The sequence below is a fragment of the Streptomyces griseorubiginosus genome, from assembly GCF_001514195.1.
GTDB lineage: Bacteria > Actinomycetota > Actinomycetes > Streptomycetales > Streptomycetaceae > Streptomyces > Streptomyces griseorubiginosus.
The window spans coordinates 789,093-845,999 of the sequence record NZ_KQ948736.1; the positions used below are offsets into that span (position 1 = coordinate 789,093).

Annotated in this window: 50 protein-coding genes and 1 pseudogene (2 of these 51 running past the window's edge); 27 read left to right on the forward strand and 24 right to left on the reverse strand. The window is 72.3% G+C overall.

The features are described from left to right. The 5 genes from pucL to AQJ54_RS16195 all read right to left on the reverse strand — a co-directional run. Window positions 1–289: the 5' portion of a factor-independent urate hydroxylase gene (gene pucL, locus AQJ54_RS16175; RefSeq protein ID WP_062021378.1), read on the reverse strand. The gene continues 632 nt to the left of window position 1, outside the view; the window shows 289 of its 921 coding nt (coding positions 1–289); it begins with the start codon at window positions 287–289; its stop codon lies off the left edge, out of view. A 4-nt stretch (window positions 290–293) separates the two neighbouring features. Next, window positions 294–689: a hydroxyisourate hydrolase gene (uraH, locus tag AQJ54_RS16180; protein WP_062021381.1), complete on the reverse strand. Its 396-nt coding sequence runs from the start codon at window positions 687–689 to the stop codon at window positions 294–296. A 15-nt stretch (window positions 690–704) separates the two neighbouring features. After that, the gene (uraD, locus tag AQJ54_RS16185) at window positions 705–1,214 is read right to left on the reverse strand and encodes a 2-oxo-4-hydroxy-4-carboxy-5-ureidoimidazoline decarboxylase (RefSeq protein ID WP_062238012.1); all 510 of its coding nucleotides are present in this window, start codon (window positions 1,212–1,214) and stop codon (window positions 705–707) included. An 84-nt stretch (window positions 1,215–1,298) separates the two neighbouring features. After that, window positions 1,299–1,607: a helix-turn-helix domain-containing protein gene (locus tag AQJ54_RS16190; protein WP_174857039.1), complete on the reverse strand. Its 309-nt coding sequence runs from the start codon at window positions 1,605–1,607 to the stop codon at window positions 1,299–1,301. Window positions 1,608–1,654: 47 nt separating this feature from the next. Continuing rightward, a complete protein-coding gene (locus AQJ54_RS16195) occupies window positions 1,655–1,906 on the reverse strand; it encodes a YkoF family thiamine-binding protein (protein WP_062238673.1) in 252 nt (83 codons plus the stop codon). Window positions 1,907–2,043: 137 nt separating this feature from the next. Between AQJ54_RS16195 and AQJ54_RS16200 the strand changes: the two genes are divergently transcribed. Next, window positions 2,044–2,865: a TIM barrel protein gene (locus AQJ54_RS16200; protein WP_062021398.1), complete on the forward strand. Its 822-nt coding sequence runs from the start codon at window positions 2,044–2,046 to the stop codon at window positions 2,863–2,865. A gap of 31 nt (window positions 2,866–2,896) precedes the next feature. Continuing rightward, window positions 2,897–3,787, forward strand: a complete 891-nt coding sequence (locus AQJ54_RS16205) for a 2-hydroxy-3-oxopropionate reductase (RefSeq protein ID WP_062021401.1) — start codon at window positions 2,897–2,899, stop codon at window positions 3,785–3,787. Between the two features lie 632 nt (window positions 3,788–4,419). Here AQJ54_RS16205 and gcl read toward each other — a convergent pair. Further along, window positions 4,420–6,204 carry a glyoxylate carboligase gene (gene gcl / locus AQJ54_RS16210; protein ID WP_062238014.1) on the reverse strand — a complete coding sequence of 595 codons (1,785 nt, stop codon included), beginning with the start codon at window positions 6,202–6,204 and terminating at the stop codon, window positions 4,420–4,422. A 194-nt stretch (window positions 6,205–6,398) separates the two neighbouring features. On the opposite strand from gcl, the gene AQJ54_RS16215 reads away from it, so the two are divergent. Then, a complete protein-coding gene (locus tag AQJ54_RS16215) occupies window positions 6,399–7,148 on the forward strand; it encodes a hypothetical protein (RefSeq protein WP_062238675.1) in 750 nt (249 codons plus the stop codon). A 10-nt stretch (window positions 7,149–7,158) separates the two neighbouring features. Here AQJ54_RS16215 and AQJ54_RS16220 read toward each other — a convergent pair whose 3' ends face one another. Together AQJ54_RS16220 and AQJ54_RS16225 are read right to left on the reverse strand one after the other, a co-directional pair. Then, window positions 7,159–8,745, reverse strand: coding sequence for an AMP-binding protein (locus AQJ54_RS16220; protein ID WP_062238016.1), 1,587 nt, complete (start codon window positions 8,743–8,745; stop codon window positions 7,159–7,161). 43 nt (window positions 8,746–8,788) lie between these two features. Then, window positions 8,789–10,456: an AMP-binding protein gene (locus tag AQJ54_RS16225; RefSeq protein WP_062021410.1), complete on the reverse strand. Its 1,668-nt coding sequence runs from the start codon at window positions 10,454–10,456 to the stop codon at window positions 8,789–8,791. A gap of 144 nt (window positions 10,457–10,600) precedes the next feature. On the opposite strand from AQJ54_RS16225, the gene AQJ54_RS16230 reads away from it, so the two are divergent. The 4 genes from AQJ54_RS16230 (at window position 10,601) to AQJ54_RS16245 (ending at window position 16,199) form a co-directional block, all read left to right on the forward strand. After that, the gene (locus tag AQJ54_RS16230) at window positions 10,601–11,431 is read left to right on the forward strand and encodes a helix-turn-helix transcriptional regulator (RefSeq protein ID WP_062238018.1); all 831 of its coding nucleotides are present in this window, start codon (window positions 10,601–10,603) and stop codon (window positions 11,429–11,431) included. A 143-nt stretch (window positions 11,432–11,574) separates the two neighbouring features. Next, a complete protein-coding gene (locus AQJ54_RS16235; RefSeq protein ID WP_062021416.1) occupies window positions 11,575–14,391 on the forward strand; it encodes a helix-turn-helix transcriptional regulator in 2,817 nt (938 codons plus the stop codon). Between the two features lie 214 nt (window positions 14,392–14,605). Continuing rightward, a complete protein-coding gene (locus AQJ54_RS16240; protein WP_030313416.1) occupies window positions 14,606–15,397 on the forward strand; it encodes a S1 family peptidase in 792 nt (263 codons plus the stop codon). A gap of 157 nt (window positions 15,398–15,554) precedes the next feature. Beyond that, window positions 15,555–16,199, forward strand: a complete 645-nt coding sequence (locus AQJ54_RS16245) for a LysE family translocator (protein WP_062238020.1) — start codon at window positions 15,555–15,557, stop codon at window positions 16,197–16,199. A 7-nt stretch (window positions 16,200–16,206) separates the two neighbouring features. On the opposite strand, the gene AQJ54_RS16250 is transcribed toward AQJ54_RS16245, so the two are convergent. Next, window positions 16,207–17,469, reverse strand: a complete 1,263-nt coding sequence (locus AQJ54_RS16250) for a winged helix DNA-binding domain-containing protein (RefSeq protein WP_062238676.1) — start codon at window positions 17,467–17,469, stop codon at window positions 16,207–16,209. Window positions 17,470–17,617: 148 nt separating this feature from the next. Between AQJ54_RS16250 and AQJ54_RS16255 the strand changes: the two genes are divergently transcribed. The 4 genes from AQJ54_RS16255 (at window position 17,618) to AQJ54_RS16270 (ending at window position 24,671) form a co-directional block, all read left to right on the forward strand. Further along, complete coding sequence (locus AQJ54_RS16255) at window positions 17,618–18,766, forward strand: magnesium and cobalt transport protein CorA (RefSeq protein ID WP_211278543.1); 1,149 nt, start codon at window positions 17,618–17,620, stop codon at window positions 18,764–18,766. 176 nt (window positions 18,767–18,942) lie between these two features. Continuing rightward, the gene (locus tag AQJ54_RS16260) at window positions 18,943–20,433 is read left to right on the forward strand and encodes a S8 family serine peptidase (RefSeq protein WP_062238022.1); all 1,491 of its coding nucleotides are present in this window, start codon (window positions 18,943–18,945) and stop codon (window positions 20,431–20,433) included. A gap of 425 nt (window positions 20,434–20,858) precedes the next feature. Then, window positions 20,859–21,740, forward strand: coding sequence for a carbon-nitrogen hydrolase family protein (locus AQJ54_RS16265; protein WP_248845361.1), 882 nt, complete (start codon window positions 20,859–20,861; stop codon window positions 21,738–21,740). Between the two features lie 282 nt (window positions 21,741–22,022). Further along, complete coding sequence (locus tag AQJ54_RS16270; RefSeq protein WP_062238026.1) at window positions 22,023–24,671, forward strand: beta propeller repeat protein; 2,649 nt, start codon at window positions 22,023–22,025, stop codon at window positions 24,669–24,671. A 44-nt stretch (window positions 24,672–24,715) separates the two neighbouring features. Here AQJ54_RS16270 and AQJ54_RS16275 read toward each other — a convergent pair whose 3' ends face one another. Then, on the reverse strand, window positions 24,716–25,114 hold the full coding sequence (locus AQJ54_RS16275; protein WP_248845362.1) for an acetyl-CoA synthetase: 399 nt from the start codon (window positions 25,112–25,114) through the stop codon (window positions 24,716–24,718). Window positions 25,115–25,400: 286 nt separating this feature from the next. Here AQJ54_RS16275 and AQJ54_RS16280 point away from each other — a divergent pair, with 286 nt between their 5' ends. Continuing rightward, complete coding sequence (locus AQJ54_RS16280; RefSeq protein ID WP_062238028.1) at window positions 25,401–26,411, forward strand: NAD-dependent epimerase/dehydratase family protein; 1,011 nt, start codon at window positions 25,401–25,403, stop codon at window positions 26,409–26,411. 33 nt (window positions 26,412–26,444) lie between these two features. Here the strand turns inward: AQJ54_RS16280 and AQJ54_RS16285 are convergent, their stop codons facing one another. Both AQJ54_RS16285 and AQJ54_RS16290 read right to left on the reverse strand, forming a co-directional pair. Further along, a complete protein-coding gene (locus AQJ54_RS16285; RefSeq protein ID WP_062238030.1) occupies window positions 26,445–27,557 on the reverse strand; it encodes a sensor histidine kinase in 1,113 nt (370 codons plus the stop codon). A gap of 2 nt (window positions 27,558–27,559) precedes the next feature. Beyond that, a complete protein-coding gene (locus AQJ54_RS16290; protein WP_248845363.1) occupies window positions 27,560–28,471 on the reverse strand; it encodes a response regulator transcription factor in 912 nt (303 codons plus the stop codon). A gap of 115 nt (window positions 28,472–28,586) precedes the next feature. Between AQJ54_RS16290 and AQJ54_RS16295 the strand changes: the two genes are divergently transcribed. The 3 genes and pseudogenes from AQJ54_RS16295 to AQJ54_RS47765 all read left to right on the forward strand — a co-directional run. Beyond that, window positions 28,587–29,300: a glycosyltransferase family 2 protein gene (locus AQJ54_RS16295; protein ID WP_062021437.1), complete on the forward strand. Its 714-nt coding sequence runs from the start codon at window positions 28,587–28,589 to the stop codon at window positions 29,298–29,300. Continuing rightward, the gene (locus AQJ54_RS16300) at window positions 29,297–30,001 is read left to right on the forward strand and encodes a TIGR04282 family arsenosugar biosynthesis glycosyltransferase (RefSeq protein WP_079069873.1); all 705 of its coding nucleotides are present in this window, start codon (window positions 29,297–29,299) and stop codon (window positions 29,999–30,001) included. Before AQJ54_RS16295 ends, AQJ54_RS16300 begins: the two co-directional genes overlap by 4 nt. Further along, a pseudogene (locus AQJ54_RS47765) lies at window positions 29,998–30,438 on the forward strand (class I SAM-dependent methyltransferase); the annotation flags it as partial. The gene AQJ54_RS16300 and the pseudogene AQJ54_RS47765, both read left to right, overlap by 4 nt. A 176-nt stretch (window positions 30,439–30,614) precedes the next feature. Here the strand turns inward: AQJ54_RS47765 and AQJ54_RS47770 are convergent. Continuing rightward, window positions 30,615–31,073: a hypothetical protein gene (locus AQJ54_RS47770; protein ID WP_388422489.1), complete on the reverse strand. Its 459-nt coding sequence runs from the start codon at window positions 31,071–31,073 to the stop codon at window positions 30,615–30,617. Further along, the gene (locus AQJ54_RS16310; protein WP_079069912.1) at window positions 31,073–32,458 is read right to left on the reverse strand and encodes a molybdopterin-dependent oxidoreductase; all 1,386 of its coding nucleotides are present in this window, start codon (window positions 32,456–32,458) and stop codon (window positions 31,073–31,075) included. Before AQJ54_RS16310 ends, AQJ54_RS47770 begins: the two co-directional genes overlap by 1 nt. A gap of 128 nt (window positions 32,459–32,586) precedes the next feature. Here AQJ54_RS16310 and AQJ54_RS16315 point away from each other — a divergent pair, with 128 nt between their 5' ends. Then, window positions 32,587–33,951, forward strand: a complete 1,365-nt coding sequence (locus tag AQJ54_RS16315; protein WP_062238681.1) for a hypothetical protein — start codon at window positions 32,587–32,589, stop codon at window positions 33,949–33,951. A gap of 472 nt (window positions 33,952–34,423) precedes the next feature. Here AQJ54_RS16315 and AQJ54_RS16320 read toward each other — a convergent pair whose 3' ends face one another. Continuing rightward, window positions 34,424–34,867, reverse strand: a complete 444-nt coding sequence (locus AQJ54_RS16320; RefSeq protein WP_062238034.1) for a hypothetical protein — start codon at window positions 34,865–34,867, stop codon at window positions 34,424–34,426. Between the two features lie 244 nt (window positions 34,868–35,111). Here AQJ54_RS16320 and gad point away from each other — a divergent pair, with 244 nt between their 5' ends. Then, on the forward strand, window positions 35,112–36,491 hold the full coding sequence (gene gad / locus AQJ54_RS16325) for a glutamate decarboxylase (RefSeq protein WP_062238035.1): 1,380 nt from the start codon (window positions 35,112–35,114) through the stop codon (window positions 36,489–36,491). Here gad and AQJ54_RS16330 read toward each other — a convergent pair. Next, window positions 36,484–36,840 carry a DUF1801 domain-containing protein gene (locus AQJ54_RS16330; RefSeq protein ID WP_062021454.1) on the reverse strand — a complete coding sequence of 119 codons (357 nt, stop codon included), beginning with the start codon at window positions 36,838–36,840 and terminating at the stop codon, window positions 36,484–36,486. The two genes, gad and AQJ54_RS16330, sit on opposite strands and share 8 nt — an antisense overlap. Before the next feature lie 104 nt (window positions 36,841–36,944). Between AQJ54_RS16330 and AQJ54_RS16335 the strand changes: the two genes are divergently transcribed. From AQJ54_RS16335 to meaB, 3 genes are read left to right on the forward strand one after another with little or no spacing between them, the layout of a single operon-like run. Then, a complete protein-coding gene (locus tag AQJ54_RS16335) occupies window positions 36,945–38,753 on the forward strand; it encodes a methylmalonyl-CoA mutase family protein (RefSeq protein WP_062238036.1) in 1,809 nt (602 codons plus the stop codon). Further along, window positions 38,753–40,930, forward strand: coding sequence for a methylmalonyl-CoA mutase (gene scpA, locus AQJ54_RS16340; protein ID WP_062021457.1), 2,178 nt, complete (start codon window positions 38,753–38,755; stop codon window positions 40,928–40,930). The genes AQJ54_RS16335 and scpA overlap by 1 nt, the downstream gene beginning before the upstream one ends. Further along, window positions 40,927–41,910 carry a methylmalonyl Co-A mutase-associated GTPase MeaB gene (meaB, locus tag AQJ54_RS16345; RefSeq protein ID WP_062238037.1) on the forward strand — a complete coding sequence of 328 codons (984 nt, stop codon included), beginning with the start codon at window positions 40,927–40,929 and terminating at the stop codon, window positions 41,908–41,910. The genes scpA and meaB overlap by 4 nt, the downstream gene beginning before the upstream one ends. A 464-nt stretch (window positions 41,911–42,374) precedes the next feature. On the opposite strand, the gene AQJ54_RS16350 is transcribed toward meaB, so the two are convergent. Further along, window positions 42,375–43,157, reverse strand: a complete 783-nt coding sequence (locus AQJ54_RS16350) for an ANTAR domain-containing protein (protein WP_248845365.1) — start codon at window positions 43,155–43,157, stop codon at window positions 42,375–42,377. Window positions 43,158–43,287: 130 nt separating this feature from the next. Between AQJ54_RS16350 and AQJ54_RS16355 the strand changes: the two genes are divergently transcribed. Both AQJ54_RS16355 and AQJ54_RS16360 read left to right on the forward strand, forming a co-directional pair. Next, the gene (locus AQJ54_RS16355) at window positions 43,288–43,644 is read left to right on the forward strand and encodes a helix-turn-helix transcriptional regulator (RefSeq protein WP_062021466.1); all 357 of its coding nucleotides are present in this window, start codon (window positions 43,288–43,290) and stop codon (window positions 43,642–43,644) included. 187 nt (window positions 43,645–43,831) lie between these two features. Then, entirely contained in the window at window positions 43,832–45,478 is a 1,647-nt protein-coding gene (locus AQJ54_RS16360) for a purine-cytosine permease family protein (protein ID WP_062238040.1), read from the forward strand. A 252-nt stretch (window positions 45,479–45,730) separates the two neighbouring features. Here the strand turns inward: AQJ54_RS16360 and rox are convergent, their stop codons facing one another. The 6 genes from rox to AQJ54_RS16390 form a co-directional block, all read right to left on the reverse strand. After that, the gene (rox, locus tag AQJ54_RS16365) at window positions 45,731–47,155 is read right to left on the reverse strand and encodes a rifampin monooxygenase (protein ID WP_062238042.1); all 1,425 of its coding nucleotides are present in this window, start codon (window positions 47,153–47,155) and stop codon (window positions 45,731–45,733) included. A 59-nt stretch (window positions 47,156–47,214) separates the two neighbouring features. Next, window positions 47,215–48,234 (reverse strand): hemolysin family protein, encoded by a 1,020-nt coding sequence (locus AQJ54_RS16370; RefSeq protein WP_062238044.1) that lies wholly within the window; start codon window positions 48,232–48,234, stop codon window positions 47,215–47,217. A gap of 37 nt (window positions 48,235–48,271) precedes the next feature. Then, the gene (locus tag AQJ54_RS16375; RefSeq protein WP_062238046.1) at window positions 48,272–49,594 is read right to left on the reverse strand and encodes a hemolysin family protein; all 1,323 of its coding nucleotides are present in this window, start codon (window positions 49,592–49,594) and stop codon (window positions 48,272–48,274) included. Window positions 49,595–49,753: 159 nt separating this feature from the next. Then, window positions 49,754–50,776: a hemolysin family protein gene (locus AQJ54_RS16380; protein ID WP_062238048.1), complete on the reverse strand. Its 1,023-nt coding sequence runs from the start codon at window positions 50,774–50,776 to the stop codon at window positions 49,754–49,756. After that, window positions 50,773–52,092 carry a hemolysin family protein gene (locus AQJ54_RS16385; protein WP_062238050.1) on the reverse strand — a complete coding sequence of 440 codons (1,320 nt, stop codon included), beginning with the start codon at window positions 52,090–52,092 and terminating at the stop codon, window positions 50,773–50,775. The genes AQJ54_RS16380 and AQJ54_RS16385 overlap by 4 nt, the downstream gene beginning before the upstream one ends. Window positions 52,093–52,272: 180 nt before the next feature. After that, window positions 52,273–52,683, reverse strand: coding sequence for a BlaI/MecI/CopY family transcriptional regulator (locus AQJ54_RS16390; RefSeq protein WP_062238052.1), 411 nt, complete (start codon window positions 52,681–52,683; stop codon window positions 52,273–52,275). Between the two features lie 140 nt (window positions 52,684–52,823). Here AQJ54_RS16390 and AQJ54_RS16395 point away from each other — a divergent pair, with 140 nt between their 5' ends. The 4 genes from AQJ54_RS16395 to AQJ54_RS16410 all read left to right on the forward strand — a co-directional run bounded on the left by AQJ54_RS16395 (window position 52,824) and on the right by AQJ54_RS16410 (window position 55,785). Next, window positions 52,824–53,051, forward strand: coding sequence for a twin-arginine translocase TatA/TatE family subunit (locus AQJ54_RS16395; protein WP_062238054.1), 228 nt, complete (start codon window positions 52,824–52,826; stop codon window positions 53,049–53,051). Between the two features lie 214 nt (window positions 53,052–53,265). Further along, a complete protein-coding gene (locus tag AQJ54_RS16400; protein WP_062238057.1) occupies window positions 53,266–53,892 on the forward strand; it encodes a hypothetical protein in 627 nt (208 codons plus the stop codon). A 69-nt stretch (window positions 53,893–53,961) separates the two neighbouring features. Further along, window positions 53,962–54,690 carry a DUF1775 domain-containing protein gene (locus AQJ54_RS16405; RefSeq protein ID WP_062238059.1) on the forward strand — a complete coding sequence of 243 codons (729 nt, stop codon included), beginning with the start codon at window positions 53,962–53,964 and terminating at the stop codon, window positions 54,688–54,690. A gap of 480 nt (window positions 54,691–55,170) precedes the next feature. Beyond that, entirely contained in the window at window positions 55,171–55,785 is a 615-nt protein-coding gene (locus tag AQJ54_RS16410) for an MTB12 C-terminal domain-containing protein (protein ID WP_062238061.1), read from the forward strand. Here AQJ54_RS16410 and AQJ54_RS16415 read toward each other — a convergent pair. Further along, window positions 55,760–56,611: an isocitrate lyase/PEP mutase family protein gene (locus tag AQJ54_RS16415; RefSeq protein ID WP_062238063.1), complete on the reverse strand. Its 852-nt coding sequence runs from the start codon at window positions 56,609–56,611 to the stop codon at window positions 55,760–55,762. The two genes, AQJ54_RS16410 and AQJ54_RS16415, sit on opposite strands and share 26 nt — an antisense overlap. A 202-nt stretch (window positions 56,612–56,813) precedes the next feature. On the opposite strand from AQJ54_RS16415, the gene AQJ54_RS16420 reads away from it, so the two are divergent. Next, window positions 56,814–56,907, forward strand: partial view of a DUF6153 family protein gene (locus tag AQJ54_RS16420; protein WP_062238065.1) — the beginning only. The gene runs 311 nt beyond the window's last position; the window shows 94 of its 405 coding nt (coding positions 1–94); its start codon is at window positions 56,814–56,816; the stop codon falls past the right edge of the window.

The following is a 56,907-nucleotide window of genomic DNA, read 5'->3' on the forward strand; positions in this document are numbered from 1 at the left end:
TGACGAAGTGCCGGGCGAGGTGGATGCCGAACTGCTCGGCGGACTCGATGCCGTGCTCCTTGGCGAACGCGTACACCGTGTTCTTGGTGGTGTCGGTCGGCAGGACACTGGCGTTGGAGCCGGAGTAGTGGACGTCGTCCATGGCGCCGCTCAGCGACACCGAGACGTTGAGGTCCTTGATGTGGTGGGTGGCGCCGTCCCGCGTGATCCTGACGACTCGGTTCTCGGCCTTGCCGTACTGGTTCTGTCCCAGGATGACAGGGCGGGCAGGGCGGGAAGTGTCGGTCATGTAGCTAGCTCCCTCGGTATACGGAGTAGCCGAACGGGTTGAGCAGCAGCGGTACGTGGTAGTGCTCGCCGGGCTGGACGGCGAACGTGATCGCCACCTCCGGGAAGAACACTCCGGCACCGCTGTCCCGATTCGCGGGGGCGTCCTGCTGCGCATCGGCTTGCTTCTTCAAGAAGTACGGTTCGACCTCGAAGTCGAGCCGTACGTGGCTGGTCCCCTCCGGCAGGGCCGGAAGATCCTTGCACCGGCCGTCCGCGTCGGTCGCGGAGCCGCCGAGCGCCTGCCATGCGGCGTCCCGGCCGCTGCGGGCCGCGAGCCGGACGGCGACTGCCTCGGCGGGGCGGCCGACGCTGGTGTCCAGGATGTGCGTGGACACGGAGGCGGTGGTGCTGGTGCTCATGGTCGGGCGTCCTCTTCAGTCTTCCGCGACGATGCGGGCGAGCCGGATACGGTTGATCTTGCCCAGCTCGGTGCGGACGATCTCGCGCTCCTGTTCCGGCGCGTTGCCGATCCGCTCCTTGACCGCGTCCCGCATCTCCTCGGCGCCGCGGCCGGTCGCGCAGATCAGGAAGACATGGCCGAACCGCTCCTGGTACGCCAGGTTGAGTTCGAGCATCTCGGTCTTGAGCGCGTCGCCGGCCGAGGCCATGCCGGACTGCTCCCGGGCGGAGGTCGGGTCGCCCGGTTTGGGGCGGCCGATCGGCGGGTGCCCGCCCATCGCCTCGCCGAGGTCGTCGGCGGTCAGCTCGGCCATGGCGGCGTCGCTGGTGGCGTAGAGGTCGTCCGCGGTCGCGTAGGGGCGGGCGGCGAGCAGACGCCGAGCCCACGCCGTGGAGGCGCACGCCTCGAGGAGGACGGCACGGGCCGCGGACTCCTCCAGGGCGTTGAACCGGGCCAGGCCGGGGGGCGTGGAAGTCGAAGTCACGACAGTCAGCTAACGCCCCGACGCGACATCACGTCAACACTTTGTTGAAAATTCGGGGTGACGAAACCCGCACGGCGGTGTTGCCTACGCTTTGTCCCGGTTCAGATAGTTGTAGACGGTGAAGCGGCTCACCCCGAGCGCGCTCGCCACGGTCTCCACGCCATGCCGCACCGAGAAGGCACCGCGCGCCTCCAGCACCCGTACGACCTCCTGCTTGGCCTTGCGGTCGAGGTCGGCGAGCGGCATCCCGCGCTTGCGCTCCATGGCGGCCAGGATGTGGTCGAGGGAGTCCGCGAGCTGGGGCAGCCGTACGGCGACGACGTCGGCGCCCTCCCAGGCGAGCACGACGTCGTCGGGGCCGGCCTCGTCCGGCGGGAGCAGCTCGCCGCCCATGGCGTCGACCAGCGGCTTGACCGCCGCGATGAACGGCTCGTCGGCGCTCACACGTCCCCTTCCGCGACCACGTTGACCTGGAGGGAGATCCGGGTGGCGCCCGCGGCGAGAGCCCTGTGCAACAGGGCGTCCACGGCACCGAGCACCTGGTCGGCGCCACCCTCGGCGGTGTTGCCGAACGGGCCGACGTCCACCGCGTCCAGTTCGGCCGCCTCGATGACCTCGCGGGCCACCAGGGCGTGCGCCGGGGCCTCGTCGAGGTCGAAGGGCTCGGTCGTGAACTCCACTCTCAATCGCACGCGCACAACCTAACCCGCGGTGCGGCTTTCCGCCGGGCCCTCTTGACAACGCCTCCGACCCGACGGCAATCTTCCAATAAGCAGAAACTAACTTCCGCATCACGGAAATACTCGACACGGAAGGGAGCGCCGGGTCCATGGGATTCGCAGAGCAGCGCTTCAACGTCAACCTGTCGATCCTCTTCACGGAACTCCCGCTCCTGGAGCGCCCCGCGGCAGCCGCCGCGGCCGGCTTCACCGCGGTCGAGCTGTGGTGGCCCTGGATCGACACCCCCACGCCCGAGCAGTCGGAGCTCGACGCCCTGAAGCGGGCCGTCGAGGACGCCGGCGTCCAGCTCACTGGCCTGAACTTCTACGCCGGCGAGCTCCCGGGACCCGACCGGGGCGCCCTGTCGATCCCGGGCGAGGAGTCGGAGCGGTTCCGCGCCAACATCGACGTGGCCGCCGACTTCGCCGGATCACTGGGCGCCACGGCGCTCAACGCGCTCTACGGCAACCGCGTCGACGGCGTGGACCCGGCCGAGCAGGACGCGCTGGCGCTGGAGAACCTGGTCCTGGCGGCCCGCGCGGCCGACCGGATCGGCGCGGTCCTCCTGATCGAGGCCCTCAACAGGCCCGAGTCGCCCCGGTACCCGCTGGTGAGCGCACCGGCCGCGGTGGGGATCGTCGACAAGGTCAACGCGGCGAGCGGCCTCGGCAACGCCCGCTTCCTCATGGACCTCTACCACCTGTCCATGAACGGCGAGGACCTCCCGGCGGTGATCGAGGAGTTCACCCCGAAGACCGGGCACGTCCAGATCGCCGACAACCCCGGACGCGGCGCCCCCGGCACCGGGACGCTGCCGCTGGAGGAGCTGCTGGGCCTGCTGACCAAGGCCGGATACGACGGCTGGGTCGGCCTGGAGTACAAGCCCGGCGACCGCCCGAGTTCCGAGGCCTTCGACTGGCTCGCCCGCTGACCCCCCTTACACACCGAGAGGCACCCCCGACATGAGCAGTCTCCCCAAGATCGCCTGGATAGGCCTCGGCATCATGGGCTCCCCCATGTCCGAGAACCTGGTCAAGGCGGGTTACGACGTCACGGGCTACACCCTGGAGCAGGACAAGCTGGACCGGCTGGCCGCCGCCGGTGGCACCGCGGCCGCCTCGATCGCCGAGGCCGTGCGCGACGCCGATGTCATCATCACGATGGTGCCCGCGTCCCCGCAGGTCGAGGCCATCGCCTACGGCCCGGACGGCATCCTCGCCCACGCCCGCCCCGGCGCCCTGCTGATCGACATGTCCTCGATCACCCCGCAGACCTCGGTGGACCTCGCGAAGGCCGCCGCCGAGAAGGGCGTCCGGGTCCTGGACGCGCCCGTCTCCGGCGGTGAGGCCGGAGCGATCGAGGCCGTGCTGTCCATCATGGTCGGCGGCGAGCAGGCCGACTTCGACGAGGCCGAGCCGGTCTTCGAGGCGCTGGGCAAGACCATCGTGCTGTGCGGTCCGCACGGCTCGGGGCAGACCGTGAAGGCCGCGAACCAGCTGATCGTCGCCGTGAACATCCAGGCGTGCGCCGAGGCCGTGGTCTTCCTGGAGAAGTCGGGCGTGAACCTGAAGGCCGCGCTGGACGTCCTGAACGGCGGTCTCGCCGGCTCGACCGTGCTGACCCGCAAGAAGGACAACTTCCTCCAGCGCGACTTCAAGCCGGGCTTCCGGATCGACCTGCACCACAAGGACATGGGCATCGTCACCGACGCCGCCCGCACCGTCGGCGCGGCCCTGCCGGTCGGCGCCGTGGTCGCCCAACTGGTCGCGAGCCTCAGGGCACAGGGCGACGGCGGCCTGGACCACTCGGCGCTGCTGCGGGCCGTGGAGCGCCTGTCCGGCGCCCAGGTCTGACACCCCCTTAGACCCCGGGCGGCGCCCTCGCCGACATCTGTCCTGTCGCGCCCAGGCGGTGGCGCCGCCCGGTACCAACCTCTTGTGAGACTCCCTGCCCTGACGCACCGGCGACCCGGATGAGGGGTGGTCGCCCGGTGACGGGCGGGGCAGGGAACGGACCGCGGCGGTGTGCGAGCCAGTGCGGTGGTGAAGGCGCCGGGATCTTCTTCTTCGACCTGAGGGAAGGGGGTCTGCCGGTTCCGTCGCTACCGCCGCGGTCCCTGCGCGAGACATGGCATGTGCCGTGTCCCGCGCGTTTGTGCGTTCAGGTGCGTCGTGGCTGGTCGCGCAGTTCCCCGCGCCCCTGGGTGGGTGCAGCTAGACATGCTTTGACTGAACCCACTCAGGGGCGCGGGGAACTGCGCCACAAGCCCCCACCGAGCCGCAGCCGAACTCAAACCTCAAATCAACCTCTGAACACAGCTCAGGGGGCTTCAACTCACCCCCGCCCCGGGCACATTCTCATCACGTGAGGTTCGCCGGCACGGGGGCGGCGAGCCACACGACGGGGGACGGCTTCGGGGGAGCCGGGCACGGGAAAGGGCGGTCCGACCATCACGGTGGGACCGCCCTTCAGCCGTGCGCGGCTGTCAGACCTTCAGCGTCCTGATCGACGTCGGCGCGTGCGCCGGCTCCGTCGCGAGCTCCTCGAACTCCACCACGTTTCCGATGTCGTTGGTGGTGGACATCGCGATGTTGGTGACCCGCTCCAGGATCGCCTCGACGACGACCGGGACCTGGAACTCCGCGGCGAGCTTCTTCGCCTGCTCCAGCGCGGCTCCCAACTCCGCCGGGTCCGTCACCCGGATCGCCTTGCAGCCGAGGCCCTCGGCGACCTTCACATGGTCGACGCCGTAGACGCCCAGCTCCGGGGAGTTGACGTTCTCGAACTCCAGGTTGACCTGGAAGTCGATGTCGAAGGCGCGCTGGGCCTGGCGGATCAGGCCCAGGTAGGAGTTGTTCACCAGGACGTGGATGTACGGGATCCGGTGCTGCGCCCCGACGGCCAGCTCCTCGATCATGAACTGGAAGTCGTAGTCCCCGGAGAGCGCCACGACCTGTGCCTCCGGGTCGGCCTTGGCGACGCCCAGCGCGGCCGGGATCGTCCAGCCGAGGGGGCCCGCCTGACCGCAGTTGATCCAGTGCCGCGGCCGGAAGACGTGCAGCATCTGGGCGCCGGCGATCTGGGAGAGGCCGATCGTGGAGACGTACCGGGTCTCCGGGCCGAAGGCCTTGTTCATCTCCTCGTAGACGCGCTGCGGCTTGATGGGGATGTCGTCGAAGTGCGTACGGCGCTGGAGGGTCGCCTTCTTCTCCTGCGCGGACGCCGCCCAGGCACCGCGGTCGGGCAGCCTGCCCGCCGCCTTCAACTCCCGTGCCACCTCGACGAAGAGCGTCAGCGCGGCCTTGGCGTCGGAGGCGATGCCGTAGTCCGGGGCGAAGATCCGGCCGATCTGGGTGGGCTCGACGTCGACGTGGACGAACGTCCGGCCCGCCGTGTAGACGTCCAGTCTGCCGGTGTGGCGGTTGGCCCAGCGGTTGCCGATGCCGAGGACGAAGTCGGACTCCAGGAAGGTGGCGTTGCCGTAGCGGTGCGAGGTCTGGAGGCCCACCATGCCGGCGTTGAGCTCGTGGTCGTCGGGCAGCACGCCCCAGCCCATCAGGGTCGGGACGACCGGGGTGCCGGTCAACTCGGCGAACTCGACGAGGAGTTCGGCCGCGTCGGCGTTGATGACACCGCCGCCGGCGACGATCAGCGGACGCTCGGAGGCGTTCAGCATCCCGATCGCCTTCTCGATCTGCGCGCGGCTCGCCGCCGGCTTGTAGACCGGGAGCGGCTCGTACGTCTCCGGGTCGAACTCGATCTCGGTCAGCTGGACGTCGATCGGCAGGTCGATCAGGACCGGCCCCGGGCGACCGGAGCGCATCAGGTGGAAGGCCTGCTGGAAGACGCCGGGGACCTGGGCGGCCTCCAGGACGGTGACGGCCATCTTGGTCACCGGGCCCGCGATGGACGCGATGTCGACGGCCTGGAAGTCCTCCTTGTGGATCACGGCGGTCGGGGCCTGGCCCGTGATGCACAGGATCGGGATGGAGTCGCCGGTGGCGGAGTACAGCCCGGTGATCATGTCGGTGCCGGCGGGGCCCGAAGTGCCGATACAGACACCGATGTTGCCGGGGTGGGTCCTCGTGTACCCCTCGGCCATGTGCGAGGCGCCCTCGACATGGCGGGCGAGGGTGTGGTGGATGCCCCCGGACGCCTTGAGCGCGGCGTAGAAGGGGTTGATCGCCGCGCCGGGCACGCCGAACGCGTCCGTGACGCCTTCGCGTTTGAGGATCTCAACTGCCGCGCGGGCAGCGGTCATTCGAGCCATCGAGTACTCCTGCTTCGACTGCTTCAACTGTGTCGGCTGTCGGATGCGTACTCCCGTCGCGCCCCGCGGTGAGCACTTCCGCAGTACTTCCACAATGCGGAATCTATTTTCTACTATCTGGAAGCAATGTAGGTCGGTGGGTGAAGACCGTCAAGAGGCGGACAACGGGCCGGGTCCTGGAGGACGATGTGGCCATGTCCGAGAGCGTGCCGGTGCGCTGTCCGGCCTGTCGCCGGGAGCACCTCTACGCGGCGCCGACGTACCCGTGCGTGTGCGGCGCCCCGATCTCGCCACCGCTGGAGCCGGGGGCGCGTGCGGTGACGCATCAGGTGTGGGAAGAGGCCTGGGTCACCGTGGAGTGCGCGCTGTGCGGCCGCCGGTCGGAGTGGCCGCACCCGGAACTGGGGTGCGCGTGCGGGACGGTGCTGCGGATCGCGGTGACGGCGGACGTACCCGCTGCCGCGGAGAGTCCCGTCTCCGCGGGGAGTCCCGCACCCGCCGAGACCCCCACGGACAGGTCTCTCTCCGCAGGGAGGCCCACACCCTCCGAGATCCCCGCTGCTCCCCCGCGCCGCGCCTTCCAGCCCATCACGATCCGCACGGCGCGCGACGCGGTGACCGTGGCCGCGCTGTACCTGCGCTGGCTCGGCTACCAGGACATCCGGCGGGCGGACCAGCGCCCGCCGTCCGGCATCGGTCTCGCCGCGCGCGGCCTGCTCGCCCAGGTGGACCCGACGGTACGGCCCGCCTCACCGCGGGACGTGGAGTGCCTGTGGCTGACGGCCATGACGGAGTCCGCGCACTGCGTCTACTTCTCCCTGGCCGGCTACACCACGGAGGCCCGCGCCCGCGCGGACACCCTGGGAGTCCCCCTGTTCGTCCTGGACCTGACGGGCACCCCGCAGCCGGTGAACGCCCTGGCCGACGAGTTGGGCACCACCTGACCGGCCCGCCCTACCCCTCCCCGTACGCCTCCCGCAGCTCCACCTTCCGCACCTTGCCCGACACCGTCATCGGGAAGGCCTCCAGGATCCGCAGCCGGCTCGGGATCTTGTAGTGGGCCAGGCGGCCCTCGCAGAAGGCGCGCAGTTCCTCGAGGCTCGGCGGGGTCGCCGGGTCGCGGGGGATCACGCAGGCCAGCACCTCCTCGCCGTAGCGCTCGTGAGGGACGCCGACGACCTGGACGTCCGCGATCTTCGGGTGGCCGTAGAGGAACTCCTCGATCTCGCGCGGGTAGATGTTCTCGCCACCCCGGATGATCATGTCCTTGATGCGTCCGACGATCTCGACGTACCCGTCCTCACGCATCGTCGCCAGGTCACCGGTGTGCATCCAGCGCCCCGCGTCGACGGCCTCCGCGGTCTTCTCGGGCTCGTTCCAGTAACCGAGCATCACGCTGTAGCCCCGGGTGCACAACTCCCCCGCCGCGCCCCGGGGCTGGGTGACCCCGGTCGCCGGGTCCACGACCTTGACCTCGATGTGCGGCAGGACGCGGCCGACCGTGCCCGTGCGGTGTTCGAGGTCGTCGTCCCTGCGGGTCTGGAGCGAGACCGGGGAGGTCTCCGTCATGCCGTAGCAGATGGACACCTCCGCCATGTGCATCTCGGCGACCACTCGCTTCATCACCTCCACCGGACAGGGCGAGCCCGCCATGATCCCGGTGCGCAGCGAGGACAGGTCGTAGGACGCGAAGTCGGGGAGGTTCAGCTCCGCGATGAACATGGTCGGGACGCCGTAGAGCGAGGTGCAGCGCTCCTGCTGGACCGCGCGCAGGGTGGCCGCCGGGTCGAAGGACGGGGCCGGGATCACCATGCAGGCGCCGTGCGAGGTCGCCGCCAGGTTGCCCATCACCATGCCGAAGCAGTGGTAGAACGGCACCGGGATGCAGATCCGGTCCTGCTCGGTGTAGGCGATCAACTCACCCACGAAATAACCGTTGTTGAGGATGTTGTGGTGAGAGAGGGTGGCCCCCTTGGGGAAGCCCGTCGTGCCCGAGGTGTACTGGATGTTGATGGGGTCGTCGCAGGACAGCTCCGGGAACTCCGGTTCCGCGACGGCCCGTTCGAGCAGGGCCCGCCAGCTCGGGTCGCCGATGTAGACGACCTCCCGCAGCTCACGGCACCGGCCCCGCACTTCGTCGACCATCGCCCGGTAGTCGCTGCTCTTGTGGCTCAGCGAGGCGAACAGCAGGGAGATGCCCGCCTGGTTGAGGACGTACTCGACCTCGTGGGTGCGGTACGCCGGGTTGATGTTGACCATGATCGCGCCGATGCGGGCGGTGGCGTACTGGACCAGCGTCCACTCGGGGCAGTTGACCGCCCAGATGCCCACCCGGTCGCCCTTCACCACCCCGGCACCGAGCAGCGCCCGCGCCAGCTCGTCGACGTCGGAGCCGAACTGCGCGTAGGTCCACCGCCGTCCGGACGGCACGTCCACCAGGGCCTCACGGTCCGGCCAGGTGGCCACCGCCCGGTCGAGGTTGGCGCCGATGGTGTCGCCGAGCAGCGCGGTCGTGCTCACGCCGTGCGTGTACGAGTTCACCGGAAGTCCTCCTCACAGCTCACCGGAAGTCCCCCTCGCGGATTCACCGGAAGTCCTCCTCGCGGTACTCGGCGTCCGAGCCGGCGGCCGTGGCCTCCCGCAGCTCGATCCGGCGGATCTTTCCGGAGACGGTCTTCGGCAGGGCGCCGAACTCCAGCCGCCGGATCCGCTTGTAGGGCGCCAGCGTCTGACGGGAGTGCTCGAAGAGCACCTTGGCCGTGTCCGGGCCGGGCTCCCAGCCCGCCGCCAGCACCACGTACGCCTTCGGGACCGCGAGCCGCAGCTCGTCCGGCGCGGGCACCACGGCCGCCTCGGCCACCGCCTCGTGCTCCAGGAGCGCGCTCTCCAGCTCGAAGGGGCTGATCTTGTAGTCGGAGGCCTTGAACACGTCGTCGCTGCGACCGATGTAGGTCAGGTAGCCGTCCTCGTCCCGGGACGCGACGTCCCCGGTGCGGTAGTAGCCGCCGGCCATCGCCTCCGCCGTACGGTCCGGGTCGCCGTGGTAGCCGGTCATCAGGCCGACCGGCCGGGCCGACAGGTCCAGCGCGATCTCGCCCTCGGCCGCGCCGGGCGCGCCGGACACCGGGTCGAGGAGTTCCACCCTGTAGCCGGGGCTGGGGCGGCCCATGGAGCCGGTCTTCAGGACCTGTCCGGGGCTGTTGGAGACCTGCACGGCGGTCTCGGTCTGGCCGAAGCCGTCCCGGATGGTGATGCCCCAGGCCCGCCGGACCTGCTCGATCACCTCGGGGTTGAGCGGCTCGCCGGCCGCGACCACCTCCCGCGGCGGGGTGCGCAGCTGGGTCAGGTCGGCCTGGATGAGCATGCGCCAGACGGTCGGCGGGGCGCAGAAGGTGGTGACGCCCGCCCGGTCCATCTCGGCCATCAGACGGGCCGCGTCGAAGCGCGTGTAGTTGTGGATGAAGACGGTCGCCTCGGCGTTCCAGGGCGCGAACAGATTGGACCAGGCGTGCTTGGCCCAGCCGGGCGAGGAGATGTTCAGGTGCACGTCTCCGGGCTTGAGGCCGATCCAGTACATGGTCGCCAGGTGCCCGATCGGGTACGAGGTGTGCGTGTGCTCGACGAGCTTGGGCCGGGCCGTCGTCCCGGAGGTGAAGTAGAGCATCAGCGGGTCGTCGGAGAGGGTGGGGCCGTCGGGCAGGAACTCCGCGGAGGCCGCGTAGGCGTCCTCGTACGGCTGCCAGCCCTCCGGTACGCCGCCCACCGCGATGCGGGTGTAGTCGCCGGGCACGTCGTCGAACTTTCCGGTGTCCTCGGCCCGGACCAGCACGTGCCGCACCCGGCCGCGCTCGACGCGGTCCCGCAGGTCGGCGGGGCCGAGCAGCGGGGTCGCCGGGATGACGACGGCCCGCAGCTTCATCGCGGCGAGGGCCGTCTCCCACAGCTCGGTCTGGTTGCCCAGCATGACGAGAATGCGGTCCTCGGCCTCCACCCCGCGCTCGCGCAGCAGGTTGGCGACCCGGTCGGAGCGCTCGGCCATCTCGGCGAAGGAGAGCCGGACCTCGCCGCCGTCCTCCTCGACGATGTGCAGGGCGGTGCGGTCGTTGCCGCGCGCGATGACGTCGAACCAGTCGAGCGCCCAGTTGAAGTGCCGCGGGCGGGGCCAGTCGAAGCCCTCGTACGCGGTGGCGTAGTCCTCGCGGTGCGCCAGCAGGAAGTCCCGCGCCCCGCGGAAGTCCTCCGTAGCCGTCATCTCTCGTCCTCCTCGTCCCGGACCACTCGTCCCGGACTCCTCGTGCCGGACTGTTGCCGGGCGGCTCTCTGCCATCGTGTAATCCGTGATGTGGGTCTCACTACCCCCGAACGGGGGTGTGTGCCGCAGTGGAGGGACGAACAGGTGACAGTCGACGCGGCCGGTGCGGTGGAGATCCGGCGTGCACTTGTGCGGCTGCGGCGCACGACGGGCCTTCCGGTCGCCTTCGGGGGCCTGGTGGAGGCCGGCCGGCCGCGGATGCGGATCAGCGAACTGAGCGGCACGGCCACCACCTCGCTGCTGGCGCTCGCGGTGACCTCGGGCAACGGCCTGGGCGGCAAGACCGTGGCGCTGGCCCGCCCGTGCGCCGTGGCCGACTACTCCGTGTCCCGGCAGATCAGCCACGAGTACGACGCCGCGGTCGCCGCCGAGGGCCTGCGCTCGGTGCTCGCCGTGCCGGTGGTGGTACGGCGCCGGGTGCGGGGCGTGCTCTACGGCGCCCTGCGCGACGCCCGGCCGCTGGGCGACCGGACGATGGCGGCGGCGGTGGACGCGGCACGGGACGTCGAGCAGGCGCTGGTCGTCGGCGACGAGGCCAGGGACGTGCTGGCGGCGGCGCGGGCCGAGCCGCCGCCGGGCGACAGCTCCGGCTGGGAGCAGGTACGGGAGGCGCACGCGGCGCTGCGGGCGCTGGCCCCGCGGATCACCGACCCGGCGCTCAGGACCGAGCTGCTGGACGCGTGCGCCCTGCTGACTCCGGCGCCCGCGTCCCCGGCGGGGGTCGCGCTGGCCCCGCGCGAGCTGGACGTCCTGGCGTGTGTGGCGGCCGGTGCGACGAACGCCGTGGCGGCGGCCCGGCTGGGGGTGAGCGCCGAGACGGTCAAGGCGTACCTGAGGTCGGCCATGCGGAAGCTGTGCGCCCGTACCCGGGGCGAGGCGGTCGCGGCCGCGCGCCGGGCGGGGCTGCTCCCGTAACATTCGTAGACATCTCATTCAGGTGCGGGCGCTTTGAATTTCTTGATACGTAACCGGTTGTTATCTCCCTCACCGCATCTTCCCGCCGAATTCCGCAGCACCTTGCCTAATATTGGCCAGGACACGCCACAGGGAGGGGAGCGCTGCCCGTGCCAAGCGACTTCCAGGAGCCCGCGCGATGCCGCCCCGACCTGGTGATCGGACGGGACGACCTGTTCGCCCAGGCCCGTGACCGGCTGACCCGGGGCGGCAGCGTGCTGCTGCACGGCCCGGCCGGTATCGGGAAGTCGACCGTCCTGCGGGCCCTGGCCGCGGAATGCGGCGACGCGGCCCGCACCGTGCTGCGCTGCTCGGCCACCGAGTCCGAGTCCCACCTGCCCTTCCTGGCCCTGGCCGACCTCTTCGGCCTGGTCCTGGACGACATCTCCGACAAGCTGCCCGCCGCCCAGCGCACCGCCCTGGAGTCGGCGCTGACCGGCCGCGGCGAGTCCACCCTCCAGCGCGACGGTCTCGCGCTGCGCCTCGCGGTGCTGTCGGCGCTGCGCGCCCTCGCCGCCGAGGGACCCGTCCTGATCGTCGCCGACGACATGCAGTGGCTGGATCCCGCCAGTCTGGAGCTGCTCGGTTTCGCCGCCCGCCGGCTCGGCGACATCCCGGTGCGGATGCTGTGCGCGGTCCGGACCGACGGTCCCGAGTACGACCACCATCTACGCGTGTTGCCCCCGGACAGCCTCGCCGTCCGCTTCAACCCCCTCACCCGTGCCCAGACCGCCGCGCTGCTCGACCACCGCGGCTACACCGGCCTCCAGCGCTCCACCGTCCGGGACATCCACCGCACCAGCGGCGGCAACCCGTTCTACGCCCTGGAGCTCGGCCGCGCGCTCACCGAGAGCCCGGTCCCGCCCCGCCCCGGCGACCCGCTGCCGGTGCCCACCTCGCTGCGGGCCCTGGTGCTGAGCCGCCTGGAGATGCTGTCCGAGGAGGCCCGCCGCACCCTGCTGGTGGCGAGCGCGGGCGCCCGCCCCACCCCGGCCCTGCTGCACGCGGCGGGCCGCGGGGACGCCGAGGCCGAGATGGCCCAGGCGGCCGCGCTGGGTCTGCTCGCCACGGAGGCCGAGGGTCCCGCCGTACGGTTCGCGCATCCGCTGATCTCGGCCGCCCTGTACGCGGAGGCGCCCGCGCAGGAGCGGCGGGAGGCGCACCGCGCGCTGTCCACGGCCGCCTCCGACCCGATCGAGCGCGCCCGCCACCTGGCCCTCGCCACCCACGGCACCGACCCGGAGGTGGCCGCCCGGCTCGCCGAGGCCGCGGCCCTGGCCCGGGACCGGGGCGCCCCCTCGATGGCCGCCTCGCTCGGGCTGCTGTCGGCCCGGCACACCCCGGCCGACAGCGTGCCCGCCCCGGACGTACGGCGGCTGACCGCGGCCGAGGACGCGATCACCGCCGGTGAGCTGGACCTCGCCCGGGACATCGCCCGGGACGTGCTGACCCGGGCCACCGTGCCGGCGGACCGGGTGCGGGCCTGGATCATCGTGATCGACACCGCGGGCCATGCCATGACCGAGGTCGACGCGGTCTTCCCGCAGGCGCTGGCCGACGCGGGCGACGACCCCGGGCTGCTCGCCCTGATCCGCTACCAGCTGGCCTGGCGCGCCCTGCTGGTCGAGGGCGACTTCGACGAGGCACGCGGGGAGGCCGCGCGCTCGGCCGCGCTGGCCGCGCAGGGCGGCGACCGGTACAACGAGCTGATGGCGCTGTCCTTCCAGGCCCAGATCGAGACCCTGATGGGCCACCCGGACGCCCCCGCGACGATCAAGCGCGCCCTCAAGGAGCCCCAGGACCCGCGCGTCTCCTGCCATCACAACGGCGCCGGGTACTCCCGCTTCCGCTGGCTGATCATGAGCGACCAGCTGCCCGAGGCCCGGGCCACGGTCACCGCACTGCTGCGGGAGGTCCGGCGGCGCGGCTCGGTCGAGAGCGAGGTGCACTTCCTGCGCGGGGTGGCCGAGACCGAGCTGCGCTCCGGGCACTGCGGGCGGGCGCTCGACCTGGCCCGGGAGAGCCTGATGATGGCCCGCGACACCGGGATCGGCGAGGTGGCCTCGGCCGTGCTCGCCTCCCTCGCGGAGGCCTCGGGCGGCAATGTCGAGCGGGCCCTGGAACTGGCCCGGGAGGCGGTCGACCACTCCGAGGAGAACGGCGACCAGATGTACGAGTCCCGGGGCCTGGCCGCCCTCGGGTACGCCCAGCTCGTCGCCGGGGACGCGGAGGGCGCGGTCCGCTCGCTGCGCCGGGTGCGCGAGCTGGAGCACGGCCTCGGCATCACCGACCCGGCGCGCGGCCGGTGGCAGGGCGACCTCGCCGAGGCCCTCGTACGGATCGGGGAGGTCGGGGAGGCGCAGGACGTCATCGACGTGACGCGGGTGAACGCGCTGCGGCTCGGCCGGGAGAGCGTGCTCGCGGTACTGGACCGGGCCGAGGCGCTGGTGCGGGCGGCGCGTGGTGAACACGACGCCGCGCTCGACCGGTTGACGTCGGTTCAGGACCGGCTCGCCAAGCTGGGCTACGGCCTGGAGGAGGCCCGCGCCGCGTTCGCACTGGCCCAGTTGCGCACCCGGCAACCCGGTCCCACGTCGTACGACGAGGCGGCCCGGCTCTTCCGGCGCTGCCGGGCGCTGCCCTGGCTGCGGCAGGTCGAGACGGCCGCGCTGACCCGGCCGGTGGAGCCGGCCGCTCCGCTGACGACCGCGCAGGACGGGCTGGACAGCCTCGAAGGGCTGGCCTCGATGGAGCGTCAGGTGGCGGCGCTGGTCATGGAGGGCGCCACCAACCGGGAGATAGCCGCGCGGCTGTTCATCAGTGTGAAGACGGTCGAGGCGACCCTCACCCGCGTCTACCGCAAGCTCGGGATCCGCTCGCGCGTGGACATCGTCCGGCTGGCGGCGGGACGCAGGTCGTAACCGAACGCCCCCTGTCACGGGCCCCGCTGAGGGCCGACCGAGGGTTTTCCCTGCCCAACTCCCTTAGGGGCTTCCCTCATTGGGAAGGGGAACTCCCGCGTTCTAGCTTATGAACGTGCCGCTCGCCCGGGCATACGGGGGTCGGTCCCGCGACCCCCGTGTACGACCCCCACACCCGCGCGACCCCCACCGGCAACCCTGAGGAGACTCACTGATGTTCGGTCTCACCCGTGCGAAGAAGGCCGGCGCCGTCGGCCTGGCGACGGCCGCTGCCGCCGCCACCGCGTTGCTCAGCGCCCCCACCGCTGTCGCCGCTCCCCAGCCCATCGTCGGCGGTACGACGACGACCACGACCGCCTACCCGTTCATGATGCAGATCACGGACGCCTCGCAGAACCAGTTCTGCGGTGGCACCCTGGTCTCCGCGACCAAGGTCGTCACCGCGGCCCACTGCATGGTCGGCGAGACCACCAGCAGCGTCAGAGTCGTCGGCGGCCGCACCTACCTCAACGGCACCAACGGCACGGTCAGCCGGGTCAGCAAGATCTGGATCAACCCGAGCTACACGGACGCCACCAACGGCGACGACGTGGCCGTGCTGACCCTGTCGACGTCGATGCCGTACACGAAGGCGTCGTACGTCTCCTCCTCCCAGACGAGCGTGTACGCGGCCGGCACCACGGCCCGCATCCTCGGCTGGGGCACCACCTCGTCGAACGGCAGCTCCTCCAACCAGCTGCGGACCGCGACCGTCCCGATCGTGTCCGACACCAGCTGCAAGAGCTCCTACGGTTCGGACTTCGTCCAGTCCGACATGGTTTGCGCCGGATACACCTCCGGCGGCACAGACACCTGCCAGGGCGACAGCGGCGGTCCCCTGCTCATCGGGGGCGTCCTGGCAGGGATCACTTCTTGGGGAGAGGGCTGCGCGCAGGCCGGCTACCCGGGTGTCTACACCCGGCTGACGACCTTCTCCAGCCTGGTGACCGCGCAGGTCAACTCGTAGTCCCCAGAGGTTTCCTGAGGGTTCCTCAGGTATGAAACCGGGGGCGTTGCGGGCCTCCACGAGCGGCCCGCAACGCCCCCTGTCCATGTCCTCTCCCCGCATGGGCAGGGGTCAGGGCTCTGGAGGCGGGCGGCGGTCGCCTGTTTCAATGACCGCCATGGTGTCCACGGACCGTGTCCTCGCCTTCGCCGCGATGTCCCTGCTGGTGATCGTCATCCCGGGGCCCAGCGTGCTGTTCGTGATCGGCCGCGCCCTGGCGCACGGCCGCCGGACCGCGGTGGCGACGGCCCTCGGCAACGTGTTCGGTTCCTACCTGCTCGTCGTGGCCGTGGCGATCGGGATCGGCTCGCTGGTGGAACGATCGGCGGCCGTCTACCTGACGGTGAAACTGGCGGGCGCCGCATACCTGGTCCTCCTCGGCGTCCAGGCCTTCCGGCACCGGGGCGAACTGAAGGCCTCGGCGATCACCGCCGAACCCGCGGGCCCTGCGCGGGGCGACCTGCGGACCGTGCTCGACGGCGCGCTGGTCGGCGTCACCAACCCGAAGGGCGTCGTCTTCTTCGCCGCCGTGCTCCCCCAGTTCGTGAACCACGCGGCGGGCCACGTCCCCGCCCAGATGCTGCTGCTCGGCCTGGTCCCCATCACCATCGGCCTGGTCACGGACACCCTGTGGGGTCTGACCGCGTCCGCCGCCCGCACCTGGTTCGCCCGATCCGACCGCCGCCTCTCCCTGATCGGCGGCGCGGGCGGCTTCACGATGATCGGTCTGGGGCTGACGGTGGCGGTGACGGGGCGGGACTGACCCACGGTTACTTCTGTACGACCGTCCCGAACCGGATGTCGTACGACGTCCCCGGATACAGCGTGGCGAGCATCCGCTGCCCCTCGGTCTCGACCTCCTGACGCTGGGCCCTGGTGAGCCGGCCGAAGGGCTCGACGACGAGGGTGTCCCCGTCGAGCTTCCACACGCCCGCGAGGAAGCCGTCGACGAGGAGGGTGCAGTAGGCCTGGTTGCCCTGCCAGCTGCGGCCCCAGTACTCCTTCGGCACCACGCGGGTGCGGTCGGCGTGGGAGAGCAGCAGGTTGTCGAACTCCGGCAGGAAGTGGGGCGGGGCCGGGGTGTCCTCGGCGGGACGGGGCGCGTCGGGGAGGTCGAAGAGCTCGACACCGTGCTCGTCACGGAACACACGCAGCTCGGGGCGGAGCCGTTCGAAGGCCTCGCGGAGCCGGGTGAGCCCGGCCCAGGTCTGCATGTCCTTGACGGAGGCGGGACCGAAGGCGGCGAGGTAGCGCAGGACGGTGGCGTCGGGGGCGGGGGTGGGGCGGGCGAGGGGCGCGTCGGTGGGCCGGTGTTCGGCCGGCGGAGCGGTGTCGGCGGGGCGGGTGGGCCGGAGTTCCGCCGGCGGAACCGCTTCGGTGAGCCGGTGTTCCCCCGGAGGCGCGGCTTCGGTGAGCCGGTGTTCCGCCTGCCGCGCGGTGTCGGCGGGGCGGCCGAGCCAGTGTTCCGCCGTGGTGAGGGCCACCTGGCCACTGCGGCCCCACAGTCCGCGAGGGGTGACCTGGACGAGCGGGAGCTTGCAGCGGGCGGCGACGGCCAGGGCCTGCGGGTCGGCGTCCGGCCACTCGACGAGGAGGGCCTCCCGCAGCTCCTTCATGGTGCGGGGCCGGCTCTCGACGAGGTCCCGGGCGAGCGCGGCGAGCCGGTCGAGGTCGACGCCGTCAAGTCCCTTGCGGAAGTGGGTGAGTTCGCGGTCCCGGGCGGGCTGGACCAGCGGCCGCAGGGTAAGGCAGTCCTCGGCGGTGTGGGTGTGGATGGTCGAGCGCATGGTGACGATCCGGACCACCTCGCGTTGGGCCATCAGCGCCGACAGCTCCTCGGGGGCGAACCCGTCGAGGCGGGCGGCGAGCGCGAAGTACGGGGGCTTGACGTTCTGGGCCTGGAGGCCGAGCAGATGCCCGACGGCGGCCTTCGCGGACATGCCGGACCGGCGCAGGAGGAGCTGTCGGTCGAGGGTCGCGCGGTTGAGGGCGCGGGTGCCGAGCACGGGGGCCGACGCGGTCGTCTTCGTCATGAGAAGCACGCTAGCGGCGCTTGCGGACAAGCTCTGTCCGCAACTCACGGCGTGGTGCACGGCGGGCCTCCTGGAATGTCATTTGCCCCGTATACCCTGCTCTGTGATCACGCCGACATCGGCTCGACCCGAGAGCGAGAGGCACACGATGTCCGAGCGACGCCCCCGCCCGGCAGGGAAGAAGTCCGCCTGGCGCCGCGCCCTGACCCCGCCCTCCGCGCCCCCGAGGACTCCGGCGCCCGAAGCGGAACCGACCACCCCCGAACCGGCCGAACCGGCGAGCATCGTCCAGGCGGCCCTGTACCGCGACGGCGTACGCGTGTCGTCCCCCGAAACCCTCGCGGACACCTTCCGGGAGCTGCGCGAACAGCCCTCCGGCATGGCGTGGATCGGCCTGGCCCGTCCTCCGGAGAGCGAACTCCTCTCGCTGGCGGAGGAGTTCGACCTGCACCCGCTGTCCGTCGAGGACGCGATGGAGGCCCACCAACGCCCGAAGCTGGAGCGCTACGGCGACACGCTCTTCGTCGTCCTGCGGGCGGCCCGCTACCTGGACGCACCGGAGGAGGTCGACTTCGGCGAGCTGCACGTGTTCGTGGGCCCGGACTTCGTCATCACGGTCCGGCACGGCGCGGCGCCCGACCTGTCGGCGGTACGCCACCGCATGGAGCAGACACCGGAGTTGCTGAGGCTGGGCCCCGAGGCCGTCCTGTACGCCATCCTGGACGCGGTGGTCGACGGCTACGCCCCGGTCGTCTCGGGCGTCCAGAACGACATCGACGAGATCGAGACGGAGGTCTTCCGGGGCGACCCGGAGGTCTCCCGCCGTATCTACGAACTCTCGCGCGAGATGGTGGAGTTCCAGCGCGCGACCCGCCCCCTGGTGGGCATGCTGCACGCCCTGATGGCGGGCTTCGCGAAGTACGGCACGGACGAGGAACTCCAGCGCTACCTGCGCGACGTGGCCGACCACGTCACCCACACCAGCGAACGGGTCGACGGCTTCCGCCAGGCCCTCACGGACATCCTCACGGTCAACGCGACCCTGGTCACGCAGCAACAGAACGCGGAGATGCGGGCGTTGGCGGAGGCGGGCTTCGAACAGAACGAGGAGATCAAGAAGATCTCCTCCTGGGCGGCGATCCTCTTCGCACCGACGCTGGTGGGAACCATCTACGGGATGAACTTCGAGCACATGCCGGAACTGCACTGGAGCTTCGGCTACCCCTTCGCCATCGGCCTGATGGGGGTGGTCTGCGTGAGTCTGTACGTCATCTTCAAGCGGCGGGACTGGCTCTGACGCCTGTGTCTGCCGGATCCAGCCACTCCCTGAGATCTTTTGCGACCCAATGCCGTGAATGCGAGCATTGAAGTGATGGTGGACGTACCGCCCCTTCCCACGCCCGGAGCCCGCGACGGGAGTTCGTGACCGGCTGCCGTGGCCCGTGCGTCCGGGCCTCCGCTTCTGGAGGACAGATGACGAACCCCACAGCGCCCCGGTACGGACAGGACGTTCCGGAAACCGTCTACGGCTATGTCTCCGCCCGCTCCCAGGGCGGGGTGCCGGTGACCCGGGCGACGGCCCTCTCCTCGGCCAGGCCGTTCCGCGCGGAGGGTGATGCCCTGGAGCGCGCCAAGGAGTACGCACGGACGGCGGGGCTGACCGTGACGGCCGAGAGCCGGCTGGGCTTCACCGTCGCCGGTACACCGGCCGCGTACGAACAGCTCACCAGCGGACGGATCGCCAGCTACGAGGTGGAGCAGCTGGGGCCCATGAACCGGGAGCGTTCGGTCACCCACCTCGACATCGTCGGCGACCGGCAACCGGACGCGCTCGGCATCGGCGCCGCACCCGGCGAGGACGCCATCGAGGCGGTGGCCCTGGAGCGTCCGCGCACGCCCATGCGTCTCCTTCCGGCCGACGCCAAGCCGCCGGACGTGGAGGCTTACCACCTCACACTCCCCGACGACGTCGCCGGCCTGCTCAACGCGACCCCGGCTCATGAGGCGGGGCACGAGGGGCGCGGGGTGGAGGTCGCCATGGTCGACACGGGACAGGCCGAGCACGCCTACTTCACCGCCCACGGCTATGACATCGCCCCGCCCGTAGCACTGGTGCCCGGCACCAGCCCCGCGGAGGACCCGGTCGGGCACGGCACGGGGGAATCGGCGAACATCTTCGCCGTGGCACCGGGCGCCCGGCTGCGCCCGTACCGCGCGAGCAACCGGCGAGGCGATCTCACGGCGGCCACGGCCGGCTTCCTGCGCGCCAAGGCCGACCGTCCGCACGTGCTCACCAACTCCTGGGGCGGGGACGGCGATTTCCCCCCGCTGGGTGGCCCCAGTCAGGCCGACATGATCTTCGCGCTGGAGATCCTGGACGCGGTGGAGCAGGGCATCGTGGTCGTCTTCTCGGCGGGCAACGGCCAGTTCGCCATCGAACCCCAGGTGCCCGGGGTGATCGCCGCGGGCGGAGTGTTCGCGGCGCAGGACGGCCGACTGCGCGCGTCGAACTACGCGAGCGGGTACGTCAGTCCCTGGATCGAGGGCGTTCGTGTGCCGACCGTGTGCGGTCTGGTGGGACTGCTCCCCCGGGCCCAGTACCTGATGCTGCCCGTGCCGCCCGGGTGCGCGATCGACGTCGACGAGAGCCTGCCGGACCCGCACGCCCCGGCGGACGACCCGGGCGACACCACCGGTCCGGGGGACGGCTGGGCCATGTTCTCGGGCACGTCCGCGGCGGCACCGCAGACGGCGGGAGCGGTGGCCGTACTCCTCGGGGCCCGTCCGGGGCTCACTCCCGCCCAGGTGACCAGGGCACTCACCGCGACCGCCACCGACGTCACGACCGGCACCAATCACCCGCGCTTCGGCAAGCGCGCCCACGTCGGCATCGACACGGCGACCGGCCCCGGGCTGGTCAACGTGAGCGCCGCGCTGGACCTCGTCCTCACCCAGGACCTCTGAAGGTGGGCGGCAAGACTCGGTGACGGGCTGCCGGCGCCGGGGGCGACTCCGTCGGACCCTGGTCATCTCCGCGGGCGACTCCGTCGGACCGTGGACGGGCGGCCTTGACCGGGTCCGCTCGTGACGGCAGGATGACCGACTGCGTGGCCTACGCCGAACCTCCGGCGACCGTCCCCAGCACGGTCTCCCCACGGAGGCAAAGGGACCAGCGTCTCAGGCCGTTGTCGCAGCCGATCGCCGCGGGCGAGGCTGCTGGGGAGCCGTCGTTCGGGGCGTGGAAGGCCGCGATGACTGCCCGTAGGAATTTCAAGCGCCAGGTGCGTGCCCGCGCCGCCAGGACAGGTGAGTCCTATACGGCCGCTCTGCGGCACTTCCGTCCGACTCCATCAGGAGACATCGTGTCGGAATCAAGGACTCCCAGGAGCGTGCGGCTTGCCGTCGCGCAGACGGTCGTACGAGAAGACCCCCGAGACGTGGAGGCGTTGCGCGAAAGCGGGCGTGCGGTACGTGCGCTGATGCGCGAGGCCGGGGCGCGGGGAGCGAGGATCGTGCACTTCCCGGAGGGCGCGCTCTGCTTCCCGGGCAAGCTGGTCATGTCCGTCGACGGCCCGCACGCGGTCGGCCCCGCGGACTGGAGCCGGTGCCAGTGGCCGGTGCTCCGGGCGGAGTTGGCGGCGATCGCCGAACTGGCCGGCGCGTTGCGGCTGTGGACGGTGATTCCCTCGGTGCACCGTCTGACCGAGCCGCACCGCCCGCACAACAGCCTCTACGTCGTCTCCGATCGCGGTGAGGTCGTCACGCGTTACGACGAGCGCCTGCTCTCGAGGACGAAGGTCTCCTACCTGTACTCCCCCGGCGTCTCACCGGTGACCTTCGAGGTCGACGGTGTGCGCTTCGGTTGCCTGCTCGGCATGGAGATCCACTACCCGGAGCTGTTCACGGAGTACGAGAGGCTGGACGTCGACTGCGTACTGCTCTCCACCAGCGGCACGCCGGGCAACATCACCGCCGAGGCCCAGGTCCAGGGCCACGCCGCGTTCAACGGCTACTGGGTCAGCATCTCGGGGCCGGCACAGGACGGCGTCACCGCCCCGACGGGGGTGGTCGCTCCCGACGGTGACTGGATCGCGCGGTGCCCGGCCGACGGTTCGCCCTCGGTGGCAGTGGTGAACCTGGACGACAGCTCCGAGTCCGCCGCATCGGCACGGACCCACGCGCGCCCCTGGCGCCGGGAGTCCCGCTCGGGCCTCTACGCCGAGCACCAGGTGAACGACCCGCGCAGCGAGGACCGTACGACGGGCTTCTAGCTCAGTAAGGAAACCTGAGGGGTTCGAGCGTTCGGGGCGGCCGCCACTACCTCGAACCCCTCGGATTCCGGCGCACGAGACATGGGCCACGCGCCCCTCATTCGCTCCGGACCTGTCTGCTCGTCGACGTCATGAACTTCCATGTCTCCACGAGCCAGTGCCGCATCCTCCCCATCTGTTGGCAGGTTGCGGTCAAAGGCTCCTCAAGTGCCGGACTCCCCCTCGAACCGGTGGTCGGGTTTTGGACAACGGCTGTACGACCACCTTTCCCCGGAGGATCCGGTGTCAGCACCCACCCGTAAGAGACGATGGCTCGCGATCTGTGCCATCACCGCATCCGGCGTTCTCGTCGCGACACCCGCGGGCGCCGCGTCCGGCAGGGGCCACGCCCCCTTCGGCACCCGCACTCTCACCCAACTCGCCGCCGAGCGTGCGCAGTCCACCGGCATGCTCAGCCCGAACGTGGCCGAGGACGACGACGACGGCAACGAGGCCGACGAGATAGCCGAGGGGGCGGACCAGTACGCCGAGGCGCGCACCTCGCCCGGCGTCGTCGCCCCCGGCGCGTACGGCGCCGCCTGGAGCAGTCTGGCCGATCTGCCCTCCACCAAGGGCAGTTGGCGCAACATCACCGACCTGCCGTACAACTCCGACGATCCCCGCTACCGCGACATCGACTCCAACTCCAGCGGCGGATCCGGCGACGTCACCGGCCGGATGGCCGCGATCGCCGCCGACGACGACGGTTACGTGTACGCGGGCAGCGCGGGCGGCGGTGTCTGGCGGTCCGGGCGCGGCGGCGGGCACTGGAAGCCGATCAGCGACAGGCTGCCGTCCCAGTCCACCGGCGCGCTCGCGCTCGACGGCGCCGGCAGGCTGTGGCTGGGCACCGGCGAGGCGACCACCAACGCGGACGCCTATCTCGGCAGCGGCGTATACGTCCTGTCCGACCCGCACCACGGCACCTTCTCCACCCGCAGCCGGGTCGGCGGCGACGAGCTGGAGTCCACCACCGTCCATGAGCTGCGCTTCGGCGGCGGCAAGGTGTGGGCGGCGACCAGCGAGGGTGTCTGGAGCCACTCCACGAAGACGCTGAAGGGCTCCTGGAAGCTGGAGTTCGCGCCCAACCCCGACTACCTGCCGGGCGGTTCGCTGGCGCACGACCCCGCCGCCCCGTACAAGAACATCACCAACGACATCGCGATCGACCCGAAGGATCCGGGCAAGGTCGTGCTCGCCGTCGGCTGGCGCAGCGGTGACGACTACAACGGCTTCTACACCAAGGTCCACGGCACCTGGACCCGGATCACCAGCGGCCTGGGCGACCTGCCCGCCGACGCGGACGACGTCGGCAGCGTCACCTTCGCCCGCTCCGCCGACGGCTCCCGCTACTACGCCATCGACCAGTCCCCCGAGCAGCTGAACGACAACCCGGACAGCGGCCTGGAGGGCATCTACGTCTCCAAGTCCGGCGCTCCGACCGGCCCTTGGACGAAGATCGCCGACTACAAGGGGCTGGCCGCGTCCGGTTCCGCGCTGACCGGCGCCGGTTACATGCCGGGCGTGCAGGCCTGGTACAACCAGTTCCTCACCGTCGACCCCAGTGACCCGGACCATGTGTACGCGGGCCTCGAAGAGGTCTATGAGTCCAAGGACGGCGGCTCCACCTGGTCGACGGTCGGACCGTACTGGAACTTCAACTTCCCCTGCTGGTCCATCGACCCCGCCAAGCAGTCCGGCGACTGCAACCAGACCACCCACTCCGACCAGCACGGCGTCGCCATCGGCCGCTACCACGGCAAGAGCTTCGTGTACGTCGGCAACGACGGCGGCGTCTACAAGCGCCCGGTGAACGGCTCCCAGGACGCCTCGGGGCACGCCACCGACTGGACCTCCCTCAACGACGGCACCATCGACACCCTCCAGTACTACTCGGTGGGCATCGGCAAGGACCTCGACCACGGCGGTGTCTCGGTCACCGGCGGCCTCCAGGACAACGGCCAGTCGATGCTGCGCAGCAACGACAAGGTGATGGGCTCCAACTTCGGCGGCGACGGCGGCGACACCCTCACCGACCCGGCCAACGGCTGCAACATCGCGCAGGAGTACGTCTACCTCGCCATCCAGGTGACGCAGAACTGCGCGGTCAACGACGGCAGTTGGATCACCGACCCCAGCAAGGCCACGTCGTACGGGGTCGCCCCGCCCGACAACGCCACCGGTGAGGCGCGTTTCATCGCCCCGCTCGCGGCCGACGCGAAGAACAGCTCGACGTGGATCGCGGGCGGCCGGCACATCTGGGTGCAGACCCACGGCTACGCCATCCGCAGCGGCTCCGAGTGGAAGAGCGTCTACGACCTCGGCGAGGGCCACACCGCCACGGCCGTCGCCGCCTCGGGCGGCAAGGTGTACGCGGCCTGGTGCGGCCCCTGCAACAACCAGGGCTTCACCCGCGGCATCGCCGTCGGCAACGCGGACGGCACCGGCTGGCACGACATCGCCCTGCCCGCCACCGGCGCGAACGGCACCGTGCCCAACCGCTACCTCAGCGGTTTCGCCGTCGATCCGAAGAACGCCGACCACGTCTACCTCACGGTCAGCGGCTTCTCCCGGCAGTGGACCGAGGGACCGGGCGCCGGCGTGGGCCATGTCTTCGAGTCGAAGGACGGGGGCACCACGTGGAAGGACGTCTCGGCGAACTTCCCCGACGTGCCGGCCGACTCCGCGGTCGTCACCCCGAACGGCGGTCTCGCCGTCGCCACCGACCTCGGTGTCGTCTACCGGGCGCCGGGCCGCAGCACATGGCAGCGGGTCGGTTCGCTCCCGGCCGTCGCCGTGCTCCAGCTGAAGCTGAGCCCCGACGGCCGCACGCTGTACGCGGCCACCCACGGCCGCGGCATCTACACCATCCCGGTGAGCTCCTGCGGCTGACGCACACCGTTCGGTGACGGAGGGGTGGCTCCGGATCTCCGGGGTCACCCCTCCCGCGCGTACGGCGTCACCGTGACGGCGAGCGTGAAGCCGACGCCCCCGGTGCCCGCCAGATCCGGTTCCTTCGCCGACACGGTGATCTCGGCGCTGCCGCCCCGGGTCCCGGCGGCCCGCAGCGAGACGTGCGCGGTCCCGTCGGCGGCCACCTGCCGGCCGGTCACCAGGACGAGGGCGGGCGCCGAACTCCGTACGGCCGTCCACCGCTTGCCGTCGGTACGGGGGCTCAGGACCAGGGAGACGACCGTGCCGGGCCGTACGCACACCGGCCGCCGGACGGGATCGCCGGGCGAGACGGTGATCTGCGCCCGGCCCGCGACGCAGCCCGCGCCCGACGCAGGGGGCGACGAAGCCGAAGCGGACGGCGCCTGCGACGAAGGGGGCACCGAGGACGACGTGGCGGTGGGACTTCCGGCCGGCGTCCTCCCCGAAGGGCTCTCCGAGGGACCCTGCGGCGCCGAGCCACCGGTGTCCGAGGTCCCGCACCCGGCCAGGACTCCCACCAGGGCGATCACACACCCCCCGATCCGCCACCACCGCATCGCCGCACCTCCGACCGTTCACCTGCCACCAGCATGCTCCGCGGGCCGCCGGAACCGCAGAGCCTTACGGAGGTGTGACGTGGTGGCGCTGTTCCGGGATCCCGGGCCGGCGCGGACCTAGCGTGGCCGTATGCGTGTACTGGTCACCGGCGGTGCCGGGTTCATCGGGTCCCATGTCGTCACCGCGCTCCGGGAGCGTGGGCACGAACCTGTCGTGTTCGACGTCCGGGAGGACCCCGGGGCGGACGTGCGGGATCCGGCGGCCGTCCGGCGCGCCCTGTCCGGCGTGGACGCCGTGTGTCACCAGGCCGCGAAGGTGGGCCTCGGCAACGGTGTCGCCGACGCGGCGGACTACGCCTCCCACAACGACGTCGGCACGGCCGTCCTGCTGGCCGCCATGGCGGAGACGGGCGTACGGCATCTCGTGCTGGCCGGGTCGATGGTCGTGTACGGCGAGGGACGGTACGCGTGTCCGGAGCACGGGGTGGTGCGGCCCGGGCCGCGTGCCGTCGCCGACCTCGACGCGGGCCGTTTCGAACCCGTCTGCCCCGCCTGCGGTGCTCCCCTCTCCCCCGGGCTGACCGGCGAGGACGCCCCGGTCGACCCCCGGAACGTGTACGCGACGACCAAGCTCGCCCAGGAGCACCTGGCCGCCGCGTGGGCCCGCTGCACCGGCGGTTCGGCGGTGTCCCTGCGGTACCACAACGTGTACGGGCCCGGGATGCCGCGCGACACCCCGTACGCCGGGGTCGCCTCCTTCTTCCGCTCGGCGCTGGCCCGCGGGGAGGCGCCCCGGGTCTTCGAGGACGGCGGGCAGCGGCGGGACTTCGTCCATGTGCGGGACGTGGCCGCGGCCAACGCGGTGGCACTGGAGGCCGCGACGGCGCCGGGCGCGATGACGGCGTACAACACCGGCAGCGGCGACCCGCACACCGTCGGCGAGATGGCGAGGGCGCTGGCCGCGGCGTACGGCGGTCCCGTGCCGGTCGTGACCGGCGAGTACCGGCTCGGCGACGTACGGCACATCACCGCGGACTCCTCGCGGCTGCGGGCCGCGCTCGGGTGGAAGCCGGAGACGGTGTTCGAGGAGGGCATGGCCGAGTTCGCGCGGGCCGGGATGGGCGACGTGCCGCGGCCGTAGCGCCCGCTCCACAGTCCGGTGGTGCTGCCCGTGTCATGAAGCGGCGGCGGGCAGCACCACCTCGAAGCGGCAGCCACCGGGGATGTTGCGCACGGTCGCCCGGCCCTGGTGCGCCTCCACGATCCCGCGCACGATGGCGAGACCGAGGCCGGCCCCGGCCGGCGGCGTCCGGGCGTGCGTGCCGCGCCAGCCGGTGTCGAAGACCCGCGGCAGGTCCTCGGGCGGGATGCCGCCGCAGCCGTCCGTCACCGACACGACCACCCCTTCGGCGGTGCGCTCCGCGGCGATGGCGACGGTGCCGTCGGCCGGGGTCCGGCGGATGGCGTTGACCAGCAGGTTGCCCAGGACGCGGCTCATCTCCTTGCCGTCCACCTCCACCGGCACCTGCTCCACGCGGCCGCCCACCAGCCGCACCCCGTGTTCGCGGGCGAGCGGATCGGCTCCCGCCAGCGCGTCGCCGACCAGGTCGTAGAGGGAGACGCGGGCGAGGGCCAGAGGGAGGGTGCCGGCGTGGATGCGGGAGAGTTCGAAGAGGTCGCCGACCATGTCGTTGAGGCGTTCGACCTCGGTGCGCATCTGCCGCAGATAGCGGCCTGGGTCGGTGGCGACCCCGTCCTCCAGGGCCTCCGACATGGCCCGCAGTCCGGCCAGCGGGGTGCGCAGGTCGTGCGAGATCCAGGCGACGAGTTCCCGCCGGGAGGTCTCCAACGCCCGCTCCCGCTCCCGGGATTCGGCGAGCCTCGCACTGGTGGCCGCCAACTCGCGGCTGAGCGCGTCCAGTTCGGCGGTGGCGGGCTCGGCCGGGGCGGTGAAGGCGCCGCCGTCGCCGAAGGAGCGGGCCGCCACGGCCAGTTCGTGGCTGCGGGCGACGACCCAACGGCCCAGCAGCAGGGCGGTGATCAGGGAGACGACGGCCGCCATGGCGACGACGGTGGTGACGACGGTGAGGTCGTGCGGGGAGAGGAACATCGCCCAGGCGACGGCGAGGGTGCCCGCGAGCATCGCGACGACCCCGACCGCCGCGATCACGGTCAGCGAGGCGGTGAGCGAGCGGCGCCGGATCAGCCGCAGCGCGGCCGCGCCGACGAGACCGGTGACGGCGGCTCCGGCGAAGGCGTAGAGGGCGATGAGGAAGGTGTCCCGCATGATCACTCCTCCCCTGCGGCCGGAGGAGGAGTCACGGCGGGGTCGGACTCCGCGGCCGAATGCGGCGTCACGGCGGAGTCGGACTCCGCGGCCGAATGCGGCGTCACGGCGGGGCCGGACTCCGCGCCGGCTCCGGGGCCGTCGGCCGATCCAAAGCCTGCCGGTTCAAAGCCTGCCGGTTCAAAGCCTGCCGGTTCGAAGCCGGCCGGTTCGAAGCGGTAGCCCACGCCCCACACGGTCTGGATCAGCCGGGGCCGGGCGGGATCGTCCTCGACCTTGCCGCGCAGCCGGCGGACATGGACGGTGACGGTGGACAGGTCGCCGAAGTCCCAGCCCCACACCTCGCGCATCAGGTCCTCGCGCCCGAAGGCCCGCCCCGGGTGCCGCAGGAAGAACGAGAGCAGGTCGAACTCCCTCAGGGTGAGGGCGAGTTCGGTGCCGTTCTTGGTGGCCCTGCGGCCTGCCGGGTCGACGCTCAGCCCGGCCGCCGTCAACCGCCGCCCGGTGACGGCCGGACGGCTGCGGCGCAGCACCGACTCCACCCGCAGCACCAGTTCGCGCGGGCTGAAGGGCTTGGTGACGTAGTCGTCGGCGCCGACCTCCAGGCCCAGGATGCGGTCGTCCTCGTCGCCGCGGGCGGTGAGCATGATCACCGGTACCGGGGCGTGCGCGCGGATGCGGCGGCACACCTCCAGGCCGTCCATGCCGGGCAGCATCAGGTCGAGGACGACGAGGTCCGGCCGGTGCGCGGCGGCCCGGGTGAGGGCCGTGGGGCCGTCGTCGGCGCGGTCGACGAGGTATCCGGCGCGGTCCAGGTAGCCGGCGACCACCTCGGCGACGGTCGGGTCGTCGTCGACGACCAGGATCCGGGGCGAGGCGTCCGGGGGTCCGAGGGGTGCGTACGACTGCTGCATGCTCCCAGCCTGGCACCGAGCCGCCCGTGATGCGGTCGCCGGGCCCCCCGGGGGCCTGCGACGTCCGCGTTTCGTAAGGAGCGGCGGTCCGGTATGTCCGCTTCGCGTTCGTAGGGTGAAAGCCGTGACGACGACACCTTCCGACGTCGATGTGGTGCTGCCCTGCCTGAACGAGGCCGAGGCCCTGCCCTGGGTCCTCGACCGGATTCCGCCGGGCTGGCGCGCACTCGTCGTCGACAACGGTTCCACCGACGGTTCTGCCGCGATCGCCCAGGCGCTCGGCGCGACCGTCGTGCACGAGCCGCGCCGGGGCTTCGGCGCGGCCTGCCACGCCGGGCTGCGGGCCGCCACCGCCGAGGTGGTGTGCTTCTGCGACTGCGACGCCTCCCTCGATCCGCGGCTGCTTCTCCCCTTCGTCCGCGCAGTACGGGACGGCGAGGCCGATCTGGTGCTCGGACGGCGGCGCCCGCAGGGGCGCGGCGCCTGGCCCGCGCACGCCCGCGCCGGGAACCTCGCGCTGGCGCGGATGCTGCGCCGCCGCACCGGGCTGCGCCTGCACGACCTCGGGCCGCTGCGAGCGGCCCGCCGTGAGCCGCTGCTCGACCTGGGGCTGACCGACCGGCGCAGCGGCTATCCCCTGCAGATGGTGGTGCGCGCCGCGGACGCCGGCTGGCGGATCGCCGAGCACGACGTGCCGTACCTGCCGCGCACCGGGGCCTCGAAGGTCACCGGCACCTGGCGGGGCACCTGGCAGGCCGTACGGGACATGAGCCGGGTCCTGGCCGAGGCTCCCGTCGAGGCACCGGCCGTCGGAAAGGGGGTCCGGTGACCACCCTCCTCGTCATCGCCAAGGAGCCCCGCCCGGGCCGGGTCAAGACCCGGCTCACCCCGCCGTTCACCCCCGAGGAGGCGGCGTCCCTGGCCGAGGCCTCGCTCGCGGACACCCTGGAGACGGTCGCGGCGACCCCGGCCACCCGCCGGATCCTCGTGCTGGACGGGGAGCCGGGACCCTGGCTGCCGGCCGGGTTCGATGTCGTACGACAGTGCGGGGGCGGTCTGGACGAGCGGCTGGCGGACGCGTTCGCGCGGTGCGCGGGGCCGGCGCTGCTGATCGGCATGGACACCCCGCAGGTGACGCCGGAGCTGCTCACGGCGGACTGGGCGGGCTGCGACGCGTACTTCGGCCCGGCCGAGGACGGCGGCTTCTGGGCCCTCGGCCTGGCCGCACCCGACCCCGCCCTGCTGCGGGGCGTGCCCATGTCGACGCCGCTGACGGGGGCCGTGCAGCGGGAGCGGCTGGTCGGGGCCGGACTGCGGGTCCGGGACCTGCCCCCGCTCCGGGACGTGGACACGGCGGCCGACGCGGAGGCGGTGGCGGCCCTGGCCCCACGAGGCCGGTTCGCGGCGCGGCTGGCGGGGTGCGTGGGGAGAGCCGCGGCGGACGGCACCGGTGAACCGGCGGTCGCCCTGTCCGGCGCGAAACCACCAACCACTCCACCCGGCACGGAACCCCCGGCGGTCCGTCGATGAGCGGGACGTCCGCCACCGCCCGGGGCGCCGCCTGGGCCGCTGCCGACCCCTACGCCAGCGCCCTCCGTGCCGGCCGGGGCCCTCTCTTCCTCCGTCGGACCGACGGCTGGCTGCTGCCGCTGGAAGTGGAGCGCTGGTGCGCGGAGGCGGACGCGGTCGACCGGGCCGTGCTCGAACGGTGCGAGGGGGCCGTGCTGGACGTGGGGTGCGGACCCGGGCGCCTGGTGGCCGAACTCGCCACCCGGGGCCGACCGGTCCTCGGCATCGACGTCAGCGAGGCCGCCGTCGAGCACACCCTGCGGCTCGGCGGCCAGGCGCTGCGGCGCTCGGTCTTCGAGCCGCTGCCCGGCGAGGGCCGCTGGGACACCGTCCTGCTCATGGACGGCAATGTCGGTATCGGCGGCGACCCGGGCGCCCTCCTCGACCGGATGGCACAACTCCTGCGCCCGGGTGGTCTGTTGATCGCCGAGACCTCCGCCGTGGACGTCGACGAGCGCGTCCGGGTGGCGGTCGTCGGCCCCACCGGCACCCGCGGCGCCGGTGAGGCCTTTCCCTGGGCGCGGCTCGGCACCAGGGCACTGCTCCGGTACGCGCGCGGCTGGGAGCGGGCAGGTCAGTGGACGGCCGGCGGACGCTGCTTCGCCGCCCTGCGCACCCGCGACCGCAGCACCAGCAGCAGCGCCGAGCCGCCGAACAGGACCGCGGTGATCAGCAGCCAGCGGGCCAGGAACACATCCCCGGGCAGCCCGGTGGCGGAGCGGTAACGGCTCTCCACCATCCCGCTGATCAGCGGGAACCACACGAGCAGCAGCAGCGCGGAGAGGGCGGCCGGTACCCGCACGTACCCCGCCCGCTCCCGGCGCGTACCGAGCCCCCGCAAGAGCGCCCGGTCCAGGGCCGCGTACAGCGGCAGCAGTACGAGGTCGTGCAGCAGGGCCGCCCCGACGAACCACAGCGCCACACCGAACCAGTCGTCGTCGAGGAGCCGTACGCCCGCGTACCCGGCCAGCGCGAACGAGGCGGCGAGCAGCAGGAGTTGGAAGGGGCTGCCGACAGGGATCCGCGGTCGCATCACAGGTCTCCGAAGGTCATCCGGGCCACCCACTTGGTGTTGAGCACACCGGGCGCGGCGGGCACGATGATCCGTGCCGGGTGGCCGTGGTCGGGGGACAGCGGCTCGCCGTTGACGAACAGGGCGAGCAGGGAGCGCGGGTCGGCCACCTGGTTGGCGCGCAGGGCGGCCCGCCGGAAGGAGCCGTGCCGTTGCAGGGACTCCACGAAGACGTCCGGCGGATCCTCCTCGTGGCCGACGAGCGCGGCGAGGTCCCGCAGCCGCACCCCGCGCCACCACTGGTCGGCGGTCGACCACCCCTCCACGCACGCGATGGGCAACGCCGAGCTGTGCAGCGGCAGTTGGAGCAGCTGGGCCCGGCTGAGCCGGACCGTGCCGGTGCGTCCCGTCACGACGAGCCGCCACGCCTCCTCGTCCCGGTCCGCCGCGGTGATCCCGGCGTAGGCGGCGGTCTTGTTGATCTGGAAGCCGTTCGGGCCGGTCCCGGGTTCGCCGCCGCCGTGCGGTGCGAGGAGCGCGGTGCGGCGCAGCGGGCCGCCGAGGGTCTGCCCGACGGTGGTGGCGAACAGCAGCAGCGAGCCGCCCCCGACGAACCAGAGGGCACCCCGCCGGGAGACGGTCGGCTCGGCGGGACGCGGGGACACCAGGTCGTTCTTCTCCTCCGGGGCCCCGCGCAGCCCCCGCAGATTGCGCAGAGCGGCCGGCGTCTTCAGTACCGCGTGGGCCAGGAACGCGGCGAAGAACACCCAGGCCCCGTAGAAGTGCAGACGGTAGAAGGAGCCCGGGAAGACGTAGTCCAGCTGGACGTTCAGCACCCCGGTCACGAACTCGAAGAGGGCACCGCCGACCAGGACCAGCAGGGAGATCCGCTCCAGGGCGTGAGCGAGCGAGCGGGCCGGCGGCAGGGTGAACAGCCTCGGCACCACCGACCACAGCTTGGCGAGCAGGACCGGGATCAGGGTGATGCCGAGGGTGACGTGGACGCCCTGGGTGAACCGGTACAGCCAGTGCGGGTCGGTCGGCCAGGCGAAGAGGTAGAAGCCGAGGAGGCCCTTGTCCGGGGTCTTGTCGTTGACCGGCGACAGGTCCGGGTTGTACGCGGCGTACGACAGCAGGCCCGTCACGAACAGCACGGTGATGCCGACGAGCAGGACCAGGCCCAGCACCGAGGTGAACCCGGGGCCGCGCAAGGGGCTGCGCCAGAAGCCGGGGGACGTGGGAAGCCTCGGACCGCGTACATCGTGCGGATCACGTGCATCGTGTGAATCACGTGCATCGCTTGCATCGCTTGCATCGCGTGCATCACGTGCTTCGATTCGGTCGCCTGCGTCATGTCGGTCGCCTGCGTCAAGTCGGTCGCGTGCATCGCGTGGGTCGTCTCGCATGAGCCGAAGGTAGGCCGGGACCACCCCGCGAAAGGGTTCTCGACCCATGACGAAACTCTGACGTCGTGCCCGGTCGCGCGCCCTCGACCGGCTGTCCGGCCTAGCGTGCCGGTGTGATCCGCACACCGCTGAGGACCCCTCCCCCGACCACACGCCCCGCCCCGCCCCGCGCCCCGCGCCGGGACCTGTACGCGGCCGGGGCCGCCGTCCTGCTCGTGACCGCCGCCGTCCTGGTGGGCCGCCACATCCAGGGCTCGCGCCACACGCTCTCCGTCAACTGGCCCCCGCTGCTGGCGTCCTGGGACCCGCATCTGGGCCCCGGCACGCCGGCCGCCGTCCTGGTGGCGATCACCGTCGTGGCGTACGGCCCCGCCCTCGCCGTGCGTCTGCCCTGGCGGACCCTGTTGCCGGTGGCGTGGGCCACGGCGACGGCGTGGACCTTCTCGCTCGCCCTGGTCGACGGCTGGCAGCGCGGAATCGCGGGCCGGCTCACCACCCGGCACGAGTACCTCCAGGTCATCGACCGCTTCCACGACATCCCGGGCACCCTGCGGGACTTCACCCACCACATCCTGCTCGGCTCCCCCGACCACTGGCCCGCCCATGTCGCGGGCCACCCGCCCGCCGCGCCGCTCACCTTCGTCCTGCTCGACCGGATCGGGCTGGGGGGCGGTGGGTGGGCCGGGGTCTGGTGCATCACGGTCGGGGCGACGGCCTGCGTGGCCGTGCTGGTCACGGTCCGGGCGCTGGCCGACGAGACACTCGCGCGCCGGGCCGCGCCCTTCCTGGTCCTCGCTCCGGCCGCGGTGTGGATGGGCACGTCGGCCGACGGGTACTTCGCGGCGGTGGCGGCGTGGGCGGTGGCCCTGCTGGCCCTGGCGGTCACCGGACGGTCCCCGTGGGCGGCGGGCGGGTCCGGGCTGCTCCTCGGCCTGACCTGCTATCTGTCGTACGGCCTCACCCTCGTCGCCGTGATCGCGGCGGCGGTCCTGCTGCTGGGCCGGGACGGGATCCGGCGGCGCCCGGTCCTGCTGGTGCCGCTGCTCGCCGGCCTTGCGGTGGTCCCGACGGCGTTCACGCTCGCCGGGTTCGACTGGTGGGAGGCGTACCGTCTGCTGGTCACGCGCTACTACCAAGGCGTGGGCGGGGTGCGGCCGTACGGCTACTGGGTGTGGGCCAACCTGGCCTGCACGGTGCTCATCACCGGCCTGGCGACGGTGGCGGGGCTGCGGCGATCCGTCTCCGGCCTGCTCGTCCGGGACCGTCTCGGCACCCCCGAGGCCCGCCTCGCGCTCCTCGTCTGCGCCGCGCTGCTCGCGCTGCTGGTCGCCGACGTGTCCGGGATGAGCAAGGCGGAGACGGAACGCATCTGGCTGCCCTTCGCGGTCTGGCTGCTGTCCGCGTGCGCGTTTCTTCCCCGCCCCCGCGCGTGGCTGACCGCCCAGGCAGTACTGGCCCTCCTTCTCAACCACCTGCTGCTGACGGGCTGGTGAGCACGCGCTGTCGTGGGGGACCGTCCATCGTCGGCATGCACGGTGGTCCGCTCGGGACATCGAGCGCCCGCGTCACGCCCGGGCCACTCCGCGCCGGGCACGGCGGCCCGGCTTCACGTCCCCCACGACGGTTCGACCACCGCTCACCCGGCCACCCGCGCGGGCTCGGGCGCCCGCCCCGCCGAGGCGGTCCCCACCGGGCCTCAGCCAATCCAGGCGGAGCCTCAGCGGCAGGCGCCGGACGCTCAGGCAACCGAGGCGGTCGCCCACCGGAACGCTCGACGAACCCGAAGCAGGGCCCCACCGGAACGCTCGACGAACCCGAAGCAAGGCCACTGGGACCCCAGCCGCCCCCACCTGCCCCGCATCCCAGCCACCCGCGGCAGGCGCCGGACGCTCGGCCGTCCGAGCCAGGCCCAGCATCAGACTCCCGACCAACCGAGTCCGCCCCCACGCCCCCCACCGGCCCCACTCACCCCCACCGACTCTCCCCACCCGCCTCCCCCGACCCCGTAGCCCTGACAACCGCCAGGCGGCGGTACGCGGCGCGGGCGTGGCCCAGGCGGGCCAGGGTCGTTCCGCCGAGGGCGGCGGTCAGCAGGCAGACGAGCCAGAAGGTGTCGCGTTGGACGGACCAGCTGAGCGTGCCCGCGGGCGGGACGGCGAAGCCGTTGAGGAAGAGCCAGCACAGGACCGCCGTACCGGGGGCCGCCGCGAAGCGGGCGCACCAGCCGAGCAGGGAGGCGAGCACGGACAGGACGGCGAGGGCGAGCGCGGGCCGGCCCGGGCCGATGAGCGCGTTCACCGCGGCCACGAGCAGGAGGGAGCCGGCGAAGGCCGCGGACCACACCAGTGTCGTGGACACCGGCTCGGGCACGGGCCGCGCACCCGCGCGCAGGGACACCCACTCGACCACGGTTCGACTCCTTCCACCGGCACCGCCGACCGACCCAGCCTTCCACGCCGGCGCGGTCCGCGGGAGAGCGGGTTCGGCCGGAACGGGGGGCCGAAGAGGCGTCTGTATGTACAAGGGAAAATCCGGTTCATCAGTGCGCAAATGGATCACTGGATCGGTGTAATCGGCACAAATGCCGGGCCGCTTGGCGATCTAGCGTCGACGTGCACGGGGCCGTACGAGCCAGAAAGGCATCGAGTCACTCATGCCCATCCCGCACACCGACGTCATGCCCGCCCTCGACTTCGACACCCTGACCACCCCGCACGAACGGGACCGGCCGACCGCCGACCCCCTCCTGCCGCCGGTCGACGAACTGCCCGCGTCCGCGTCGCAGCCCGAGGCGGTCTGCCGCCGGGTGCGGGACGAGCTGATGCTCGACGGCAACGCCCGGCTCAACCTCGCCACCTTCGTCACCACCTGGATGGAGCCGCAGGCGCGGGAGCTGATGGCGGAGACGGCCGAGAAGAACCTCGCCGACCGCGCGGAGTACCCGCAGATCACGGCCATGGAGGAGCGCTGTGTGCGGATGCTCGCCCGGCTGTGGCACGCGCCGCGCCCGGCGGAGGTGCGCGGCTGCTCCACCACCGGCTCCAGCGAGGCCGCGATGCTCGGCGGGCTCGCCCTCAAGCGCCGCTGGCAGGACCGCCGCCGCGCCCAGGGCAGGGACACGGAGCGCCCGAACATCGTGATGGGCTCGAACGTCCAGGTGGGCTGGAAGAAGTTCGCCAACTACTTCGAGGTGGAGCCGCGTTACGTCCCGATGGAGCCGGGCCGGTACCACCTCACGCCCGACACCCTGACCGCCTACTGCGACGACAACACCATCGGCGTGGTGGCCGTCCTCGGCTCCACGTTCGACGGCTCCTACGAGCCCGTCGCGGACATCTGCCTGGCCCTGGACGGCTACCAGGCCGCCACCGGCACCGACATCCCGGTGCACGTCGACGGCGCGTCCGGCGCCATGGTGGCCCCCTTCCTCGACCCGGGCCTGATGTGGGACTTCCAGCTGGAGCGGGTGGCGTCCATCAACACCTCGGGCCACAAGTACGGGCATGTCTTCCCCGGTCTCGGCTGGGCCCTGTGGCGGGACGCCGAGGCCCTCCCCGACGACCTGGTCTTCGAGGTCGACTACCTCGGCGGCAGCTCCCCGAGCTTCACCCTGAACTTCTCGCGTCCGGGCGCGCACGTGGTCGCGCAGTACTACAGCTTCCTGCGGTACGGCTTCGAGGGGCTGCGGGACCTGGCGGCACGCAGTCGTACGACGGCCCGCGCGCTGGCCGACCGGATCGCGGCCATCGCCCCCTACGAGCTGGTCACGGACGGCTCCGAACTGCCCGCGTTCGCCTTCCGGGTGGCGCCCGGCACCGAGGGCCTCACGGTGTTCGACGTCTCCCACGCCATGCGGGCCCGCGGCTGGCACCTGCCCGCGTACACCTTCCCGGCGCCCTGCCAGGACGTCTCCGTGCTGCGGGTGGTGGTCCGCACCGGGTTCACCGCGGAACTCGCCGGCATGTTCGTCGCCGACCTGACGGAGGTCACCAGGCGCCTGCACACCGACCGGCTCTCACCCTCGCTCAGCTAGCGGGGCGCCCGGCTCCCAGCGAGGCGCGGACGAGAGCGCTCAGCTCGTCGTCGGTGACGTCCGCGGCCTCGCCGGAGCGCAGCCGGAGGGTGCCCTTGCCGCTGAGGAGCCGCGGGTGGCGGGAGAGGAGGTCGGCGCCGGCGTCCGCGTCCCAGCCGTAGAGGGAGACGCCGTGCCGCCACACGCCCACGTGCAGCCGGCGGGCACCGACCCGGTACGTGGGCATGCCGTAGGAGAGCCCGACGGTCGCCTCGGGGCACGCCCCCAGAATCAGCCGGTGGACCCGGTCGAAGAGCGGTCGGTGCTCGGGTGCGATGCCATCGATCCAGGTCTGTACGTCAGCGTCCATACGCCCCATTTGTACAGGGGAGACGGGCGTCACAGTGACGTTGCGGGCAAGGTCACAGCCGTGCCCTCTGCTGCCTCTTCGGGACTCTGGCCTAGCATCCGAGCATGACGGTCCTGCCTGACGACGGGCTCTCGCTGGCCGCCGAGTTCCCTGACGCGAACCTTGAACAGTGGCACGGCCTGGTGGCCGGTGTCCTGCGCAAGTCGGGCAGGGATGTCTCCGGCGCGGCAGCGGAGGACGCCCTGTCCACCGCGCTGGAGGACGGGTTGCGCACCCGGCCCCTGTACACCGCGCACGACACCGCACCCGAACCCGGCTTCCCCGGCTTCGCCCCCTTCGTACGGGGTGCGCGCCCCGAGGGGAACACCGCGGGCGGCTGGGACGTACGGCAGCGGCACGCGGTCGCCGACAACACCGCGGTGCTCGCGGACCTGGAGAACGGCGTCACCTCACTGTGGCTGGCCGTCGGCGACGGGGGCATTCCGGTCGCGTCGCTGGGCCAGGTCCTCGACAGCGTCTATCTGGACCTCGCGCCGGTCGCCCTCGACGCGGGCCGCCAATTCGCCGAGGCCGCCGAGGAGTTGCTGCGGCTCTACGGCGAGCGCGGCATCGCGGGCGAGTCCGCGCGCGGCAGCCTGGGCGCCGACCCGCTGGGCCACGAGGCCCGCACCGGCGAGGAGTTGGACTTCGCGCCGGTCGTCCCGCTGGCGCGCAGGTGCGCCGAGGAGTACCCGGGGCTGCGGGCGCTGACCGTGGACGCGCTGCCGTACCACGAGGCGGGCGGTTCGGCGGCACAGGAGCTGGGCGCCTCGATCGCCACCGGTGTCGCCTATCTGCGGGCGCTGACCGAGGCCGGTCTCAGTGCCGAACAGGCCTGCGCGCAGCTGGAGTTCCGGTACGCGGCGACGGCCGACCAGTTCCTGACCATCGCCAAGCTGCGCGCGGCACGCCGGCTGTGGGCGCGGGTCGCCGAGGTGTGCGGGGTGCCCGCCGCGGGCGCGCAGGCGCAGCACGCCGTGGTGTCGCCGGTGATGATGACCCGCCGGGATCCGTGGGTGAACATGCTGCGCGCGACGATCGCCACGCTGGCCGCGGGGGTCGGCGGCGCCGAGTCCGTCACCGTGCTGCCCTTCGACCACGCGCTGGGCCTGCCGGACGCGTTCGCCCGCCGTATCGCCCGCAACACCTCGACGATTCTGGTCGAGGAGTCGCATCTGTCCCGGGTGATCGACCCGGCGGGCGGCTCCTGGTACGTGGAGCGATTGACCGACGAACTCGCCGAGTCCGCCTGGGCGTTCTTCCGGACGATCGAGCGCGACGGCGGCCAGGCGGCCGTCCTGCGCTCCGGCCGGCTCCGCACGGACCTGGCGACGACATGGGCGCAGCGCTCCAAGCGGCTCGCGACCCGCCGCGAACCCATCACCGGTGTCAGCGAGTTCCCGTTCCTGTCGGAGAAGCCGGTCGAGCGGGAGCCCGCCCCGGAGCAGCCGTCCGGGGGTCTCCCGCGCGTCCGGCGCGACGAGGCGTTCGAGGAGCTGCGCGCCCGCTCCGACGCCCACCTCGCGGCGACCGGGGCCCGCCCCCGGGTCTTCCTGGCCGCACTGGGCCCCGCCGCCGCCCACACCGCCCGGTTGACCTTTGCCGCCAACCTCTTCCAGGCCGGCGGCGTCGAGCCCGTCACCGAGGGCACCTTCGAGGACAGCGGCGCCACCGAGGCCTGCCTGTGCTCCAGCGACGCGCTGTACGAGGAGCGGGCCGAGGAGGTCGCGGACGCCCTCAAGTCGGCGGGCGCGCGGCACGTGTTCCTCGCCGGGCGCCCCGGGCAGTACTCCGGCGTGGACTCGTACGTCTTCGCGGGCTGCGACGCCGTAGCCGTGCTCACCGCCACCCTCGACCGCATGGGAGTGTCCTGATGTCCAGCATCCCTGACTTCACCGGGGTCGAGCTGGGGACCCCGGCCGGCGACGGCGGCGCCGACGAGTGGCGTACGGCCGTCAAGAACGCCACGCAGGAGGCCGAGCCGGTCTGGGAGACCCCGGAGGGCATCGAGGTCAAGCCCCTCTACACCGGCCGTGACCTGGAGGGCCTGGACTTCCTGGAGACGTACCCGGGTGTGGCGCCGTACCTTCGCGGGCCGTACCCGACGATGTACGTCAACCAGCCCTGGACCATCCGGCAGTACGCGGGCTTCTCCACCGCCGAGGAGTCCAACGCCTTCTACCGGCGCAACCTCGCGGCCGGGCAGAAGGGCCTGTCGGTCGCCTTCGACCTGCCGACGCACCGCGGTTACGACAGCGACCACCCCCGGGTGACCGGTGACGTCGGCATGGCGGGCGTGGCGATCGACTCGATCTACGACATGCGGCAGCTGTTCGACGGGATCCCCCTCGACAAGATGTCCGTGTCGATGACGATGAACGGTGCCGTGCTGCCGGTGCTGGCGCTGTACATCGTGGCGGCGGAGGAACAGGGCGTAGCGCCCGAGAAGCTGGCCGGGACCATCCAGAACGACATCCTCAAGGAGTTCATGGTCCGCAACACCTACATCTATCCGCCGAAGCCGTCGATGCGGATCATCTCCGACATCTTCGCGTACACCTCGCAGCGGATGCCCCGCTACAACTCCATCTCGATCTCCGGCTATCACATCCAGGAGGCGGGCGCGACGGCCGACCTGGAGCTGGCGTACACCCTTGCGGACGGTGTCGAGTACATCCGCGCGGGACGTGAAGTCGGCCTGGACGTGGACGCGTTCGCGCCCCGGCTGTCGTTCTTCTGGGCGATCGGCATGAACTTCTTCATGGAGATCGCCAAGCTGCGGGCGGCGCGTCTGCTGTGGGCGAAGCTGGTCAGGCAGTTCGACCCGAAGAACCCCAAGTCCCTTTCGCTGCGCACCCATTCGCAGACCTCGGGCTGGTCGCTGACCGCGCAGGACGTCTTCAACAACGTCACCCGCACCTGTGTCGAGGCGATGGCGGCGACCCAGGGCCACACCCAGTCGCTGCACACCAACGCCCTCGACGAGGCACTGGCGCTGCCCACCGACTTCTCGGCGCGCATCGCCCGCAACACCCAGCTGCTCATCCAGCAGGAGTCCGGCACCACCCGGGTCATCGACCCCTGGGGCGGCAGCGCCTACGTGGAGAAGCTGACCTACGACCTCGCCCGCAAGGCCTGGCAGCACATCCAGGAGGTGGAGGCGGCGGGCGGCATGGCCAAGGCGATCGACGCCGGCATCCCCAAGCTGCGCATCGAGGAGGCCGCGGCGCGCACCCAGGCCCGTATCGACTCCGGCCGCCAGCCGGTGATCGGCGTCAACAAGTACCGGGTGGAGACCGACGAGGCGATCGAGGTCCTGAAGGTCGACAACTCCTCCGTGCGCGCCCAGCAGATCGAGAAGCTGCGGCGGCTGCGCGCGGAGCGGGACGAGACCGCCTGCCGGGACGCGCTCGACGCGCTGACCCGGGCGGCGGACGGCGAGGGCAACCTCCTGGAGTTGGCCGTGCACGCGGCCCGCGCGAAGGCCACCGTCGGCGAGATCTCCGACGCCCTGGAGAAGGTCTACGGCCGGCACGCGAGCCAGATCCGTACGATCTCCGGCGTGTACCGCAACGAAGCAGGGGAGTCGCCCTCCGTGGACCGCACCCGCGCCCTGGTGGACACCTTCGAGGAGGCCGAGGGCCGGCGTCCGCGCATCCTGGTCGCGAAGATGGGCCAGGACGGCCACGACCGCGGCCAGAAGGTGATCGCCACCGCCTTCGCCGACCTCGGCTTCGACGTCGACGTCGGCCCGCTGTTCCAGACCCCGGGCGAGGTGGCCCGGCAGGCCGTGGAGGCGGACGTGCACATCGTCGGCGTCTCCTCGCTCGCGGCCGGGCACCTCACCCTCGTACCGGCGCTGAAGGAGGCGCTGGCCGAGGAGGGCCGGGAGGACATCATGATCGTGGTCGGCGGGGTGATCCCGCCGCAGGACGTGCCCACCCTGCTGGAGATGGGCGCGGCGGCCGTCTTCCCGCCCGGGACGGTGATCCCGGACGCGGCCTATGACCTCGTCCAGCGGCTCTCGGCCGACCTCGGGCACGAGCTGTGATCGATGTCGACACCTATGTGAAGGGCGTGCTCGACGGCAAGCGCGCGCTGATCGCCCGCGCGATCACGCTCGTCGAGTCCACCCGGCCCCAGCACCGGGTGCTGGCGCAGGAGTTGCTCACCGAGCTGCTCCCGCACAGCGGCCGGGCCCGGCGGATCGGCGTCAGTGGTGTGCCGGGCGTGGGCAAGTCGACGTTCATCGACGCGTTCGGCACGATGCTGACCTCGCTGGGGCACCGGGTGGCCGTGCTCGCGGTGGACCCGTCCTCCAGCCGCACGGGCGGCTCCATCCTGGGCGACAAGACCCGGATGGAGCGCCTGGCCGTCGACCCGGCCGCGTTCGTACGGCCCTCCCCCACCGCGGGCACGCTCGGCGGGGTCGCGAAGGCCACCCGGGAGTCGATCGTGGTGATGGAGGCGGCGGGCTACGACGTCGTCCTCGTCGAGACGGTCGGCGTCGGGCAGTCGGAGACCGCCGTCGCCAACATGGTCGACTCCTTCCTGCTGCTCACGCTGGCCCGTACCGGCGACCAGTTGCAGGGCATCAAGAAGGGCGTCCTGGAGCTGGCCGACGTGATCGCCGTGAACAAGGCGGACGGCCCGCACCAGCGCGACGCGCAGGCGGCGGCACGGGAGTTGGCGGGCGCGCTGCGTCTGATGCACGGCAAGGACGCGGCCTGGACGCCCCCGGTGCTGAGTTGCAGCGCACGGGAGTCGACGGGCCTGGACACCGTGTGGGAACGCCTCGAACAGCACCGCACCCTGCTCGACTCCACGGGCCGGCTCGCCGCCAAGCGCCGCGACCAGCAGGTGGACTGGACCTGGTCAATGGTCCGCGACGAACTCCTCGGCCGGCTGCACGCCGACCCGGCCGTCCGCGCCCTGGCACCCGACCTCGAGCAGCAGGTCAGGAACGGCGAGTTGACGGCGACGCTGGCCGCCGAACGCATCCTGGGGGCGTTCGGCACGACGTCGGACTGAGCCCGGGGGCGGTGCGTAGTGCCGTGGCCCCCGGGCGGCTCGTAACGCCGCACACGCGACGCGCAGACCCACACGGCGGTGACCGCGGTCCTGGCGCGGCCGGCAGGACACCGACACGGAGCCCGCCGCCCATCTCGGCCCCCGACCCGCCGACGCACAGGCCCACACGACCGCGGCCACCGCCCCGGGGTCGGACCACAGCAGGCCCGCACGCAGACCGCCACCCCGGCCCAGACCGCAGGACACCGACACGGAGCCCGCCGCCCATCTCGACCCCCGACCCGCCGACGCCCAGGCCCACACGACCGCGGCCACCGCCCCGGCTCGGACCACAGCAAGCCCGCACGCAGACCGCCACCCCGGCCCAGACCGCGGCAGGCCCGCACGGGGGCCGCCGTCCGGTCCCCGGTCCCGAGTCCGATGCCGGAGCCTCGCCCAGTCCCCCTGCGCGCCGGGTCCCCGGGTCATGCGGCTCCGGCGCCGGAATCCAGGGCCGGTCCGCCGGCTCGCTCGGCCGGATCGGTGAACGGCGTCGACGGAGTTTCCCGGACCCTGGCGACCGCCAAGGCCATCTGCTGCCGTACGTCCCGCGCGACCGGTTCCCCGTGGACCGCGCCCATCAGGCCCTCCGCGAGGTGGTGCAGCTTGGTGTTGGTGTTCTGGGAGGCGGTGACGAGCACCGTCCAGGCGTCCTCGGAGCTCAGCCCGAAGGAGGCCATCACGATGCCGCGGGCCACGTCGATGGAGGGCCGGGTCCGCATCGCCCGGCGCAGCTGGGCGACCTCGAGACGCAACTCCTCGTCCACGTCCGCGCCTGGCTCCGGGTCGGCGGGCACGGGGTCCGGAGCCTCGGGACGGCTCTCCGCGCCCTCCGCGCCCTCCACCCTCTCCGCCCTGAACAGTTCCCGCGCGCCGGTCAGGTCGAGCAGGCGCCCGAGGGCCGGGCCGCACGACGTGATGGTGACCGTCTTGCCCTGGTCCAGGGCGTGCCGGCGAAGGTCCAGCAGGACGTTGAGCCCGGCGCAGTCGGAGAAACCGATCCCCGCCAGGTCCAGGTCCACCCCGGTGGACGAGGTCGCCAGGAGGTCGTACAGCTCCGGCCGGAGCCGTTCGGCGCCGATGTCCAGCTCGCCGCGGCAGACGACTGTCACCCGGTCACCGGCCGTCACCGCCTCGACGGAGGCTAGACACGGCGGACGGGCGTCCGTCGCGGTGAGGGGCTGCGCCGAGTGCGCAGGTTCCGGCATGGCCCTCTCCCTCATGTGCTCCGCTGCCTTGCTCACCAGATTCGCTGCGTCGACCCACATACGTCAACTAATACATGAAATTTAGTTCAGGTTTTTGGATGCGTGAACACCAGGTCGCTAGAGTTGAGCCATGGATGGAGTGCCCGAGCCACACACCGGATGGACGTTCGTCACCAACCACGCGCGCGTACTGGCCGCGATCGCCGACAACCACAGCGCCCGCATCCGCGACATCGCCGCGCACTGCCGGCTCACCGAACGTGCCGTACAGAAGATCATTTCCGATCTGGAGCAGGACGGATACCTCTCGCACGTCCGGGAGGGCCGCACCAACACCTACCGCATCGAGGCGGGCCAGGTGCTGCGCCACCCCGCCGAGGCGGGCCTGACCGTGGCCTCCCTGCTCTCCCTGCTCGTCCAGGACGAGGCGAGCCGTTCCACCGCCCCCGAGGGCCCCGGTGAGGTTCCGGAAACGGCGCGTTCATGACAGTCCGGCGCCGGTGTTAACAGCCGCTACGTAACGTGACCGGCCGTGGGACCGGAGCCGTACACCCAACCGCGAACAACCCTGCCAGACCGCTCATGACGACCCTCGGGCTCCCCCGTGCCGCCGATGACGCCGAACGGGTCCCCACGCATCCCCACCCCCCGCACACCCCAACGGGAGGCGTGACATGAGCACCACCGAATCACGGTCGGCAACGGCAGAACCCACGGCGACCGCCGACCAGGCGGTCAGGGAGACCCTGGAGGACTACACCCTCCGCTTCGCGCCCCGCAGCTACCGCCGCTGGACCCCCATGGTCGTGGCCACCACCGCCCTGGGCGGCATCGCCTACATGGCCGACTTCTCCATCGGCGCCGGCATCGGCCTGGCCCACGGCACCGGCAACGCGCTCGTGGCCATCGCGGTCGCCGCCGTGGTCATCTTCGTCACCGGTCTCCCCCTCGCCTACTACGGCGCCCGCTACAACATCGACCTGGACCTGATCACCCGCGGCTCCGGCTTCGGCTACTACGGCTCGGTGCTGACCAGCGTCATCTTCGCGAGCTTCACCTTCATCTTCTTCGCCCTCGAAGGCTCGATCATGGCCCAGGGGCTGAAGCTCGGCCTCGGGCTGCCGCTGTGGCTCGGCTATCTCGTCTCCACGCTGATGGTGATCCCGCTGGTCATCTACGGCATGAAGGCGCTCAGCAAGCTCCAGGTGTGGACGACTCCGATCTGGCTGCTGCTGATGATCGGCCCGTTGGTCTATCTGATCGTCACCGACCCCGGCACCGTCGACCGCTTCCTCGCCTACGCCGGCACGGACGGCGACGGCGGCGTGAACACGGCCTCCGTGCTGCTCGGCGCGGGCGTGTGCCTGTCCCTGATCGCGCAGATCGGTGAGCAGATCGACTATCTGCGCTTCATGCCGCCCAAGACCGAGGCGAACAAGCGCACCTGGTGGACGGCCGTCCTCATGGCGGGTCCCGGCTGGGTGGTGCTCGGCGCGCTGAAGCAGGCCATCGGTGTCTTCCTCGCGGTGTACATCCTCGCCAAAGTCGGCCCGGACGTCGCTCCGGAACCGATCCAGCAGTTCAAGGGCGCCTTCGACGCGATGATGCCGTCCTGGCTGGTCCTCCCGCTGGCCGTGGCTCTCGTGGTGATCAGCCAGATCAAGATCAACGTGACGAACGCCTACTCCGGCTCGCTCGCCTGGACGAACTCCTTCACCCGGGTCACCAAGCACTATCCCGGACGCATGGTCTTCGTCGTCGTCAACCTGGGCTTCGCGCTCGCCCTGATGGAAGCGGACATGTTCAGCTTCCTCAACGACATCCTGGGCTTCTACTCGAACTGCGCGATCGCCTGGGTCGTCACCGTCGCCACCGACATCGGCGTCAACAAGTACCTGCTGAAGCTCTCGCCGCTCCAGCCGGAGTTCCGCCGCGGCATGCTCCACGCCGTGAACCCGGTGGGCGTGGTCGCCTTCGTCGCCGCGTCCGGCCTGTCGATCGCGATGTACTTCCACGCCCTGGGCGACACCCTCCAGCCGTACTCCCCGGTCGCCGCCGCCGTCATCGCGTTCGTCCTGACCCCGCTGATGGCGATCGTCACCAAGGGCAGGTACTACCTGCGCCGCACCGGCGACGGCATCGACGAGCCGCTGCTGGACGCCGACGGCAACCCGAGCGCGGTCACCCTCGACTGCCACGTCTGCCGCCAGCCCTACGAGCGCCCCGACCTGGCCGCCTGCGCCACCCACGACGCCGTGGTGTGCTCGCTGTGCCTCAGCACGGACAAGGCAGGCGACCACATCCTGCCGGCGTCGGCCTGAGGAACGCGGGACGACCGCGGGTGAGCGCCGGTGCTTCCGGGCGCTCACCTGCGGTTGCGTGCCGCCCCAGGCGGGTCGGACCGAAGCCGGATGCCCGCCCCGGCCGCAACAGCACCGTGGGGGCGTCCCGCTCTTGGCAGGTCGGACCGCCGGAACCATCTGGCCGGCCGCCGCACCGACTCACCCTGATCCTCGCCACCCACACCACATGCCCGTCTTGCCCCAGCGGCACCGCGTCCCGCTCCCGGCACGTCAGACCGGCGCCCCGAACCAGCGGGCCAGGTGGTTCGGCAGCTCGTCCTGGTTCTCGCCGATCCACGCCACATGGCCGTCGGGCCGCAGCAGCACCGCGGGCGCGTCCAGTTCGGCAGCGGGGGCGACGACGTGGTCGACCCGGTCCGACCAGCCCGCCGGGGAGAGCCTGCCGGTCCGGTCGAGGAGCAGTCCGCGGCCGCCGTGCATCCGTTCGTACAGGCGGCCGCGCTCCAGTGGGAGATCCCGCAGGCGCCGGCCGAGCAGCTCGGGGCCCGCGCCGAGGTCGTAGCGGATTCCGATTCCGGTGATCCTCTCTACCAGGTACCGGTTCACGTCCTCGAACTCCGTGAGCTGCGCCAGCAGCCTGCCCACCGACCGCGGTCCGGGCTCGGGCGACATCAGCAGGGACTGGGCGCGGACCATGTCCAGGACGTCGGCGGCGACCGGGTGCCGCTCGGCGTGGTAGCTGTCCAGCAGTCCTGCGGGAGCCCGGCCGGCCACCTCCGCGGCCAGCTTCCAGCCGAGGTTGAAGGCGTCCTGGACACCGAGGTTGAGGCCCTGGCCGCCCACCGGCGCGTGGACGTGCGCCGCGTCTCCCGCCAGCAGCACCCGGCCCACCCGGTAGCGGTCGGCCTGCCGTGCCGCGTCGCCGAAGCGGGACAGCCAGCGCGGCGAGTGGACGCCGAAGTCGGTGCCGGCGACCGCCCGGAGCCGTCGCCTGAAGTCGTCGAGCGTCGGCGCGACCGTCCGGTCCCCGCTCACCTCCCCGGCGGGCACCACCACCCGGTACACGCCGTCCCCGACGGGTCCGAGGCCGAACCACTTCTCCCGCTCGCGGACCTCGGTCATCACGGCGGTCACCGTCTGCGGATCGGCGTCGACCTCCATCTCGCCCAACAGCGCCTCCCGCGTGGCCGGTTCACCGGGGAAGCCGACCCCGAGCAGCTTGCGCACGGTGCTGCGGCCGCCGTCGCAGCCGACCAGATACCGCGCCCGCAGCCGGGTGCCGTCGGCCAGTTCGACGTCCACGCCGTCCTCGTCCTGGCGCAGCCCGACCAGTTCGGCGCCCCGCCTGATCTCGGCACCGGCCTCCACGGCGTGTTCGGCCAGGAGGCGGTCTGTCACGGTCTGCGGGATGGCCAGCGTGTAGGCGTGCGCGGTGTCCAGCCGGTCGGGCCAGCCCCTGGTGACGCCGGCGAAGAAGTTGCCCACCCGGGACTGCTTGCCGTGCGCGAGGAACCGCTCCAGCAGGCCCCGCTGGTCCAGCACCTCGATACTGCGCACGTGCAGGCCGAGCGCGCGGACGTACGGGAAGGGCTCCCGCTCCTTCTCCAGCACGACCACCCGCACGCCGTGCAACCGCAGTTCGGCGGCGAGCATCAGCCCGGTGGGCCCGCCTCCGGCAATGATCACGTCGAACACCGATTCCCCCGTTCCTCAGTGATGTGCGTCCTTCTCCTGCGTGACCGCTCCCGCCCTGATCACACCCCCTGCGGCTGGAGATAGCGCGCCAGCAGGTCGTCGAGCGTGACCATGCCCGTGAGGGTGCCGGAGTCGTCCCGTACGACGGCGAGGGACGCGCGGTTGCGGCGCAGCAGGTCGATCGCGTCGGCGACCTTGGTGTCCTCGGTCAGTTCCGGGACCGGACGGGCCAGGGCGCGGGCGGTGGCGGTGCGGCCCTGGGCGCGGGCGACCAGGGCGTCCCGTGCGTGCAGGGAACCGAGGACCCGGTCGTCCTCGCGGACCAGCATGCGGGTGCGGTCGTGGTCGGCGGCCGTGCGCAGGACGGTGTCGAGGTCGGCGGTGCCGGGCACCGAGGTGATGTCCGCGGCCGGGATCCGGAGGTCGCCGACCGGGGTCTCGGGCTCGGTGAGCGAGCGGGTGAGCAGCTCCGAGTCGGTCTCGCTGATGAGTCCGAGCCGCTCCGACTCCTCGACCAGATGGGCGAGTTGCTCACGGTTGTGCACCGCGGCGAGCTCGTCGCGCGGGGTGACCCGGCACAGCCGTACCAATGCGTTGCTCAGGGTGTTGAGCACCGAGATCAGCGGCCGGACCACCTTGACGAGGGCCCGGAAGGGCGGCGAGAGCAGCATGGCGGAGCGCTCGGGGTGGGCGATGGCCCAGGACTTGGGCGCCATCTCGCCGACCACCATGTGCAGGAACACCACGACGACCATGGCGAACACGAAGGCCACGCCGTAGCTCAGGGCCGTGGGCAGGCCCAGATCGTGCAGCAGCGGGTCGAGTTCGTGGGAGATCGCGGGCTTGGAGACCGAACCGAGGCCCAGGGTGCACACGGTGATGCCGAGTTGGGCGCCGGCCAGCATCAGGGACAGCTCGCGCATCCCGGCCAGTGCCGCCTTCGCACCGCGCCGGCCCTCGGCCGCGGCCTTCTCCATGCGGTGCCGCTTGGCGGCGACCAGCGCGAACTCGGCGGCGACGAAGAACCCGCTGCCGATCAGCAGCAGGACGGTGACGAAGAGCGCCATGGGGAAACTCATGCCTCACCCGTCCTGACGAGGAGTGCCGTCGGGAAGCTCATGCCGCGTCCACCCTCTCGATGCGGACCCGCTCCGGCACATGCCGGTCCAGGGTGCGTACGTCGATGACCGCGCGGGCTCCGTCGAGCAGGTCGACGGTGACCCGGTCGCCGATGGCCGGGAAGCGGCCCAGGCGGTCGACGACCAGCCCGGCGACGGTGTCGTAGTCCTCGTCCCCGGGCAGCTCGATCCCGGTGGCGTCGGCGATCTCGTCGAGGCGGCGGCCCGCGTCGACCAGCCAGCCCCCGCCCTCGGGCACCGCGGGTTCGGTGACGGTGTCGGTCTCGTCCGCGATGTCGCCGACGAGTTCCTCCGCGATGTCCTCGTAGGTGACGATGCCGGCGACGCCGCCGTGTTCGTCGAGGACGACCGCGAACTCGTCGTCCCGCTCCCGCATCTGCGCGACCGCCTCGGGCAACGGCAGGGTGTCGGGCAGCAGGAGGGGCTTGCGGGCCAGGGAGCCCGCGGTGGCCCGGGCGAGGTCGTCGGCCGGCAGGCGCATCAGCTCGCGTACGCCGAGGACGCCGGGGACGTCGTCGGGGTGGTCGCCGAGGACCGGGTAGGTGGAGTGGCCGTGCTCGGCGATCAGGCCGACCGCCTCGGCGGCGGTGGCGTCCCCGCGGACGAAGACGGTGTCGACGCGCGGCACCATCACCTCGTCGAGGGTGCGCTCGGAGAACTCCAGGGCGTGGTCCAGGAGTTCGGCGGTGTCCCGGGGCAGCTCGCCCTGCTCGCGGGACTCGCCGATGAGATGGCCGAGCTCCTCCAGGGTGGCGCCGTGGTGGAGTTCCTCGACGGGTTCGATGCCGACCCGGCGGAGCAGGCGGTTGGCGGCGCCGTCGAAGACGTGCACCAGCGGGCCGACGACCTTGAGGTAGCCGAGCGTGGAGGGCGCGAGGGCCTTGGCGAGCCGCTCGGGGACGGCGATGGCGAGGTTCTTCGGGGCGAGTTCGCCGAGGACCATCTGGACGACGGTGGCCAGCACGAAGGCCAGGACGACGGAGATGCCGCCGACGGCGCCCTCGGGGATGCCGATGCCGGTCAGGGCGGGCTTCAGCAGTGCGGAGACCGACGGTTCGGCGATGAAGCCGACGACGAGTCCGGTGACGGTGATGCCCAGCTGGGCGCCGGACAGCATGAACGACAGCCGTTCCAGCACCGTCAGCGCGCGGGCGGCCCTGCGGTCGCCGGCCTCCGCCTGGCGGGAGAGGGCGAGCCGGTCCGCGGAGACATACGCGAACTCCTGCGCGACGAAGTAGCCGGTGCCGGCGGTCAGCAGGAAGACGGCGAGCAGGCCGAGGAGGGCGCTGGTGGTACTCAACGGTGGGTCGATCGCGTCGGGCGGGAGTCCGTCGGTGGGGCGGACACGGCTTGCTCCTTCAGTAGGGGGTGCGTCAGAGGAACGACCGGGACGAAAGCGGCGTTCCCAGGTCTACCAGCCGGGCGGGGCGACCGCCCGGCGGCGTCGACGGCCGTCACGTCACACGGCGGCGGGCGCCGGGCCGACCAGCTCGGACAGGACGTCCTCCATGGTCACGAACCCGAGGACGGCCCCCGTCTGTCCCGTCACGGCCGCGAGATGGCTGCCGTCGGCGCGCAGCGCTGTCAGGGTGTCGTCGAGCGGGGTGTCGATGCGGACCCGGGTGACCGGGTGCAGGGCGGAGCGCGGGAAGGGCCGGTCGCGGTCGGTGACGCCGAGGGTGTCCTTGATGTGCAGATAGCCCAGCAGGGTGCCGTCCGGGCCGGTGACCGGGAAGCGGGAGTACCCCGCGTCGGCGGCCATGCGCTCCAGGCGGGCCGGGGTGACCGAGGCGTCGACGGTGCGCATCTTGGGGACCGGGACGAGGATCTCGCCGACCGGACGGGTGCCGAGTTCCAGCGCGTCCCGCAGCCGTTCGCCGTCGGCCGGCGAGAGCAGCCCGGCCTCGCCGGACTCGACGACCATGCGGGCGAGCTGGTCGTCGGTGAACACCGACTCGACCTCGTCCTTCGGTTCGACGCGCAGCAGTTTCAGCAGGGCGTTGGCGAAGGTGTTGATGCCGAACACGAAGGGCCTGAGCGCCCGGGTGAGGGCCACCAGGGGCGGTCCGAGGAGCAGCGCGGTCGGCACGGGGGCCGCGAGGGCGATGTTCTTGGGGACCATCTCGCCGATCAGCATGTGCAGATAGGTGGCCAGCGACAGCGCGATCACGAAGGCGATCGGGTGCACCAGTCCGTGCGGGACGTGGGCGGCCGCGAAGCCCGGCTCCAGCAGGTGCGCGATGGCCGGTTCGGCGACGGCGCCCAGCACCAGCGAGGAGACGGTGATGCCGAGCTGGGCGGTGGCCATCATCGCGGAGAGGTGTTCGAGGCCCCACAGGGTCATCCGGGCCCGCTTGTCGCCGTCCCGCGCGCGTGGCTCGATCTGGCTGCGGCGCACGGAGATCAGGGCGAACTCGCCACCCACGAAGAACGCGTTGGTCAGCAGGGTGAGGGCGCCGACGAGCAGTTGGACGGTGGTCATCGGGACTCCTCCCCCGCCGCGACCGGCACCCGCGCGGGTGCGGTGATGCGGATCAGGCCGGCGCGGTGGTGGTCGACGTCGAGGACCTCCAGGCGCCAGCCGTCCAGGTCGAGGTCGTCGCCCTTGGCGGGAATGCGGGCGAGCCGGGTGGCGACCAGGCCGGCCACGGTCTCGAACGGCCCCTCGGGCGCCGTGAGGCCTATCCCGGCGAGCCGGTCGACGCGGACGGAGCCCTCCGCCTCCCAGGCCCCGGTGCCGGCGGGCCGCAGGTCGGGCATCTCGACGGGGTCGTGTTCGTCGCGGACCTCACCGACGACCTCCTCGACGATGTCCTCGACGGTCGCCACTCCGGCGGTGCCGCCGTACTCGTCGATGACGACGGCCATGGTGCGGGTGGCCCGCAGCCGCTGAAGGAGCCGGTCGGCGGTGAGGCTGTCCGGGACCAGCAGGGGCGCGGTGGCCAGCTCGGTGACGGGGGTGACGGCCCGCCGGCCGGGCTCCAGGGCGAGCACGTCGCGGATGTGGACGGTACCGATGACCTCGTCGAGGCTGTCGCGGTAGACCGGGAAGCGGGACAGGCCGGTGGCGTGGGTGAGGTTCGCCGCGTCGGCCGCGGTCGCGTGGGCTTCGAGGGCCTTGACGTCGACGCGCGGGGTCATGACGTTCTCGGCGGTCAGCTCGCCCAGGTGCAGGGTGCGCACGAACAGTTCGGCGGAGTCGGCCTCCAGGGCGCCCTCGGCGGCGGAGTGCTCGGCGAGGGCGACCAGTTCCTCGGGGCTGCGGGCGGAGGCCAGCTCCTCGGCGGGCTCCAGGCCGAAGCGTCGTACGACGGCGTTGGCGGTGTTGTTGAGGTGCCGGATGAAGGGGCCGAAGACGGTGGTGAAGGCGCTCTGCGGCCCGGCGACTACCTTGGCGACGGCCAGCGGGCGGGAGATGGCCCAGTTCTTCGGCACCAGCTCGCCGACCACCATCAGCACGACGGTCGACAGGGCCACGCCCAGCGCGGTCGCCACCGGAGCGGCGGCGCCGCCCATGCCGAGGTCCGCGAGCGGGCCCCTGAGGAGCGCGGCGAGGGAGGGTTCGGCGAGCATGCCGATCACCAGGGAGGTGACGGTGATGCCGAGCTGGGCGCCGGAGAGCTGGAAGGTCAGCCGGCGGACGGCCTTCAGGGCGCCCTCGGCACCGCGCTCACCGGCTTCGGCGGCCCGCTCCAGGTCCCCGCGCTCGACGGTGGTCAGGGAGAACTCGGCGGCGACGAACACGGCACAGGCCAGCGTCAGCAGGAGGGCCAGCAGGAGCAGCAGGATCTCGGTCACCGGGCCGCCTCGCCTCCCTGGTACGGGTGGGACGCGGCTCGGCTGGTACTGGGAGGCTCACCCATTGCGGGTCCGTGGCTCCTTCGGGTCGGGACGTTGTTCACCCAATGGTAAAGGACAGGCAAAGCGTCTTGGCAAGGGGAGACCGGCAATTTTTCTACGCACCTGTAGAAGACGGTCTCAGTCCTGGGCGTCGTCCCGCGTCCGGCCCGCCGGTTCGTCGTCCCCGGTCCGGCCCAGCAGCTCCCGCAGCAGCTTCTCGTCGTCGGCGCCGAGCGAGGTGACGAAGCTCGCCAGCACCGCCTCGCGGTCGCTCTCCCCGTCCAGCAGCCTGCGCATGCGGTGGGCGGCGAGACCGGCCTCGTCCGCGACGGGCGTCCACACGAAGGAACGGCCCGAGCGCTCCCGGGTCACCACGCCCTTGGCCAGCAGCCGGGTCAGGATGGTGATCACCGTCGTATAGGCGAGACCGGCGCCGAGACGTTCCCGCACCCAGCCGGCGGTGGCCGGTCCGTCCGCCTCCCGCAGGGCCGACAGGACCTGCGTCTCCAGTTCGCCCTGTCCCCGCCGGGGACGCCGGCCGTCCGTCATCGCCCTGTCTCCCTTCCCGCTGCCGCGCACGTCACGGGCGGTCCATGGCAGGGACACCCGGTGAGGGGCGCGGGGTACGCTGCCGGTCCGGCGGGCGTCTCGTCCGGCGTCGGTGTCCACCTCTGACGGAGGCCTTCCCCATGTTCGGACTGAGCGAGCTCGCGATCATCCTGATCGTCGTCATAGCGGTCATCGCCGTCAAGAAGGGCCCCGAGCTGGTCCGTTCGGCGGGCAGGTCGACGCGGATCCTGAAGGCGGAGGCCCGCGCGGCACGGGACCCGCAGCCGGCGCCGCAGGTCATCCAGGGCGAGGTCGTCGAGCCCGGCAGCCCGACGGGGCAGCGGCCGCAGGGGCCCGGCACCACCTGACCAGCGCCTGCCGTACGGCACCGGGAGCACCGATCTCCGGCCGACCAGGCTGCCGGGCAGGGCGGGGCGGGGAGTACGGACCTTTCGCCGACCCGGCTGCGAGGCCGGGAGTAGCGATCTTTGGCCGACCCGGCTGCCGGGCGGAGCCCGGAATACCGATCTTTCGCCGACCCGGCTGCCGGGCGGGGCCGGGATGGCCCATGATGAGCGGGCCATGCACCGATCCGTCACGACGACCCGCGCGCCGCTGCCCGTTCTGCGGGCCGCGGTGTTCGCCGTCGTCGGCACCGTCCTCGGGGTCAGCGCCCACCATCTGCTCGCCGAGGGACCGGTGCCCTGGACGCGTGGCGCCGCCGCGACGGCCGTGCTGTTCGCGGTGGGGCTCGTCGGGGTCCAGCGGCCCCGCAGCCTGGCGACCGTCGTCGCGTGCAGTGTCGCGGGCCAGTCGGGGCTGCACCTCTGGCTGACGCTCACGGCGGCCGCCCAGCACTCCGGCGGGCATGCGCACGGGGGCCGACCCGCGTGGCACGAACAGTTCCACGGCTCCCTCGCCATGACGGCGGCCCACGCACTGGCCGCCACGGCGGTCGCGGTCCTGCTGCACCGCGCGGACGCGGTCTGCTGGTCGCTGGCGCGCGGGGTGACGGCGGCGATCGACGGGGTCCGGGCCCGGCTCACGGCCGCCCGGCTGCTGCTGGCCCGCCCCGTGACACCCGGGCCGCCGACCGCCCCGGCCGTCGTGCCGGCCTACGACGAACGGCCGCTCACCGTACGGCCGTTGCTGGCGCACGCGGTGGTACGGCGGGGTCCTCCGGCGACGAGCACAGCCCTCGCCCACTGACCCCTCGGGGACGCCGGTCCGGCCCGTGCCGGACGGCCGCCCCGCCGTACCCCCTGCCTGGAGTTCGGTATGTCCCGCACCACCCTGCCCCGTCTGTCCGTCGCCGTCGCCACGGCCGTGGCCGCCGTCGCGCTGACCGCCGTTCCGGCCGCCGCCCACACCGAGGTCGAGGCCGACAAGGCCCAGGCCCTCGCCGAGAACGTCACCGTCACCTTCCACGCCGAGGCCGAGTCCGACAGCTCCGGCATCAAGGAGGTGCGCGTGGTCCTGCCCGAGGGCATCACCCCCGCCGACGTCACCTACGGCAAGGGCCCCGCGGGCTGGAAGTTCACCACGGACAAGGACGGCTACATCGTCGGGGGCAAGGAGCTGAAGACCGGTGTGAGCGCGGAGTACTCCGTGGTCGTAAGGCAGTTGCCCGACGCGAAGGAAGTGGCCTTCAAGACCCTCCAGACCTACGGCGACGGGCATGTCGACCGCTGGATCGAACTGGACGAGAACGGGGAGAACCCCGCGCCGACGCTCGCGCTGAAGGCGGCGGCACCGGGCGCCAAGCCGATCGCGTCCGCGAGTGCCACCGAGAACCCGGCCTCGGTGGACCCGGCCCCGACCGACGGGGACCCGACTCCGGCAGCGAGCGAAACACTCCCGACCGCCTCCGCCCAGGCCGCCGACACCGCCGAGGACTCCGACGGCGGGCTGTCCGCGGCCGCCTGGACCGGCATCGGCGCGGGCATCCTCGCGGCAGCGGCCGCGGTGGTCTTCGCGGTAAGGCGTCGGGGCGGCGCGGAGGAGTAGAGAGGGCTCGTGCCGGGGCGGCCGCGTCGCGTCCGGGGGAGACCGAAGTCGTGGGTTCCCACACCAGGTCCAGGGCAGGAGTTCGCGGCCCGCACGCCGAGCCAAGGGCCGGAGATCGCAGCCCGGACGCCGAGACCAGGGCCGGAATTCGGGGCCTGCGCGCCGGGTCCCGGACCGGAGTTCGCGGGCCGCACGCCGGGTCCCGGGCCGGAGTTCGTGGCTGCACGCCGAGTCCAGGACCGGAATTCGGGGCCCGCACGCCGAGCCCAGGACCGAAGATCGCAGCCCGCACGCCAGCCCCCGGGCCGGAGTTCATGGCTGAACGCCGAGTCCAAGGGCCCGGCCCGGGGGCGCCGTGACGTGTCCAAGGGGCCGGCGCTGCGGTCGTCGCACCCCGTCCCGGTGGTTTTCCGGGTGTTCTGGATGAATCCCTCGCCTCGGGGTAGGCCAGGCACACGGCGTACCCGGAGATGGAGAGCCATGATCCGCGCGAACTCCCCCGCACGGCACGGGGTCTGGGCGGTGGCGCTCAGCGTCGCCGCCCTCGTCCTCACCGGAGCCTGTGACGACCAGGACGGTGGCGGGGGCGCGGTTCCCTCCCGGACGGCCCGGTCCTCCGTCACCGGGTCACCGGGAACGACCCCGGCCGGGACCTCGCCGCCGGCGTCCGTCTCGCCCACGCCCACACCCACCGCGCCCGCCGATCCCCAGCAGGCCGAACAGGACGTCCGGAAGGCCTGGGGCGTCCTCTTCGACCCCGGGTCCTCGCTGGAACAGCGCAGTGCCGTCGTCGAGGACGGTGACGAGAACTCCCTGATGATCGACAACCTCTTCCGCGACCCGTCCGGCGCCAAGCTGCGCGCGAAGGTCACCTCCGTGTCGTACACCTCCGACGTGCACGCCGAGGTGACCTACGACCTCCGCCTGGGCGACCGCCGGCTCGACACCGGCGGCCCGGGGGCGGCCGTACTCCAGGACGGTCGGTGGAAGGTCGGGCTGCGGACCGTGTGCGCGCTGACCCGGCACGCGCAGGACGCCCCCGAGGCGCCCAGCTGCGTGGTGCCGTCGTCTAGCCCTGCCGGAACAGGTCGTTGAGCTCCGTCTGGGAGAGCTGGTCGGCGGCGTAGGAGAAGGTGCCGTGGTCGGCCAGCTCCCGTGCGGCGTCGAGCAGCCCTCGGTACATCGCGCGGGCGATGCTGCCGCCGACCGTCACCCGCCGGACGCCGAGGTCCCGCAGGTCGTCCAGGGACAGCGCGTTGCCGGTCAGCCCCATGACCACGTTGAGCGGACCGTCGATGCCCCGGACCAGGGCGCCGATGGTCTCGGCGTCCGCGGCGCCCGGGACGAAGGCGCAGTCGGCGCCCGCCTCCAGGTAGGAGTTGGCCCGTCGTACGGCCTCGTCGAGCGGGCCGCCGACCAGGAGCACATCGGTGCGGCCGACCAGGACGAAGGGCTCGCCGTGGGCCGTGAGGGTCTCGCGGGCCGCACGGATGCGGTCGGCGGCGAGCTTCTCCTCGTAGAGGGGCCGGGACCGGTCGCCGGTGAAGTCCTCGATGTTGCCGCCTGCGGCACCCGAGGCGAGGGTCAGCTCGACGGTCTCGGCCACGGTCTCGGGGGACTCGCCGTATCCGTCCTCCAGGTCGGCGCTCACCGGTACTTGGAGGCCTGCGGTGATCTCCCTGACCCGGCCCAGCATGGTGGTGCGGTCGACGCGGTCCTCGGGCGGCTGTTCGGCGAAGAAGTCGTGGTCGGGCCGCCCGAGGGAGAACGCGACGCCCGCGCTGGTCGTCGCCACGGCCGGGAACCCGGCCGCCTCCAGGATCCGGGCGCTGCCCACGTCCCACGCGTTGGGGAGCAGGAAACAGCCCTCCCGGTGCAGATCGGCGAAACGCTGCGCCTTGGCTCGGCGGTCGGTGTCCACGCGGTCCTTCCCGGCCCGTCGCCCCTCGACGGGCTCAGGGCGAAGGTACGCGGCGGGGCCCGCGGGCGCATGTCACGACCGCCGCCCGGCCGGGTCGTGCGAGCGGCAACACCCCGGCGCCGTCGCCGCCGTTGTGGCTGGTCACTCCGTTCCCCGGGCCCTTCCCCCGCGCGTCCACGCGCCGCCCTCTAGGATGTGCCCGATGCCCAGCCCCAAGCAGCTCCGCTCGCGACCGCGCCTCTGGCGGGCGCTGCTCCTGCTCGGGCTGCTCACAGGGCTGTTGGGCATGCACGGGC

Excerpts from the sequence above, each read along its gene's own strand:
- AQJ54_RS16240 (WP_030313416.1), top strand. The coding sequence starts at position 14,606 with ATGTTCGGTCTCACCCGTGCGAAGAAGGCCGGCGCCGTCGGCCTGGCG.
- AQJ54_RS16410 (WP_062238061.1), top strand. The coding sequence starts at position 55,171 with ATGATCCGCGCGAACTCCCCCGCACGGCACGGGGTCTGGGCGGTGGCG.
- AQJ54_RS16255 (WP_211278543.1), top strand. The coding sequence starts at position 17,618 with ATGTCCGAGCGACGCCCCCGCCCGGCAGGGAAGAAGTCCGCCTGGCGC.
- AQJ54_RS16205 (WP_062021401.1), top strand. The coding sequence starts at position 2,897 with ATGAGCAGTCTCCCCAAGATCGCCTGGATAGGCCTCGGCATCATGGGC.
- AQJ54_RS16335 (WP_062238036.1), top strand. The coding sequence starts at position 36,945 with ATGACGGTCCTGCCTGACGACGGGCTCTCGCTGGCCGCCGAGTTCCCT.
- AQJ54_RS16360 (WP_062238040.1), top strand. The coding sequence starts at position 43,832 with ATGAGCACCACCGAATCACGGTCGGCAACGGCAGAACCCACGGCGACC.
- AQJ54_RS16400 (WP_062238057.1), top strand. The coding sequence starts at position 53,266 with ATGCACCGATCCGTCACGACGACCCGCGCGCCGCTGCCCGTTCTGCGG.
- AQJ54_RS16200 (WP_062021398.1), top strand. The coding sequence starts at position 2,044 with ATGGGATTCGCAGAGCAGCGCTTCAACGTCAACCTGTCGATCCTCTTC.
- scpA (WP_062021457.1), top strand. The coding sequence starts at position 38,753 with ATGTCCAGCATCCCTGACTTCACCGGGGTCGAGCTGGGGACCCCGGCC.
- AQJ54_RS16245 (WP_062238020.1), top strand. The coding sequence starts at position 15,555 with ATGGTGTCCACGGACCGTGTCCTCGCCTTCGCCGCGATGTCCCTGCTG.
- AQJ54_RS16355 (WP_062021466.1), top strand. The coding sequence starts at position 43,288 with ATGGATGGAGTGCCCGAGCCACACACCGGATGGACGTTCGTCACCAAC.
- AQJ54_RS16405 (WP_062238059.1), top strand. The coding sequence starts at position 53,962 with ATGTCCCGCACCACCCTGCCCCGTCTGTCCGTCGCCGTCGCCACGGCC.
- AQJ54_RS16395 (WP_062238054.1), top strand. The coding sequence starts at position 52,824 with ATGTTCGGACTGAGCGAGCTCGCGATCATCCTGATCGTCGTCATAGCG.
- AQJ54_RS16285 (WP_062238030.1), bottom strand. The coding sequence starts at position 27,557 with ATGCGGGACACCTTCCTCATCGCCCTCTACGCCTTCGCCGGAGCCGCC.
- AQJ54_RS16215 (WP_062238675.1), top strand. The coding sequence starts at position 6,399 with ATGTCCGAGAGCGTGCCGGTGCGCTGTCCGGCCTGTCGCCGGGAGCAC.
- AQJ54_RS16290 (WP_248845363.1), bottom strand. The coding sequence starts at position 28,471 with ATGCAGCAGTCGTACGCACCCCTCGGACCCCCGGACGCCTCGCCCCGG.
- AQJ54_RS16260 (WP_062238022.1), top strand. The coding sequence starts at position 18,943 with ATGACGAACCCCACAGCGCCCCGGTACGGACAGGACGTTCCGGAAACC.
- gad (WP_062238035.1), top strand. The coding sequence starts at position 35,112 with ATGCCCATCCCGCACACCGACGTCATGCCCGCCCTCGACTTCGACACC.
- AQJ54_RS16225 (WP_062021410.1), bottom strand. The coding sequence starts at position 10,456 with ATGACGGCTACGGAGGACTTCCGCGGGGCGCGGGACTTCCTGCTGGCG.
- AQJ54_RS16370 (WP_062238044.1), bottom strand. The coding sequence starts at position 48,234 with ATGAGTTTCCCCATGGCGCTCTTCGTCACCGTCCTGCTGCTGATCGGC.
- AQJ54_RS16350 (WP_248845365.1), bottom strand. The coding sequence starts at position 43,157 with ATGCCGGAACCTGCGCACTCGGCGCAGCCCCTCACCGCGACGGACGCC.
- AQJ54_RS16190 (WP_174857039.1), bottom strand. The coding sequence starts at position 1,607 with ATGGGCGGCGAGCTGCTCCCGCCGGACGAGGCCGGCCCCGACGACGTC.
- uraH (WP_062021381.1), bottom strand. The coding sequence starts at position 689 with ATGAGCACCAGCACCACCGCCTCCGTGTCCACGCACATCCTGGACACC.
- gcl (WP_062238014.1), bottom strand. The coding sequence starts at position 6,204 with ATGGCTCGAATGACCGCTGCCCGCGCGGCAGTTGAGATCCTCAAACGC.
- AQJ54_RS16310 (WP_079069912.1), bottom strand. The coding sequence starts at position 32,458 with ATGCGAGACGACCCACGCGATGCACGCGACCGACTTGACGCAGGCGAC.
- AQJ54_RS47770 (WP_388422489.1), bottom strand. The coding sequence starts at position 31,073 with ATGCGACCGCGGATCCCTGTCGGCAGCCCCTTCCAACTCCTGCTGCTC.
- AQJ54_RS16280 (WP_062238028.1), top strand. The coding sequence starts at position 25,401 with ATGCGTGTACTGGTCACCGGCGGTGCCGGGTTCATCGGGTCCCATGTC.
- AQJ54_RS16250 (WP_062238676.1), bottom strand. The coding sequence starts at position 17,469 with ATGACGAAGACGACCGCGTCGGCCCCCGTGCTCGGCACCCGCGCCCTC.
- AQJ54_RS16330 (WP_062021454.1), bottom strand. The coding sequence starts at position 36,840 with ATGGACGCTGACGTACAGACCTGGATCGATGGCATCGCACCCGAGCAC.
- AQJ54_RS16390 (WP_062238052.1), bottom strand. The coding sequence starts at position 52,683 with ATGACGGACGGCCGGCGTCCCCGGCGGGGACAGGGCGAACTGGAGACG.
- AQJ54_RS16380 (WP_062238048.1), bottom strand. The coding sequence starts at position 50,776 with ATGACCACCGTCCAACTGCTCGTCGGCGCCCTCACCCTGCTGACCAAC.